The organism is Nitratireductor sp. PBL-C9 (genome assembly GCF_050877045.1).
GTDB classification, from domain to species: domain Bacteria; phylum Pseudomonadota; class Alphaproteobacteria; order Rhizobiales; family Rhizobiaceae; genus Nitratireductor; species Nitratireductor aquimarinus.
Window position 1 is genome coordinate 287481 of the sequence record NZ_JBPAXW010000005.1, and the last position, 57671, is coordinate 345151.

Here is a 57671-nt window from a genome sequence, read left to right on the forward strand (position 1 = left end):
GGGGCCCGGACCGGGTGACTGCCTCTTATGTGCTGCAAAATCCGGCGCAGTACAAGCCTTCGGATCCGCCGAACTGCCCAAGCCATGCAAAAATGCATGGCATTTTCACCCCTTCCCCAAACAAAAAGACCCGGCCGAAGCCGGGTCTCGAAAAACAGTCTGCGCGACGCGTTACCAGCGCACCTTCATGGAGGCGGAGAGCGCGCCAACCAGATCATTGCCGAAGGTGTAGGAGACGTCGTTGCCGTAGACCCGACCGTCATCGCCCACGATGGCGCCGGATTCGCCAGAGGTCAGAATGCCGAGCGCTCCACTCAGGCGCATCTCCACATTCTCGTTGGGCGTATAGGCAACACCGCCGCCAAGCGTCCAGGAATCGGCCTGATGACCAAAGCCCTTCGAGGTGCCGCGATCCCAGGTCAAGCTCGCCGCAGCGCTCCACTGCTCATTGAACTTGTGGCCAAGACCACCGGAAACCGTCCAGCCGTCCCGGTACAGAAGATCAAGCGACGTCGCCCTGTTGCTTGTGGTGGTGCAAGGCGAGCCGCGTGTGGATTCCGGGCAAAACGGGATGGACTGAAGAATGCTCCAGTTCACCCATTTGACAGAGCCGAAGGCCAGCCAGTTGGGCGCGATACCGGATTGAAGCTTGAGTTCCACGACCTCTGGCATTTCAGCCGAGCCATATACCGGGGTCACCTGACCGAGAAGCGGCCCAATGGGGGGATTCCGGGAGAGATCCAGCGTACCGGTCACGTCGTCCAGCTTGACCCGAGAGTTATAAACCAGGCTCGCGCGGAAGGCGATTTCCGGAATTTCGTAGGCCGCACCGACGCGCCAGCCCACGCCGCTCCCCTCAAGATTAAGACGCCCAACACCGTTTCCGAACGGAGTCGCGGGCGTAACAAGACGTTCCTTGAAACCCTTGAGCTGCTGGTAGAACACACCGCCGAGTACGCGGAATTCGCCCTTCCCTGCCTGCATCTTGTAGGAGCAGGTTCCGCCAAAGCTGTGGCTGTTGACCTTGGTCTCAATGTTGTGATTTGCACCTGCCCAGTTCGCGCCAGGATTGGTGTGCACGCCCCATGGCTCCGAATAGTCGACCAGACAGTCTACCTGCTCGCCAATGCCGACCTTGAGGCCAAGACGCGGGGAGAAATAACTCTCCGTATCCTTCACCCCCTGCGACGGCCCTGCCGGCGTGCCATCCAGCGGATTCGTATCGACAACATTGTCGAGCTTACGCTGAGGCATCACATAGGTGCCGGTCGCCTCCGCAGCGAACGGTGCCGAATTGAACAGTAGATCAACATTGTAACCACCGCGCTCCAGCCCGCCGGCCTGAGCGGCGCCCACCGCTGCCGAAGACAACAACGCTGCCGAAACAAAGCGAACAAAACCCATGAGAACCCTCTCCTCCAATTGTCCGATGGGAGGATAGCAGCGCCATGCCCCACCACAATTGGCCTTTGTACAGTTTGTCGCACCTCACGCTTACGTCAACGTAATACGCCTATTGAATAGGCAGGCGACAGCGGTTGCGGTTAGCCTGAGTCTTGCCGCCCATGCCTTAAAAAACCCCTGAATCTGACACATTCTGACATGGTGAGCATCACAAATGACGCCAGTGTTGCACAGGCGCAACACAACCTTGAGTTCTTCACGAAACTGTCACGATCCGCTTGTTGAAAGCGTCGCGCTTCTCCTTGTGGACTTCCCATTCAGGCGAATCGCAAGCGGACATACAAAAGCCGCGCCCACCTTTCGGCGGACGCGGCCCTGATTGTCTTCACGCTGACGCCAGCCCTTTAGAGAGACTGGCGCAGTTTCGTCACCCGGCTTCCTTCACGCGGGCGAGCGCCACTTCCAGCCTGCCCTTCGCATCGGCGAACTCGGTGAGCTTTTCGCGCTCGGCGGCAACGATCTCCTGCGGCGCATTGGCCACGAACTTCTCATTGCCCAGCTTCTTTTCAAGCCGCTGCATCTCGGAGGACGTCTTGGCGATCTCCTTCTCAAGCCGCGCGGCTTCCGCCGACAGGTCGATCAGATCGCCCAGTGGCAGGCAGAAAGTGGTATCGCCAAGCACGATCTGCGCCGAGCCCTTCGGCGCTTCACCGGCAAAGCCAAGCTCGCCGACGCGCGCCAGACGGCGAATGGCCGGATCATGGCGGGCGATGCGCGCACGCATGGCCTCATCCGCACCGACCGCAACGAGCGGAGCCGTCGCAGACGGCGGCACGTTCATCTCTGCGCGCACCGAACGGATGCCCGAAACGAGGTCGACAAGCCAGTTAATGTCGGCTGCCGCATCCTCATCCGTGAAATCGGGAGCCGGCCAGCGGGTCAGCGCCAGAACGGCGTCGCGCCCGGCGTCACCGCCGGTATGCGCCCACAGCTCTTCCGTCATGTAGGGCATCATCGGATGCAGAAGCTTGTAGGTCTCGTCGAGCACATAGGCCGCACAGGCGCGGGCCTCGGCCTTGGCCTCCTCGTCCTCACCGGCAAACACCGGCTTCAGAAGCTCCAGATACCAGTCGCAGAACAGGCTCCACACGAAACGATAGGCCGTGCCTGCCGCCTCATTGAAGCGGTAGGCCTCAATGCCTTCCGTGATGCCCTTTGCCGCCCGCGTCAGCTCCGTCAGGATCCAGCGGTTGATGGCAAGCTTCGCGTTTTCGGGACGGAAGTTCTCGTCCCGCTTGACGCCGTTCATCTCGGCAAAACGCGTCGCGTTCCAGAGCTTGGTGCCGAAATTGCGGTAGCCCGCCACGCGCGCCGGGTCGAGCTTCACGTCACGGCCCTGTGCGGCCATGATGGTCAGCGTGAAGCGCAGCGCGTCCGCACCATATTCGTCGATCAGCTCGAGCGGGTCGATGACGTTGCCTTTCGACTTCGACATCTTCGCGCCCGACTTGTCGCGCACCAGCGCATGGACATAGACCGTGTGGAACGGCTCTTCTTCCATGAAGTGCATGCCCATCATCATCATCCGGGCGACCCAGAAGAAAATGATGTCGAAACCGGTCACCAGAACCGAAGTCGGATAGTAGCGTGCGAGCTCCGGCGTCTTGTCCGGCCAGCCGAGCGTCGAGAACGGCCACAGCGCCGAAGAGAACCACGTGTCGAGCACGTCCTCGTCGCGGGTCAGGATCTCGCCCGGCTTGAAGTTCTCCAGCTTGTCCTCAACCCAGGCCTTCCAGGGGCCTTCATGCGAGATGTAGTGCTGGATCGCGGCCTCGAGCGCCGTCTCCTCGTCCTTCTCGACGAAGACCTGCCCGTCCGGGCCGTACCAGGCCGGGATCTGATGGCCCCACCAGAGCTGACGGGAAACACACCAGGGCTGGATGTTCTCCATCCACTCAAAATAGGTCTTTTCCCAGTTCTTCGGCACGAACTTCGTGCGGCCCTCGCGCACCGATGCAATCGCCGGCTTCGCCAGCGTTTTCGCGTCGACATACCACTGGTCGGTCAGGAACGGCTCGATCGGCACGCCGCCACGGTCGCCATGGGGCACCATGTGCTTGTGCGGCTCGATCTTCTCAAGAAGCCCGGCCTCTTCCATCATCGCGACAATCATCTTGCGCGCGTCGAAGCGGTCGACGCCGTCAAGCTCCGCGATCGTGCGGGCGAGCGGCGCATCAGCGCCTTCCAGCCCCTCGAGAAACGCCTCATTGCCTTTCAGCGTGATCGTTGCGTCCGTCGCCATCACGTTGATCTGCGCCAGATCATGCCGCTTGCCGACCTCGAAATCGTTGAAGTCGTGCGCAGGCGTCATCTTCACCGCGCCGGTGCCCGCTTCCGGGTCCGGATATTCGTCGCCAACAATCGGAATGCGGCGGCCGACCAGCGGCAGGAGAACGTTCTTGCCGATCAGATCCCTGTAGCGCGGATCGTCGGGGTGAACCGCAACACCGGAATCGCCCAGCATCGTTTCCGGACGCGTCGTGGCGACCACCACATAGTCGCGCGTCTCATAGCCATCCGGCTGCCCATCCGAAGGCCGCCAGATGACGCGGTTGCCCTCGTCGTCCAGCCTGTAGGGATGCTCATAGGTCAGCCCGTCGGCGAGCGGATAACGGAAATGCCAGAGATTGCCGTTGGTCTCGATCTGCTCGACTTCAAGGTCCGAAATCGCCGTCAGAAGCTTCGGATCCCAGTTGACGAGGCGCTTGTCCTTGTAGATCAGCTCCTGCTTGTAGAGCGAGACGAACACCTCGACCACGGCCTTCGACAGGCCCTCATCCATGGTGAAACGCTCACGTGACCAGTCGCAGGACGCGCCCAGCCGCTTGAGCTGGTTCATGATCGCCCCGCCGGACTCCGCCTTCCATTCCCAGATCTTGTCGACGAACTTCTCGCGGCCCATGTCGCGGCGGTGCTGCTGCTTTTCCATGAGCTGGCGCTCGACCACCATCTGCGTGGCGATGCCCGCATGGTCCATGCCCGGCTGCCAGAGCACGTCCTTGCCGCGCATGCGCTCGAAGCGCACCATGATGTCCTGCAGCGTGTTGTTGAGCGCGTGGCCCATGTGCAGCGAGCCGGTCACGTTCGGCGGCGGAATGACGATGGTGAAGGGATCCGCGCCAGGTTCTGCACCGGCGCCGGCCTTGAAGGCCTCGGCCTCTTCCCAGCGTGCGGCGATTTTGGGCTCGACGCTTGCTGCGTCGTAAGTCTTTTCAAGCATGAGGGTTTCCGCGCTAGAGCAATTCCGGAAAAATTGGAAACCGGATTTTCGCCCGGAATTGCATGGAGTCAAATGGTCAGCCCGCCCCGCCGCTTCATGAAACGGAGAAACGCACTGTCGAGACAGTAAACCAGAAATCTGGTCCGTTCACAGCAGGGTGTAAAGCCGAAGGGTCAGATCAAGTCAACCGGCAGTCGGCGCGGCTTATCCGCCGCGCGCGATCCGTTCGATCTCTTCGCGCACCAGGCGCTCGACAATCGTGGGCAGATTGTTGTCGAGCCAGTCCTGCAGCATGGGCCGCAGCATTTCCTCGGCCATCTGGTCAAGCTGACGACGACGGCTGGCCTCGAAGGCCTCGTTCAGTTCGCCAAAGGCCGCCGCAACCTTGCGTCCGGTGTACTCGGAGAGGATGCCCTGTTTCGCGCCCTCGCCCTCATCTGCAGAGGCCTTCACCTGAGGAAGTTCCTCCGTACGAACATCTTCATGAGATGCCGCTTCGGGCTCCTGCTCCTCAACGCTGCGGTAGGAATAGACATCCGACGCATCATCGACGTCAGCCACATCCTCAACGACAGGAGCAGCAGCGGGCCGCGCCTCGGCAAGGCGCTGCATGAGACCGTGATCCACGGCCGGCTCAGGCTCGACAGGCTTGGAGTCAAAACCGTTTGCAGCCCGCCCCTCGTCGCGCTTTTCGCTCACGGATGGCCGGAAAGGCTCCTCGCGCAATCCTGCACGAAAACTCTCGACGTCAGGCGCAGGCTGAAATGGCGCAGCGCGCTCTTCAACGGCTGCGGCCGGCGCGGCGTCAGGCTGCTGCGCCTCCACGGGCTGCGCAGCGCGCTCCTGCGAGCGCTCATCCGCAGAAGCACCATTGGTCACGGCGCCAACCGCATCTGCCGCGCGCGCCACAGGCGCATCATTGTCTTCAATGATCCGTCGGATCGAAGCGAGAATCTCTTCCATGGAAGGCTCGCGCTGGCTTCCATTCGAAGTCAGCGCTTCTACCGCTGCTTCCATTTTGTGCGCACCGAAACCCTGTGACATAGTCAAATTAGCCGCCTCTAGCCTGTGTCCGTTTCACCGACTTTGTCCGGAGCGACATTCCCATTCCAAGTCCGGGCGCCAGTGCAGACGGTCGAATCACTAAAAAAGGGTAACGCAGCGTCTGCGGTATGAGAATCCCCGCGCAGCACCTGTTTCAGGTTGCACACAAGAATGCCGGGCGCAAAAGCAAACCCGGCACACGAGACTTTATGAAAAATGCGTTAAACACGCCGCCCTGCGGGACCGGCGCTGGATACGCTTGCGGTTTCAGCGACCGTCCGGCGTGCGCAGTCCGTACCACTTGTCCTTGACGGCCTCGTAGTGTTCCTGCGGCCGGTATTCGGCAACCTGCAGACCGAGACGGTTCGCAGACAGATTGCCCGTGGCAGAAAGAATGGCGTAGCTGGCGACCACGATGTCGCGCTCGGCGCTGACACGGTCCACCTTCGCGGCAATCACGTCGGCCTGTGCGTTGAGCACGTCCAGCGTGGTGCGCTGTCCAACATTGCGCTCTTCGATCACGCCGTTCAGCGCCAGCTGTGCAGCCCGCACCAGTTCATGGTTGGCGGAAAGAACGCCCTGCGCGGCCTGATACTGGCTCCATGCGGAAACCACGGCAGCGCGAACCTGGTCACGCGCCACATCGAGATTGATGCGCGCCTGGCCGAGCGATTCCTTGTTCTTGCGCACCTGCGCAGAAGCCTGACCGCCCTGGTAGATCGGCACGGTCAGATTGATGCCGACACGCGCGCTGTCGCGCGAACCGTCGCTGGGAATGCCAGGCGACGTGTCCTGATAGCTGTGCGAGAGCCCGACCGAGCCATTCACCTGCGGCAGGAAAGTGCCTTCGGCAGACTTCACACGGAACGAAGCCGCATCGATCTGATGCTGACGGCCCTTGATGGCCGGGTGGGCTGCAAGCCCGGTTGCCAGTGCGCTGTCGAGGTTCTTCGGCAGAAGCTTGACCAGCGGGTTGGCGGTTTTCAGATTGTCCGGCGCATCGCCGATGAGCTGACGATAGACGGCAGAGCTCGACGTCACCGAAGCGCGCGCGGCGCTTAGCTGCGCCAGAGCCGCCTGACGGCGCGCTTCCGCCTGTGCCACGTCGGTGCGCGTGCCCTCGCCCACATCGAAGCGCGAACGTGCGGAGCGCACCTGCTCTTCAAGGAATTCGAGGTTTTGCGCGCGCAGCGCCGCGATCTGACGATCACGAATCACGTCCATATAGGCGCTGGCAGCGTTAAACAGCGTGTTGAGCTCCTGGTTGCGCAGCCCTTCATTCGCGGCGCGCACGCCAGCCTCGGCCGCACGCACATTGTTGCGCGTCTGGAAACCGTCGAAGATCGGCTGCGTCAGCGAAACGCCAAACTCACCGGTCCTGATATCCGTGCCGTCATTGTGGGTAAGCGCGAAGGACGCCGTGCCCTGAATGCGCGGGCGCATGCCGGACTTGGCAATCGCAACGTCTTCATCCGTCACCCGTACGCCGGCGCGTTCCGAGTTCAGGGTGGAGTTGTTCTGATAGGCTTTCGCCAGAGCGCCGAGAATGGTTTCGGCGGAAGCAATGGCCGGCGCGGCAATGAGCGCGGACGATGCCACCAGAGGGATCAGGAAACGACGGTAAAAGGACACGATCTGCCAACCTCGGACTGTTTTCGGCAGCCGCGCCGAATCGACACCACCACCTCTAATATCAATTCCGGCCTTTCGACCGGCGTCCACGCCCGGGAGACCAAACGGTTAGCCTGTCCCCCACCCCCAAATCCAGGCGCTCTTTATATAGACATTACATCAAACTCTTGATCAATTCCGTTGCAGGAAAGCAACAAGTCACTGATCAAAAGACAAATTCCGGTGCATTCTGGAAGCCGGGAAGCGGCTTCACGGCCAGATTGAATGCAACGCGGCTCGAAACAATGCCGTCATCCTTAACATAAAGCAGCGCCTGCGCAGCGTTGCCTTCACCGATCACGGCGACGAGTCGCCCGCCGTCGCGCAGTTGATCGATCAGCGTCTGCGGCACAGAATCCACCGCGCCGCCGATGAAGATCACGTCATAAGGCGCATCGTCGGCATAGCCGCCCTGCAGAGGTCCGCTGACCACGGCAACATTCACGCAACCGAGTTCGCTGAGCGCATCCGTTGCCTTGGCGGCCAGATCCTCATCGCTCTCCAGCGCAACCACAAAGCTTGCAAGACGCGACAGAACCGCAGCCGAATAGCCCGAGCCCGCGCCCACATTGAGCACCACGTCGCTGGAGCGCACGTCGGCGAGCTGCACCAGCTTGCCAAACGCTGCCGGTTCCATGAGATAGCGCGCCGCGCTCTCATCCGTTGCCGGCGCGATCTCAAGATCCTCGTCAAGATAGGCGAGAGCCTGCTTGCGGCCGGGCACGAACGCCTCGCGCGGAATGTCACCCATGGCGTCCAGAAGAGCGCTCGCCGTCACGTCCGACGTGCGCAACTGTCCCTCAACCATATTGGCGCGCTGCTGGGAAAAATCGATTGTCATGCGTCTGGTTCCCGATGCCTGTTTTCGCGCCGCCCTCGGGACTGTGTTCCCAACGCGGCGAAAACAACGATTTCACGGGTTTGCTAGCGGCTGCCGCCGCCCCTGTCAATTACTCCGCCCCGCTGCGGCATATTGGCGGTTGATAGCGCCCCGGCGCCCCCGAATTCCCGGCGCCAATTGTGTCAAAGGCCGGATACCCCTTCACCCGGGCAGCGGAATGAACTCCTGATCGTCTCCCGTGGGCAGATCGAACAGTCCCGCACCCCAGCGCGCGCGCTTCCAGTCTTCTTTCGCCGCTTCGATCCTGTCTTTCGAAGAGGCGACGAAGTTCCACCAGATATAGCGCGGGCCGTTCATCGTTGCACCGCCGAGAAGCATCATCCGTGCCCCTTCGCTTCCCGCCGCCACGGTGATCGAATCGCCCGGACGAAACACCATCATCCGCCCGGCCCCGAAAACCTGGCCCGCAACGGAGATCGCCCCGTCCGTCACATAGATACCCCTGTCCTCATGATCGTCCGGCAACGGGAAACGCGCACCCGGCTCCAGCATCACATCCGCATAGAACATGTCGGAATACACCGTCGCCAGCGCAGTCTCGCCATAAGCCCGTCCCAGAATCAGACGCAGCGCGATGCCGTCATCGACGATCTCCGGCAGCGTCTCCTTCTCATGATGCTCGAATGCCGGAGCCGCGTCTTCCATCGCTTCGGGCAGCGCCACCCAGGTCTGGATGCCAAACAGGCTGTGCGGCCCCTTGCGGGCTGCCTCGCTGGTGCGCTCCGAATGCGAGACGCCACGCCCGGCAACCATCCAGTTGAGCGCGCCCGGATGAATGACCTGGTCCGAGCCGATGCTGTCCCGGTGATGAAAATCGCCGCGGAAGAGATAAGTGACCGTCCCCAGGCCGATATGTGGATGCGGCCTGACATCAATCCCCTGCCCGGTCAGAAACTCGGCCGGCCCCGCCTGATCGAAGAAGATGAACGGACCAACCATCTGGCGGCGTGGCGCCGGCAGCGCGCGGCGCACCTCGAACCCGCCAATGTCACGGGCGCGCGGAATGATCAGCGTCTCGATGGATTCGGCTTCAATGTCATCCGGACAGCCGGGTTCGAGTGCGGGGTTCCAGCTCATCGACGCCTCCATACACGGGACAGCTCATCCCCAAACAGTACCATCCGCATGGTCGGCACAAAAGAAAAACGACCGCCGAAGCGTGCTCCGGCGGTCGATCTTGAACGGGTTCGTCCGTTACTTCTTGCTCATGCCGTCATACATGGCGTGCAGCAGATGATGCGATGCCTCGCCATCCGGGCCGACCGGCCAGTTCAGGAACTCGGTCTTCTGCATGCTTCCGTCCGCCTCATAGACCACCCTGTCATTCTTGATCGTCGCCTGGACGGTCAGGCTGGACAGGGTTTCCGGGTCGATTGCGGTCGGATCGTCGGAGAGAATCACGAAATCGGCCAGCTTGCCGGTTTCGATCGAACCCTTGTCGTCCTCCTCGAAATGCTGCCAGGCCGGCCAGATCGTCATGGCCTTCAGCGCCGTCGGCACGTCCACCCGCTGGCTCGGCCCCAGAATGTCGCCCGAGCGCGTGCGGCGGGTCACCGTCGCAGAGAGAATGCGCATGCTGTCTGGCAGAGCCACCGGCGCATCGTGATGCGAACCGAACATCATGTCCCGCTGACGCACCCAGCCGGTCGGCGAGATATTGTCTGCCGCCACCGGTCCGACCGTGTGATCGCGGTGCCAGTCGCCCCAATAGAAAGTGTGCATCGGGAACAGCGACGGGAAGACGTCAAGCCGCTTGATCGTGTCGACCTGATCCTCGCGCAGGAACTGGCCGTGCACCAGAACCGGGCGATTGTTCGCGTCGCTGTATTCCTTCTGCGCCACCTCGATGGCAGTCAGAAGCATGTCCGAGGCCGCTTCGCCATTGGAGTGCGTGATGATCTGCAGACCGTTCTTGTAGCAATGGTTGACGGCGTTTTGCACGACATCCATCCCGATCACCGCATAACCCGAATATCCGGGCGGATAATCGCCAACCGGGTTGTAATAGGGGCGGTCACGCAGCGCCGTAAAACCCTGCGGGGAACCGTCAATGGTCAGCTTGCAGCCGCCCACGCGGACACCGTTCGTATAGTCCTGCGAGAAATTCTCAACGATGTAATCCGGCGCTTCCAGAACGTCGGGAAACGCCACGACATCGATCGGCAGATCCCCTTCGGCGCCAAGCTTCTTCAGAACCTCCACGATCGATGGCGCAGAACGCCCGTCCTGCGCGGTCGTGTAGCCGAAGCGCGCCCAGAGTTCGGCGCCCGCACGCGCAAATGCGTGCATGCCCTCCTCACCGAGGTCACCCAGCATCTTACCAAGAGCGGTAAAGAACGCATACTCTTCCAGCACGCCGTTCGGCTCACCGTTCTCGTCGCGCCGGATCACGCCACCTGACGGGTCCTTGGTATCGGCCGTAACGCCCGCCAGTTCCAGCGCCTTGGAGTTCACGACGCCCAGATGCCCGGACTGATGGACGATCAGGATCGGCAGCTCCGTCGAAACGGCATCCAGTTCTTCACGCGTCGGATGGCGCAGTTCAGCCAGCTGCGCATTGTCATAGCCGAAGCCGATGACCATCTGGACCTTGTCGACGGTCTCGGCGTTGTCTTCGATCCACTTTCGAAGCGACTCCTGCAGGCTGGCGATGTCAGCAACGCCGCCATCCGGCGGCGGCAGAAGGTTTGCCGAGAGCGCCTGAAGGCCGCCAAACACCACATGACCGTGACTGTCGACGAAGCCCGGCACCATGGCGCGGCCGTCCAATTCGAAAACGGTCGTCTCATCGCCCTTGTGGGCCTCAATGTCGGCCAGCGCGCCAACGGCGAGAATACGTCCGTCCTTCACCGCAACCGCTTCAGCGGTCGGCTGCGCATCATTGATCGTCAGGATCGGGCCACCACTGTAGATCGTGTCGGCAATTTCCTGCGCGCAAGCCGCTCCACCGGCAAACACGGTGCCCGCCAAAAGCAATGCACGTAGTGCGTGAAAATTCATCATAAGATCGCCCCTGTGTACTTCCATACAAATACCGTCCCCGCCCGCTTTTCCTTTCACGAATCAAAGAAGAGCGGAACGCGAAGCAGTCTCGCCCCTTCTAAGGGCGAGCGCCAGTTTCAGCTTACGTTAGGGCAGGAATATGGTTATCAGTCGACTAACGGCTTCCCCCTCCCCCCTTGCCAGCGGGCGGAGCACTCCAAGAGGTGAAGAAGGACGGGGCTGGATCGAGAGACAATCTGCTCTCACAAGCCCCAAACAGCTGGCTTACGCCAGCCGGTGCGCCCACGGCAGCCAGCACCAAAACGATCTATATTCATGAAGAAAGAGAATTTGGAGGCCTCGCCCGGAATCGAACCGGGGTGCAAGGATTTGCAGTCCTCTGCGTAACCACTCCGCCACGAGGCCATGCTGGCAAGCAGCATCGAGCAGTTCAATAGGTTGCGACTATTTCCCCGTCAAGCGGACAATGTCATTGATCCGCAATTTATCGTCATAGCCCCTTATAAGAGCCCTTTCTCACCGCCTGTTCGTCCTGTCGCCGCCCCGGCGGCTCCACCAGACGGTCATCTTGCGCCGTTTCCGTCGCACCACGGCGATGTCATAGGACAGAATCAAAAGACCAAGCGGAATCATCCAGAAGCCCAGCACGGGCAAAAAGCCGAATATGCCCAGCACCACGAGGCCCGACCCGCCCGTGATTCGTGCCAGACGCGACTGGGGAATCGGGATTCGTTTCCCCATCAGCGAAACCGAAGGCTTCGCGCGCTTGTCGTCGTCCTGCCTGTCTTCCTGTTGTTCCATCGCCCGTTCCGTCGCCCGTTCCGCACATTTCAGCGGTTTTGCTGCACAAACGCAGATGCTTCATATGCGTTGCAAATTGGATCCAAGGAATGGCGCTTGTGAAAAAAAAGACAAAAAACACATTTGCCTCTTTGCAAAGCTGAATTCGGTTTGCTATAGGCACGCTCACTCGACAGAGCACAGGCGTTCCCCGGTAGCTCAGTGGTAGAGCAACCGGCTGTTAACCGGTTGGTCGCTGGTTCGAATCCGGCCCGGGGAGCCACTTCTTTTCCAAACACTATACGCCGCCCACCCCTTCAGCACCTCCGCTGGAGCAGCACCAGTGTGCCCGACATCCATCCGGCGCGACACTCCGTCATCACCCCTCCCCGCTTAAGTGCTTCCTCCTTCAACACCTTGACGCTAGGGTGACGCTTGACGTTCCTGAAGGAGTTGCGCCTGTGTCCGAAGTCGAGTTGAAACTCCTGCTGGACAGACAACAGGTCCCCGCTGTCCTCGCCCGCATTGACGAGCTGCCTTCGCAGGCCTGCACGAAGCATGCCTCCCGCCTCCTGCGCAGCATCTATTTCGACACGGCAGCGCGCGATCTGCGCAAGAACGGTATTTCCCTGCGCCTCAGGCGCGATGGAAAGCGCTGGCTTCAGACGGTCAAGCTCAACGGCACGATTGCAGGCGGGCTGTCGAAGGTCAGCGAGTTCGAGCGCCCCGTGCCGAGCGGTCAGGTCTCCATCGACGCCATCGAAGATGCAGACGTGCGCGAACGACTCAGGAAGCTCATAAGCGACAGGCCGCTCAAGACCATCGCCGAGACCCACATCAACCGCACCCAGATCGACCTTAGCCTGGATGACGGTGCAAAGGCGGAGCTCGCCGTGGACAGCGGCGCCATCAAGGCGGCCGGACGCAGCGAAAACCTGCACGAACTCGAAATCGAGCTGGTCGAAGGCGCTCCCGCCGACCTCTACCGAACCGCCCGGATGGTTCTCCCCAAAGGCAGCCTGCGGTTTTCGCGCTTCTCAAAGGCGGCGCGCAGCGTTCTTCTCGCCGAACAGGGGCATATAGAGCCGCCGGCGACGCCACGCAGAGCCGAGACGGTTCCCCTCAAACCCGGATACGCGACCGGTGAAGCGGCCCGCGCCATGCTGCACGAGTGCCTCAGCCAGATCGCGGCCAACATTGAGGCGGTGCAGCAATGCGACGATCCGGAAGGCCCGCATCAGTTACGCATCGGGCTCCGGCGACTGCGCAGCGCGCTTGCCCTCCTTGCGCACGAAATTGCCTCGCCGGAAGAAGCAGCCCCCGGCCTCAGCGAGGAAGCCCGCTGGCTTGGCCGCGAGGTCGGACGCCTGCGCGATCTGGACGTCGTCCTCAACGACATCGCACGCCCCTATTTCGCGCTCGATGGCCATGCCCATGGCGCTGCCCCCGTGCTTGGCACACTGGAGCGCCACGCCAAAGAAATACGCAACGATCTGCGCCAGATACTCTGCGGCGAGCGCGTCGGCGACTTCCTTCTGTCCCTCTCCGAGTTCATCGAAACCGCCAGATGGAAGGATGACCATCGCAAGAAGCGAGAGCACCGCAGGCTGACGGACTTTGCCGGCAAGATACTCGACAGGCGATGGGCCCACGTCCTGACCAAAGCAAAAGGGATCGAGCGCTTCGATCAGGAGCAGAAGCATGCGCTGCGCAAGGAGCTGAAAAAGCTCCGCTACACGATAGAGTTTCTTGGCCCGCTCTTCCCCAAACGCGATGTGAAGCGCGTGACCGAAAGGCTGAAGACGCTTCAAACCGTGTTCGGAAGCCTGAACGACGCCACGGTCGTCGAAGCCGTTCTCAGCAAACCGCCGCTTTCCTCGATCAACGACCTCGCGGCCCAGCGCGCCATCGGCCGGCTGCTCGGCGCATGCGAGACACGGGTGACCTATGACTGGACAACGGCGCAGGCCCACTGGAAGGCGCTGAAGACCTGTCACCTGTTCTGGAAGCGAAAACACAAATAGGCCACAGAGCGCATCCCTCCACCCCACCACCAGCCCACGCCGCGAACACAGTTCCGTGACCATGTTTCCGGCGCGGAACCAAACCGGCTTTTGCAGGTTGTGCTACGACAATCCCCAAGGGGCCAGAACGGGCGGGCACAATGAAACGGGAAAACGAAAAACAGGAAACCTTATCGGTCACGCTGCCGGCAAACATCATCGCCGCGCTGGACCGCTACGTCTCCACGCAGGATCAGGGCATCACGCGCGAGGACGCGCTGATTTCGGCCCTGCGCGACTGGGCCATGCAAAATGGCCTCCTGCAAAGCGGCATGAATGGCGATGAAGGCTTGCGACCGGACCAGCTCAACGCCACAAACGACGACTGAACCAAAGCCGCACGGATAATCACATGCCCAATGAGAATGACCGGAACACGGTTCTGGTGCTGTTCCGGCACGATCTGCGCCTTTCCGACAATTTGGCGCTGTGCGCCGCCGCCAATGCCGGCAGGCCGGTCGCCGCCGCCTTCATTCTGGACGAGGAGAGCGAAGGCGCGCGCCCGCTCGGTGGCGCGCGGCGCTGGTGGCTGCATCACAGCCTCACGGCCCTCAGCAAGGATCTCAAGACGCTTGGCGTAAAACTCATCCTGCGCCGCGGCCCGATGGCGAAGACCGTGTCCGCCCTTGCAGAGGGAACCGGAGCCGCCACGGTCTACTGGAACCGCCGCTACGACCCGCCCGGCATCGCCGCCGACACACAGATGAAGTCCGCCCTGCAGGAGGCCGGCATCGAGGCGGAGAGTTTTGCCGGCCACCTTCTGCACGAGCCCTGGCGCATCAAGACCGGCTCCGGCGGTCCCTACCGGGTGTTCACCCCCTTCTGGCGCGCGCTGGTCGAGCATGTGCATCCGCGCGCACCCGCCGACCGCCCCGGATCGCTAAAACCGTTCGAAGGCGACGTTACGGGCGATGCGCTCGAAGACTGGCAGCTTCTGCCCACCACCCCGGACTGGGCGGGCGGCCTGCGGGAAACCTGGACACCCGGCGAAGCTGGCGCCAGAGACCGCCTCATCGCGTTCCTCGATGGCGGCGGTGATGGCTACAAGACGCGCCGCGACCGGATGGGAGACGATGGCACCTCCGGCCTCTCCGCCCATCTCGCCCATGGCGAGATCACGCCCTTCCAGATCTGGCAGGCGCTTGACGGCACGGACGAGCTTGCCGGCGAAGACATGCTCACCTTCCGCAAGGAGGTCGGCTGGCGTGAATTCTGCTGGCATCTCCTGTTCCACAACCCGGATCTTGCGACGAAGAACTTCAACAGCGATTTCGACGCCTTCCCCTGGCACAGGGACGACCGCGCGCTTGCAGACTGGCAGCGCGGGCAAACCGGCTATCCGGTGGTCGACGCGGCCATGCGGCAGCTCTGGCAGACCGGCTGGATGCACAACCGCGCGCGCATGATCGTCGCCTCCTTCCTCGTGAAGCATCTGGGGCTCCACTGGCGCACCGGCGAGGAGTGGTTCTGGGATACGCTGGTGGACGCGGACCCCGCCTCCAACCCGGCCAACTGGCAATGGGTGGCGGGCTCGGGCGCGGACGCCGCCCCCTTCTTCCGCATCTTCAACCCCGTGCTTCAGGGCGAGAAGTTCGACCCGCAGGGGCGCTATGTGCGCGCCTTCGTGCCGGAGATCGAAAACCTCTCCGACAAGCACCTGCACCAGCCCTGGAAAGCGCCGGTCGAAGCACTCAGAAAGGCGGGCGTCAGCCTCGGCGAGACCTATCCCCGCCCCATGGTCGACCACAAGGCCGCACGGGAGAATGCGCTCTCCGCCTACAAGTCGATCAGAAATGCAGACTGACGGGGCGCCCGTCAGTCCTTCTTTTTGGAAACGAAATCCGCCGCCATGCGAATCTCGCGCATGGGCCGCACCTTCGCCGTGCAGGCGTCGTAGACCGGATGGGCCTTGTAGGCCGCCAGCGCCGCCTCGTCGCGGAACTCGCCATAGACGATCACATCCACCTCGGTGCCGATCTGGTCGACCTTGCGGTTGATGCCGATCTCGAAGAAATCCGAATGCGGAATCTCGGCAAGCATGCCGAGACCCTCGGCAATCCGCTCCACATCAGCCTCATCCTTTGCGCTGAAAAAAACGATGTGTCGAATCACGGGCATGTCTCCTGGAAATTGCGCCCGCAAATCGCGCCGACCGCCCGAAAAAGTCAATGCGCCCCAGCGTCACGCAAAGCGCGAACCGCCTGAATCACTTTATCCGCCGAAGCCGGCAAACACTTGCTTCAAAAGAAGAAAGGCCGGGCAAAGCGCCCGACCTCTCATCACCGATCATTATATTTAACCGACTACCGTTCAGAGCGTTATGCGGTAGAGCGCGAAACCTTCCTTGCCCTCGCCCGCCGGCTCGATGGAAACGCCCTCGACGCTCGAAGCGAACACCGCGCCCTTCGGCCCGGTCTCGAACAGCACCGAGGTGTTTTCCAGCGGCTTGAAGTTCCAGTTGGCGTCGGCGGACGGGTTGATCGTGCCCTGTTCCACGATATAGCGCACAATCACGTCGCGGTTCGTGTCGGGCGCTTCGAAGATCACCTTGTCCGGGCCGATGCCGGGGAAATTGCCCCCGCCCCCGCCACGGTAATTGTTGGTCGCGACGACGAACTTCTGCGCCGGATCGATGGCCGCGCCCTTGAACTGCAGATCGACGATGCGGTTCGAATCCGCGTTCAGAAGCTCGCCCTTGGGCGAATATTTTGCAGGCTGCGAAAGATCGATCCGGTAGGTCACCCCGTCGATCACATCGAAATTGTAGGACGGGAAGGTCGGATCGAGCAGTGGCTGGTCGGCCTTGCCCGGCTCCACCTGATTGAAGATGCCGGCCGACATTTCCAGCCATTCCTTCACATCCGCCCCGGTCACCAGAACCGCCTGCACCGTGTTGGGGTAGAGATAGAGGTCGGCGACATTCTTGATCGCCACATCGCCTGCCGGCACGTCCGTATAATAGTCGGGTCCGCCGCGTCCGCCGGCCTTGAAGGGGGCTGCCGCCGAAAGCACCGGCACATCCCTGTGCGCGCCATCCTTCAGCATGTCGGTGATGTACCAGGTTTGCGCCTGGCTCACGACCTGTACGGACGGATCGTCCGCCACCAGCGCGAAATAGGAGTGCAGCGGCGCGGAGGTCTTGCCCACGGCGGTGCGCACATATTTCAGCGTCGCCTCGTGGTCCTCGCGCACCGCGTCTTCCACCTTGGCCACGCTTTCCACCAGCGGTTCGGCCTTGCGCTCCACGCGCTTGAAGATCGGCCGTGCCTCCGAGGTGGAGTTCACCACCATCCAGCGATTGCCGTCGCGTTCAAGCATCAGGTCGATCAGCCCCAGATGCGAGCCCCAGAAGCCGCCCATCACCGCCGGCTTTCCGGCAATCGTGCCCTTCGCATTGTCGACGCCTTCCAGCCCCTCGAATTTCGGGCCGGGGAAATCCAGATGGCTGTGCCCCGTCACGATGGCGTCAACGCCGTCAACACCGGCCAGAAGCAGCGAGGCGTTTTCGAGGTTCTCCTCATACTTCGCCGGGCCGATGCCGGAATGCGACAGCGCCACCACGATGTCGGCGCCCTCTTCGCGCATCTGCGGCACCCAGGCCTCTGCGGCCTTCACGATGTCGCGCGTCATGGCCTTGCCGGCCAGATGCTTCGAATCCCAGTTCATGATCTGCGGCGGCACGAACCCGATCAGGCCCACCCGGATCGGATGCTCTTCGCCATTGCCGTCCTTCACCTTGCGATCAAGGATCACATAAGGTTTCAGGAAAAGCGCGTCATCGCGCGCGTTGGCAGCGAGCTCGCCCTTGGTCACATTGGCGCAGACGAAGGGGAAGTTCGCGCCATCGAGCACCTTGAACATGAAGTCGAGCCCGTAATTGAACTCGTGATTGCCGAGCGTCGAGCAATCATAGCCCAGCGTGTTCATGCCCTTGATCACCGGATGAACATCACCCTCGCGCATGCCGCGCTCATAGGCGATGTAGTCGCCCATCGGGTTGCCCTGCAGGAAGTCGCCATTGTCCACCAGGATCGAATTCGTCGCCTCCGCGCGAATGCCATCGATAATCGCGGCCGTGCGCGCCAGACCCATCGTGTCGTTGGGCTTGTCGGCATAATAGTCATAGGGAAAGACATGCACATGGAGATCGGTCGTTTCCATGATGCGCAGATGCGCCTGATTGCCGGAAGCGCGTGCGGAAAACGGATGCATGAGAACCAGCGAACCGGCAGCAGCCGATCCGGCGAGGAAGGAGCGACGGGAAAGCAGGGCGTGCGGTCGGGTCATGGTCATCTCTCTTTCAATCTTTGAAACGGAAACAGCGATCAGTCATGATTGCGCTCTCGTGGCGAGACTTCCAGCAAAAACTCGTGACGCCCGGATGACAGGGCCATGGCACAAACGGCGCTTCACATGTCGCAGCGAGAAAAGCGCCTCAGCCGCCCGCCCCGCAGTCTTGATAAGCGCTGCACGAACAAAGCAGAGGGAGAGAAAAGAGATGAACACTTCTTCCGGCGACCGGGATTACGCGTCACCGCCCTGCTTCATGCATGAGCTGGCAAGCGGCGCACAGGCGGCCGATGCAGACCACTGGCCGGATGTCCGGCGCTGGCGCAAGGCGGCCCGCGAGCGCCTCATCGCCGAGCGGCTTGCCGTGCCGGCGAAAACCCGAAGCGAACTTGCAGAAGACATTGCCAATCAGCTCGACCGTCTCATCGGCGATCCCACCGGCCGAGTGATCGGCCTCTACTGGCCGTTCCGGGGGGAGCCGGATCTACGCCCGTGGCTTGCCCGATGCGCAGCGCGGGGAGCAGAGACCGCGCTCCCCGTCGTCATCGAAAAGGGCGCACCGCTCGTCTTCCGGCCCTACCGGCCCGGCGACACACTTGAACGCGGCGTGTGGAACATTCCCGTTCCCGCAACGCAGGCGGAAATCGCGCCTAATATCGTGGTTTCACCGCTGGTCGGCTTCGACGCCGCGCGCTACCGACTGGGCTATGGCGGCGGTTTCTACGACCGCACCCTCGCCGCACTGGCGAAGAAACCGCTGGTCGTGGGCATCGGCTATGCCTTCTCGCAATTGCCGACCATCTACCCGCAGCCCCATGACATTGCGATGGATCACATAGTGACTGCCGGCTGACTGCGGGCGAGAAGATTTTGCCGTCAGGCGTCCCCGCCTGCCCCCGGATCAGGACATTTCAGGCTTCAGCCCCAGCGCGGTGCGGTCCACCACTTCGCGAAGCGCAAAGGCCGAGTTGATCTTGATGACATGCGGCATGCCCGTCAGCCATTCCTTGTGAACGCGCTCATAATCCTGCAGATCCCGCGCAGCGACCCGCAGAATGTAGTCATATTCGCCCGCCATCAGATGGCATGAAACCACATTCGGGCAGCGCTGCACCGCCGCCTCAAACTCGCTCAACGTGCGTTCGAACTGGCCCGACAAGGAGATATGGACTATCACCGTTACACCATGTCCAAGGGCTGCATTCGAAAGCCGGGCATGGTATCCCTTGACCACGCCGCTCTTCTCCAGATTGTCGAGACGGCGCGAGCAGGCCGATTGCGACAGTCCGACCTTCTCGGCAAGCGCGGAATTGGAGATCCGCCCGTCCTGCTGCAACGCATCCAGAATGGCGATATCAATCCTATCCAGGGCCATTTTTCGAATTTCCTTCTGCGAACGCGATATTTCGCGCAAGGAATAGCGAAAATCGCCAGATACTGCAAACGAGTTCGCAAAGACGTTCGGTCTTTTTTGTGGTCTCATCGATTGAGCCAGAAGATTCGCACACATGTTGGAGGAGACAAGGATGCGTGTCGGCTGTCCGAAAGAAATAAAGAATCACGAATATCGCGTCGGCCTTACGCCGGGGTCCGTACGCGAATATGTGGCGCATGGGCACGATGTGCTCGTGGAAACCGGCGCAGGCGCAGGCATCGGCGCCGATGACAACGCCTACCGCGCCGCTGGCGCAACCATCGCCAAAACCGCTGAAGACGTCTTCGCCAAATCCGACATGATCGTGAAGGTCAAGGAACCGCAGCCCTCGGAATGGGTCCAGCTGCGCGAAGACCAGATCCTCTACACCTATCTCCACCTTGCGCCCGATCCGGAGCAGACACGCGGCCTGATCGCATCCGGCGTCACCGCCATCGCCTATGAAACCGTGACCGACGCGCGCGGCGGCCTGCCCCTGCTCGCCCCCATGTCCGAGGTTGCCGGGCGTCTCGCCATTCAGGCCGGCGCAACCGCGCTTCAGAAGGCCAATGGCGGCTGCGGCGTGCTGCTTGGCGGCGTGCCCGGCGTGCTGCCCGGAAAGGTCGCCATCATCGGCGGCGGCGTGGTCGGCCTCAACGCCGCCAAGATGGCCGTCGGCCTCGGCGCGGATGTCACCATCATCGACCGCTCGCTCCCGCGTCTGCGCGAGCTGGACGACATCTTCAATGGCCGCGTCCATACGCGCTACTCCACCGTCGAGGCGCTCGAGGAAGAATGCTTCTCATCCGACGTTGTGGTCGGCGCAGTGCTCATCCCCGGCGCAGCCGCGCCCAAGCTCGTCAGCCGTGAAATGTTGTCGGGCATGAAACAGGGCGCCGTGCTTGTCGATGTTGCCATCGATCAGGGCGGCTGTTTCGAGACCTCGCACGCCACCACCCATTCCGACCCCACCTATGAGGTGGACGGCATCATTCATTACTGCGTTGCGAACATGCCGGGCGCGGTTCCCGTCACCTCCGCCCATGCACTGAACAATGCCACGCTGCATTACGGGCTCCAGCTCGCCGACAAGGGCCTCAAGGCGCTCGTCGACGATCAGAACCTGCGCAACGGTCTCAACGTCCACAAGGGGCGGATCACCAATCAGGCTGTCGCCGACGCACTGGGCTACGAGATGGCCGAAGCCCGCTCCGTGCTCGCGGCCTGAGCCCGGCAAGACTTTCCTCCTAAACTTGCCCGCCGGAAACGGCGGGCTTTTTTTCGTCTGATCCCCAGAACCACACTTCAGGCGCGTTCAATGCGCGCCTGATAACAATTGTACTTTGCCGAGCGCACATGCAGATAAGCGATGTCATCGCGCTGCAAAAGTTCATGCGCCCGGGTGCAGATATGCTGCTGCGGAACAACGTCACCCGTCCCGTAGACGATGCGGTCATCATCTCCGTAGCCGCGCAGAAGCCATTGCGTTCCAGCCCGCAGAAGGTCGGGCATCACATCGCTCTCCTGCGCCCGCTCACAGTCCTCCGCACACAGAAAGACCGGCCCCGTTTCAGCGTAAGGCTGCAGATCGGGAAACGGCCTGTAGGCCAGAATGAGATAGGGTTTTCCTTCGGGAACGGTGCGCAGGCAATGGCGGCAGGGAACCCCGCTGCCCGTGGAAATCCGCCGTTCCGGCCTCCGCCCATAGGCATCGGGCACACCATTGCGATACGCCCGCGCAACATCGCTGTCCATGGCGACAAATCTGATCAAGCCCATCATTGCTCTCCTTCAAAGGTGTTGGAGAGCAATGTGCCGGGCGAGACCGGGGCTTCCCACCCGATTCCCGCCCAATGCGCCTGTCAGCGCAGGAAATCGTCGATGCGCCGCAGGGTCACACGCCGGTTGCGCCAGTTCTCCTGGCGTGTCGGCACCAGCAGGAACTCCTCGCCATAGCCCACCGTTTCCAGCATGCGCGAGGGCACGCGGAACTCACGCACCAGAACCCGCCTCAGCGAATTGGCCCGGCGCTCCGAAAGCTGCTGATTGTAGGCGAACGACCCGACCGCATCCGTGTGGCCTTCAAGCAGCACAACCGTTCCCGGCCTGCGACGACGCAGGCGATGCAGGGCGTCTGCAATCTCTTCCACCTTGCGGAACTGCGAATAGGGTATCTCGGCTGAATCGAAGCCGAAATTGATGGCCTGAATGTCGATGGATGGCGCGCGCCGGCGCAGCTCCGGTCGCCGCTTCAGCTCCCGCACCGTCACACGGTCCTGCGGGCGCACGCGCTGCGCGGGCGCGGCTTCGAGACTGCGCTGGATGCGAGAGGCCGAAGGCATCTGGGATTGCGCCATGGCAGCGCCCGGCATCAATGCGGCGGCAATGGCCGCTCCCAGCATCTGGCGACGGTTCAGCATGGAAAATTCCTTTCAAAGACATGCGTCATCATTGCGCACATCTTCATCGAACCCCGCTGAATTTGCGATGAACGCCCCGTTGCGAAACGTTCAGCCGCTTCACATCCCGGATCGTCAGGCCTCTCCGGTCTCCACCGGCGTGTCTGCGCGTCCGCCCCACTCGCTCCACGAACCATCATAGAGCCGGTGGTCGGAATGGCCGACCGTTTCGAGCGCCAGCGAGATAACAGCCGCCGTCACACCCGATCCGCAGGAAGTCACCACGGGCCGCGAAAGATCGACGCCCGCCCCTTCGAAAAGTGCGCGCAGCTCGTCCGGCGGCAACAGGCGTCCATCCCGCGAAAGTGCGGAGGCGGGCACATTGCGCGCGCCGGGCATGTGGCCCGAACGCATGCCTGCACGCGGTTCCGGCTCTGCACCGGTAAAGCGGCCTGCCGGACGCGCATCGGCGATCTGCGCCGTCGCATCCTCCACCAGTTGAAGCATCGCCTCAAGGCTCGCCACCCGCTCTTCGTCCAGCTTGGCGTTGAACACCGCCGGAGCCGTCTGGACCGGCTTGTCCGTCAGGGGCCGTCCCTCGGCGCGCCAGCCATCGAGCCCGCCATCCAGCAAAAGCACATTCTTTGCGCCCATCACGCGGAACATCCACCAGACGCGCGGCGCGGAGAAAAGACCCGGCCCGTCATACACGACGATGGTGTCGTCTTCGGAAATCCCCATGGCGCTCACATGGCGCTGGAAGGTCGCGGCATCCGGCAGCGCATGCGGCAGGTCCGTTTCGGGATGCACCACAGCGTCCTGATCGAAGAACACAGCGCCGGGAATGCGCCCCGCCTCATGCTCGGCGCGCCCATCCCTGCCATGCGCCGGCAAATACCAGGACGCATCGACGATGGAGAGGCCCGGCGTCTCCAGTCGTTCTTCCAGCCATGACGGCGATACCGTGAAGCGGCTTTTCTCGCTCATTTTCTTCTCTCAGTCTCAGTTTGCTGGAATTGGTCCGAAGCGCAGGCGGAAACGACGGTTTTCGCGCCCTTTCTTCTCGATCTTGCCGATATGGATTTCGCCCACTTCCGACGTGCGGGCCACATGCGTGCCGCCACAGGGCTGGCTGTCGACCGACGCCTCGTCGCCAATGCACACGAGCCGGATGCGCCCTGCCCCCTGCGGCGGACGCACATTCTTCGACTTCACCAGATCCGGATTGGCTGCAAGCTCCTCCTCGCTGATCCAGCGGGTGAAAACCGGATGATCTCCGTTCACCAGCTCCATCAGGCGGGCGGTCACGTCTTCCTTGGTGACGCTCGCATCGGGTAAATCGAAATCGACGCGCGAATCCGTTTCGCTCACCGATGCTCCGGTGATCGGGAAAGGGCAGACCACGCTCAGAAGATGACAGGCCGTGTGCATGCGCATCAGCCGGAACCGCCGGTCCCAGTCAATGGCCAGCTGCAGCGTCTCGCCTACTTCCGGCAGGGCCTGTTCGGCGGCCGGCACGTGAATGATCTCGTCCTTGGTCTCGCCCGTCACCGTCGCCGCCACATGAATCAGCGATCCATCCTCGCGCGTGAACCTGCCGGTGTCGCCCGGCTGCCCGCCGGACGTGGCGTAAAACATCGTCCGGTCGAGCAGAATGCCCCCACGGTCATTGATGCCCACCACCCGCGCTGCGCCATCGCGCAGATAGGCGTCTTCGCGGAAAAGCGTCTCGGTCGGCGCCATCACGCGACCTCCTCGAAAGGAATGTCGATTTCCGGCGCTCCTTCCATCCAGCCCGGCGCCGGCAGTCCCTTTTCACGCAGGAACGCGGGATTAAAGAGCTTCGACTGGTAGCGCGTGCCATGGTCGCAGAGCACCGTCACGATGCGGTGTCCCGGCCCCAGTTCGCGCGCCAGACGCATTGCGCCCGCAATGTTGATGCCGGTCGAGCCGCCAAGGCAAAGCCCCTCCTCCTGCACCAGATCGAAGACGATGGGCAGCGCCTCTTCATCGGGAACCTGGAACGAGAAATCGGGCGTGAACCCTTCAAGATTGGCGGTGATGCGTCCCTGCCCGATGCCCTCCGTGATGGAGGTGCCTTCGGACTTCAGCTCGCCCTGCGTGTAATAGCTGTAGAGCGCGGCCCCCATCGGGTCGGCAAGCGCCACTTTCACGTCCCGGTTCCGGCCGCGCAGGCCATCGGCCACGCCGGCCAGCGTCCCACCGGTTCCAACGGCAGAGACAAAGCCATCCACCTTGCCGCCGGTCTGCTCCCAGATCTCGGCAGCCGTCGTGTGAATATGGCCATCGCGGTTCGCCACATTGTCGAACTGGTTCGCCCAGATCGCGCCGTTCGGCTCGGTCCTGGCAAGCTGCGCTGCAAGCCGGCCCGAAACCTTCACATAGTTGTTCGGGTTCTTATAGGGCACCGCCGGAACCTCGATCAGTTCCGCGCCAAGCACCCGCAGCGCATCCTTCTTTTCCTGGCTCTGCGTGTCGGGGATAACGATCACGGTGCGATAGCCAAGCGCCTTGGCAACCAGCGTCAGCCCGATGCCGGTGTTGCCGGCCGTACCCTCCACGATCACGCCGCCCGGCTTCAGAAGCCCGCGCTTTTCCGCGTCGCGAATGATGAACAGTCCGGCCCGGTCCTTCACCGACTGGCCCGGGTTCATGAACTCGGCCTTGCCGTAAATCTCGCAGCCCGTCTCCTCCGAGGCCCGCTTAAGGCGGATCAGCGGCGTGTTTCCGATGGCGTCCACAACCGAGTGCTTCATGTCGTCCTCTTTGAATTTTTGCGGAGGTTAAGAAGCCCGTTCCTGCCTTGCAAGGAGGGATTTTTTACAAGACGCCGAAAGCACGCAAAGCTATCGCGTTTGGTAATTGCTTCACGAACGAACAAATTCCGACAATAAGTTGAGGTTTTTCAGCGATTTCTAGCCCTGATACGCTTTTCAATCCATCACCCGCCCGTTAAGTCTTGCCTGCGAGAAAGAGGGGATGGGATGGCGCTTTATCGGGCCAGTCCAAATGATGGCATTGCGTGGGTCACCGGTGCGAGCACCGGGATCGGCCGTGCGCTTGCGATTCATCTTGCCCGCAATGGCTACACGGTCGCCGCCACGGCGCGCGCCGAAGACGGCCTCGCTTCCATCACCGACGAGGTGGAAAACCTGAAAGGCCGCATCTTCGTCTTTCCGTGCGATGTGATGGACGAAGCCGGCATGGAGCGGACCGTCGCCAATATCGAGAAGTCTCTCGGCCCCATCGTGCTCGCCGTCTTCAACGCCGGCACCTATCTGCCGGTTCGCGGCGACCGGCTGGAGACGACCAATTTCGTCCGCAGCTACCAGATCAATGTTTTTGGCACGCTGAACGGGCTCGTTCCCCTGTCGGACCGCATGCGCGACCGTGGTTTCGGGCAGATCGTGGTGATGGGATCGGTCACCTCCTTCTTCGGCATGCCCTCTGCCTCGGCCTATGGCTCCACCAAGGCCGCCCTTAACAATCTCATTGAGGGGCTGCGCTTCGATTTCGAGAAGCTGAACATCCGCACGCAGATCATCAATCCGGGCTTTGTCGCCACGCCGCTGACAGACAAGACCAGCTTTTCGATGCCCGCGCTTCTCACCGCGCCGGATGCCGCGCGCCGCATCGCCAATGGCATCAGCCGGGGCGGCTACGAGATCACCTTCCCCAAGCGCCTTGTCTGGCCGCTGAAATTTCTGCGCATGTTCCCCAAGCCCGTGGTCTTCTTCGTCATGTACCGCCTGACAGGCTGGAACAAGCGCCCGCTCGGCCCCCGCAAAAAGCGCAGCAGGGCCGCCGGCTGATCCGGGTCAGGCCCGCACCCGCTCCACTTCCGGCGGCGCATCCCTGCATGCCAGATAGATCGCCAGAGAAAGCGCAATCAGCACCGCATAGAAGATGAACAGCGTCTGGTAGGCCGCCACCGGGTCACCCGGCACGACCGATGCCGCCACAACGCCACCGGTCAAAAACTGCATTACGCCCGCGCCGCCGACGGAGAAGAAGTTGAGCAGCGTCACGCCGCGCCCCGTCAGATGGGCCGGCACAAAGGCCCGCCCATGCGCCATCAAGAGGCCATAGCTCGCACCACACACGCCGATCACCACGAACACGACCGTCGTGATGAAGATCGTCGAGACCGGCATGAAGGCAAGCAGCACGATTGCCATGAGCCCGATCAGATTGCCCCCGACCGCAACCCATTTCCGGGTTTTGAAGAACACATCCAGCGGCCCGTAGACGAAACTGCCCGCCGACATGGCAAGCGCCATGAACAGCGTCACCTGACCGATCAAGAGCGCATCGGCGTTGTAGACATCGGCCAGATACGGCCCGGCCCAGAGCCCGCGTATGCCGGCCGCCGGCGCATAATTGAGCGCGGTCAGCGGCAGGATCGGCCACAGGACGCGCAGCTTCAAGAGTTCCGCATAACCACGAAAGCCAAAGCCCGCTTCTCGCGCAGCCTGTGTGTCGGTCTCCGGATCGCGCACCAGAAACTGAATGGCGATGCCGGTCAGAATGGTGAAGCCCCCCAGCCCCGCCATCACACCGCGCCAACCAAAGGCTTCAGCGGCAGCGGCCATCGGCGCAGACCCCACCACATTGCCCATCGTGCCGAAAGCGATCAGCCAGGAGATCAGAATGGTCAGGCGCGCCGGCGAGAAGGTTTTTGCGAAAATGAAAACGGAGGCCATCAGCACGGCGGAGCAGCCAGCGCCGTTGAGCACCATGGCGAAAATGATTGCCCACGGCCCCGGCGCCATTGCGAACAGCAGCGCGCCACCGCCGCCGCAAACCGCCAGCAAAAACGCCGCCGTGCGGCGCGGGCCGTAACGGTCGAGCGAAACGCCGACCACGAACTGCATGAGCGCGAAAGACACAAACCATGCGCCCGACGCCATGGAAAGCTGGGCTTTGGTGGCGCCCAGCTCGCTGGTCAGTGCAGGTGTGAGAACGGCCAGAAACGACCGGTAGAATTGCGACAGGACGTATCCTATCGCCAATGCCGCAAGACCGGCCATGCTTTCGCTGCTCCCTCCTCCGTCTGGCTAAACCGCCAGATGTTTCTGGCCTAGCCGAACGATGCCGGAGGGACAATTGGGCCAGACCGGCCTATCGGCCGATCAGCCCTTTTGAAGAAGCCCGAATGCCGGGCTTATGCCGCGTGCGCGCCGGGGCGTTTGCCGCGGGTGCGGCGACGGCGACGGACCGGCTTGTCGCCTTCGGACTGACGCTGCTCGCCCTGCTGCGCCTGCGGCTTCGCACCGTGACGCGGCTTTGGCTTACGGTTGTCGCCGGCCTTGGCAGGCTTCTGCGCATTGCGGCGCTCACCGCCATTGTTGGCAGGCGCGGGGCGCGGTGCCGGGTCAGGCTCCGACGTGTGGTCCGCCACCAGCGGAAGGCGCATGCGGATGATCTTCTCCACGGCCTTCAGCTTGTCAGCCTCGGCCGGATCACACAGCGTAACCGCCTCGCCGGACGCGCCGTTGCGGCCGGTGCGGCCAATGCGGTGCACATAGCTTTCCGGCTGGTCGGGAAGGTCGAAATTCACCACATGGCTGATGCCCGGAACGTCGATGCCGCGCGCGGCAATGTCGGTCGCCACGAGAATGCGCACCGATCCGTCACGGAAACCGTTCAGCGCACGCTGGCGCGCATTCTGCGACTTGTTGCCGTGGATCACCGCCGCCTCGAAGCCGTCACGGCCGAGATCGCGGGTCACGCGGTCCGCGCCATGCTTGGTACGGGCGAAGATGATAACCGAGCGCATGGCTTCGTCGGCCAGCATGTCGGAGAGGATTTTGCGCTTCTGCTTGGTGCGCGCCATCACCAGCCGCTGGGTGATCTCGCCTGCCGTGGTGGATTCCTTGGCAATCTCCACCCGCAGCGGATTGTTGAGCAGGCTTTCGGAGAGCTTTTCCACTTCCTTGGGCATGGTGGCGGAGAAAAGCGCCGTCTGCCGTTCGGAATGCGTGGCGCGCGCAATGCGGCGCACATCGTTGATGAAGCCCATATCCAGCATGCGGTCGGCTTCGTCCAGAACCAGCCAGCGCGTTTCCGACAGCGAAAGCTCGCCCGAACGCACGATGTCGGTCAGACGGCCCGGCGTCGCCACCAGAACGTCGACACCCTGTGCGAGACGACGAACCTGGCTGTTGCGCGAAACACCGCCCAGCACCAGCGCCGTGGAGAGATGGGCGTGGCGGGAGAGTTCACGCACCACATCATCGATCTGAACGGCCAGTTCGCGCGTCGGGCACAGGATCAGCGCCCGCGCCGTCTTCGGCTTGCGCTTGGTGCCAAGCGCGATGATCTGCGAGAGGATCGGCAGCGAAAAGGCTGCCGTCTTGCCCGAGCCCGTCTGGGCAATGCCCAGAACGTCGCGTTTCTCGAGCATGGCCGGAATGGCCTTTTCCTGAATTGGCTTGGGCGTTACGAACCCCACCCCTTCGGCCGCCTTCAACAGGTTGCCGGAAATTCCAAGATCAGCGAAACCGATCTGTTTCGCATTGTTGTCATTGGTCACTATGCAATCTTTCCTATGCCGGCGTCCGATGACGCCGCAATGATACGTGGCAGGGCGCAACCTGCCGAATAAATGTTTGAATGAACGACGTGACGAGGGGTGTCTCACCCACACGGCTGCGCTGTCGCGCCGGCTTTGCCGGCTTGAGCCTCACCCTTGGGTAAAGGCTTCAGACGCAACCAGTCTTTGAAGAAAGCCGGCATAACCAGCCCATGCGTCTGCGCGTCATATGGGGCATTGGCGGCAAAAGTGCAAACGCTATTTTGTGCACCGCAGTATCTCACTCGTCTCTGGCAAGTTTCGCCAGCGCCAGCATACTCCGCCAGTTGCGCCCCGTCATCGACAGTTTCAGCGTCGGCTCCATTTTCGGCACGAAGCGCGACTGCCCCATGCCGTCGGGCGTGTGGAGATAGAGCGTGCGCCCGCTGACGCGAACCTCTTCCGTGCCGGTGATCTTCGCCTGAAGCGCTGCCACATCCGCTGCCGCCGGCTCCCGCTCCAATGCATAGACATGCACCCTGGTCGGCTCGTCAGCAGCCTGCGGAAACGGATTTGCGGCAATCATCGCATCCCAGTCGTTTAGACTGCGCACCATGATCGCCTTGTCGAATCCCATCTTCGCACGCACCAGATCGGCCACCTGCGCCCGCACCGCCTCTTCCCCGGACGGGGCGGTCAAAACCGCATTGCCGCTGTTGATGTAGGTCGCCACATCCTGAAAGCCGCCCTCGCCCAGCACCGCGCGCAGCTCCTTCACGGGAAGCTGCGTCGCGCCGCCAACGCCGCGAAAGAGAACGATGTATCGGGTCGCGGCCATGTTGCGTCCTCAGATGATCAGCCCGGCAATCGTGTCATTGTTGGTGATGTCCTGATAGGCCCAGCCTGCCGCGTCGAAACGTTCGGTCAGAACATCGAAATTATCCCGGTTCTTGGTCTCGATCCCGATCAGGACGGAGCCGAAATTGCGCGCCGACTTCTTCAGATACTCAAAGCGCGTGATGTCATCCTCCGGCCCCAGAAGGTCGAGGAAGTCACGCAGCGCGCCCGGCCGCTGCGGAAAGCGGAAGATGAAATACTTCTTCAGTTCCTCGTAACGCAGCGCCCGCTCCTTCACATCCGGCAGGCGCTCGAAATCAAAATTTCCGCCCGACACGACGGCGATCACCGTGCGCCCTTTGAGAACCTCCGGCGAGAAGTCCTTCAGCGTGTCAATCGCCAGCGCGCCCGCCGGCTCCAGCACCACACCCTCGATGTTCAGCATCTCGATCATGGTCGCGCAGAGCCGGTTCTCCGGCACCAGATGCACGGCCTCCGCATCGAATGTCTTCAGATGCGAGAACGGGGTTGCGCCGATCTCGGCCACCGCCGCGCCATCGACGAAATTGTCTACCCGGTCGAGCCGCACCGGCCGGTCCTGAACCAGCGCCTGCTGCAGGCTGGCCGCCCCTTCGGGCTCCGCAAAGGCGAAAGCGCCCGCCTGTCCCGCAGTCCTCAGATAACGCGTCACACCGGAGGCAAGTCCGCCACCGCCCACGGGCAGAATGACGAGGCTGTCATCCATCCGCACGCCGTCAAACGCCTTGATCTGCTCGGCGATCTCGCGGCCAACCGTCGCCTGCCCCTCGATGATGTCGGGATGATCGAAAGGCGGCACCATCGCGCCGCCGCTCTCCTCGGCAAAATCCAGCGCCGCGCGAAGGCAGTCGTCAAAGAAATCGCCGATCAGGCGGATTTCCACGAACTCGCCGCCGAAGATGCGGGTCTTGTCGATCTTCTGCTGCGGCGTCGTCACCGGCATGAAGACCACGCCCTTGCAGCCAAAATGCCGGCAGACATAGGCAAAGCCCTGCGCGTGATTGCCTGCCGATGCGCAAACGAAGGTGCGCTCCGGCCCGCCCTCGGCCATCGCCTTGCGGAAGAAGTTGAAAGCACCGCGGATTTTGTAGGAACGGACCGGCGTCAGATCCTCGCGCTTCAAGAAAACCCGCGCCCCGGTCTTCTTCGACAGATAGTCGTTCTCCTGAAGCGGCGTTGCAGCAAACAGTGACCGCAGGGCCTCTTCAGCCTCCGCGACAGCCTCAACGAAGTCGGTCTCGTTCGTTCCTGCACTCATGCGTCTCTTGCCTATCCAGTCCGTGTGTCCTACGGGCTATTGCATATCAGGGCGCGTGACGCCACTCTCGCGCCAGGGAGGGGACCGTTTCCCGGATACAGACGCTTATACCGAGCAGCCTGAGGTTCACCACTTGCAGTATCTCGCCGTCCGCGCCGCGCTCCACATTGCGGCGGTTTTTGCCATCTATCTCGCGGCTGCCATGCTCATACCGGCGGCGGTCGATCTTTATTACGGCAATGACGACTGGCGTGTCTTCGCCTTCTCCGCGCTGTTCACCGGCGGGCTCGCCATCGGCGTTTCGCTCGCCACCCAGGGCCGCCCGCCCGTCATTTCCTCCCGTTTCGGCTTTCTGGTCGTCAACCTTCTGTGGATGACCGCCTGCATCGTGGGCGCCGTGCCCCTGCTCGCCTCCTCGGTGGAATTCAGCGTTACCGACGCCTTCTTCGAATCCGTCTCGGGCGTCACCGCAACCGGCGCAACCGTCATTGTCGGCCTGGATGGCATGCCGCCGGGCCTTCTCCTGTGGCGCTCTATCCTGCAGTGGATCGGCGGCCTCGGCGTGATCGCGCTCGGCCTGTTCGTCCTGCCGTTCCTGAATGTCGGTGGCGTTTCCTATTTCCGCATCGAATCCTCGGACATCGCAGACCGCCCCTTCGACCGGTTCTCCACTTTCGGGCTCGGCCTTGTCAGCATCTATGCGCTTTTGACGCTCGCCTGCACCATCGCCTATGCGGCAGCCGGCATGCGCGCCTTCGACGCCGTCAATCACGCGCTCACCACCATCGCCACTGCCGGCTTCTCCACCCATGACTCCTCCATGGGCTTCTATGCCGACAACCCAGCCATCCTGTGGATCAGCACGTTCTTCATGTTCGTGGCGGCGCTGCCCTTCTCCATCCTCATTCTGTTTGCCCTGCGCGGCAGGCTCGATGCACTTCGTGATCCGCAGATCCGTGTCTTTGCCGGATATGTGGTCGTGTTCGTGCTGGCGGTGGCCATCTATCTGCGCATCGTCCACGACCACACTTTCTTCGCCGCACTCACCCATTCGGCGTTCAACTTCGTGTCGATCATCACGACCACCGGCTATGCCAGCTCGGATTATTCACAGTGGGGCGCGTTCGCAGTCGCGGCCGCCTTCGTCGCCATGTTTCTCGGCGGCTGTTCCGGCTCCACGACAGGCGGCATCAAGGCCTATCGCTTCCTGATCCTGTTCAAGCTGATGGCCAATGGTCTGCGCCGCTTCGTCTATCCAAACACCGTCGTCACCGTGCGCTATGGCGACCGCACAGTGGATGATGACCTGCAGCGCGCGGTTGTTCTCTATATTTCGGCCTTCTTCGTCATCTGGGCCGTCATCATTCTCATTCTCGCGGCCACCGGGCTCGATTTCGTCACCGCCATCTCCGCCGCCCTCACCGGCCTCACCAATGTCGGCCCCGGTCTCGGCCAGGTGGTCGGGCCCGCCGGAAGCTTTGCGCCCCTGCCGGATCTGGCCAAATGGGTCGTCGCTTTCGCAATGCTCATGGGACGGCTCGAAATTCTCGCCGTGCTGGTCATTTTCGCACCGGTTTTCTGGGAGAAGTGACCTCCACAAGACGTCGCTTTCCCGCTAAGGATAGCGACGTCGAACTTTCCGATCCTCAGGGCAAGCAAAGACCGTATCCAATGCCGTTTCGCAAGCTTCAGCGCCCGTTCGCGTTTTTGTTCATCCTGATGGTGGTCATGGGCTGCGCCAACCAGAAGCCCTCCCGACTGATCGCGCAGACCATGGCGCCAGCGCGCACCGATCAGATCGAAGCCACGCACGAGATTTTCATCGCCACCAACCGCGCTGCCGCCGAGGAACCGGGTGAACTCTTCTCCGGTCGCCGCCTTGCGCACCAGGGCGCGCCAAAAGCAGCCTTCGCCCATGTCGACGTGTCCATCCCCAAGGTGCACGAAACCGGCAAGCTGGAGCTTTCGCCCAATCCCGATGTGGCCGATCCGGCGCGTTATTTCACGGCGCAAAAGGCGGTCCTCTATCCGGATGCCAGCGATTTCGAGGCGGCCCTGAAGAAAAGCATCGCCACCCATGACGGTCGCGCGCTCGTCTTCATCCACGGCTACAACACCGGCTTCGACGACGCGGTCTATCGCGCAGCCCAGATCTTCAACGATGCCGATTACAGCGGCACGCCGATCATGTTTTCCTGGCCATCCGCAGGCCGCATGCTCGATTATGTCTACGATCAGAACAGCGCCACCACCGCCCGCGATGCGCTGGAAGAAACGCTCCGCCTGGTGGTTCGCGCCGGCGCAAAACGCATCGATATCGTTGCCCATTCCATGGGTAGCTGGGTCACGATGGAAGCCCTGCGCCAGCTCGCCATTTCCGGTGACCGGGATCTGGGCGGACGTCTCGCCGACGTGGTTCTCGCCTCTCCCGATCTCGACATCGATGTCTTCAAGTCTCAGATGCGTCGCTATGGCGTGCCGAAAAAGACCTTCCTCATCCTGACATCGCAGAACGACCGCGCTCTTACACTGTCCGGTTTCATCGCCGGCAATCAGCCCCGGCTAGGCGACTACAGCGACGCCAAGGAGCTGACCAATCTCGGCGTGGTCGTGGTCGATGTGACCAAAGTGTCTTCAGGCGACTGGCTCAACCACACCAAATTTGCCGAAAACCCGATCCTTGTCCGCCTTCTGGGCGAACGCCTTTCCAGCGAAGGCAATCTGAACGCCAGAGATCACGACGCCGTTGCCGGCAAACTGGAAACGCTGGTGCGCGGTCTCGGCCAGACGGTCGGCACTGCCGCCGATATCGTCATCACTACACCGCTCACGGTCATCGATCTGGCCACAAGTCCGGTCCGGCGATAAGACAAAATGAGAAGCGCGTAAAATCAAGAGATTAGACGCGCTTCCAGACTCAAGACGAGAAGCATTTGAAGGGCATTCATCGCGAAATGACGCGCCCTTTCAAAGGAACAGATCGACCTTCTGGAAGCTCGTCACGTCGATGATGCCGGTATCGGAGATCCTGAGTTCCGGGATCACCACCAGCGCCAGAAGCGAGTGCTGCATATAGGCGTTGTTCAACGTGCAGCCCATGTCGCGCATGGCGTCGGTCAGCTTCGCCGCCTTCTGCGCCACCACTTCCGCCCGCTCATCCGACATCAGCCCGGCAATCGGCATCTCCACCAGCGCCAGCTCGCGCCCCTTCGAGAACAGCACGACGCCGCCGCCCACTTCGCCAAGACGGTTGGCCGCTTTGGCCATGTCATCCTTGTTGGTGCCGACCACGATCATGTGGTGTGAATCATGCGCCACCGTCGAGGCCATGGCGCAGTCCTGCATGTAGCCGAAGCCCGAAACGAAACCGTTCGTCACATTGCCCGTGCCGCGATGCCGCTCCACCAGCGCGATCTGACAGACATCATTGCGCCGGTCCATGGCGACGATGCCATCCTCGACGCCAAGCTCTGCCTCCAGCGCCCGCGTCGGCGCCTGGTTCTCGATCACGCCGATCACCCGCGCCCGCACATGGTTTGCGCCCTCGGGCGCAGCAATGTCGAAATCCTGCGCCGCAAGGCTTTTGCCAAGCCGCACCGTGTTCTTGGCCTTTGCCGGATAATCATAGGCCGGAATGTCCGCTTCCAGCCGCCCTCCCCGCGCCAGCCTCACGCCCCGCGCGAAGACGTCATCGATCACGAGTTCCGCCAGATCCGAAACGATCAGGAAATCCGCCCGCCGTCCGGGCGCGATGGAACCCAGCTCCCGCTCCAGCCGGAAATGCTCTGCCGTGTTGATCGTCGCCATCTGGATCGCCGTCACCGGCTTCAGACCCTGCGCGATGGCGTGGCGCACCACGCGGTCCATATGGCCGTCATTCACCAGCGTTCCCGAATGGCTGTCATCGGTGCACAGAATGAAATTGCGCGGATCGAGCCCCTGCTCCGTCACCGCCTTGATCTGGCTTGCCACGTCATACCAGGCAGAGCCCAGCCGCAGCATGGCCTTCATGCCCTGACGCACCCGCGCAATCGCGTCCTCGGCGCGCGTGCCCTCATGGTCGTCTTCCGGCCCGCCGGCCACATAGCCATGGAACGGCAGTCCCAGATCGGGCGAGGCATAATGCCCGCCCACGGTCTTGCCCGCCGCCACGGTGGCCGCAATTGCGCCCGTCATGGTGGCGTCATTGGCCGCAACGCCCGGAAAATTCATCACCTCGCCGAGCCCGATAATGTTCGGCCAGCCCATCGCCTCGGCCACGTCCTCGGCGGTGAGTTCGGCCCCGGCATTCTCCAGACCCGGCGCGGAAGGCACGCAGGACGGCATCTGCACGAACACGTTGATCGCCTGCGCCATCGCCTCGTCATGCATCAGCCGCACGCCATCAAGACCCAGCACATTGGCGATCTCATGGGGATCGATGAACATGGAGGTGGTGCCATGCGGGATCACGGCGCGGCAGAATTCCGTCACCGTCACCATGCCGCTTTCCACATGCATGTGCGCGTCGCACAGGCCCGGCACCAGATAGCGCCCCATTGCGTCGACCACCTTGGTCTTCTCGCCGATGGCGTGGCTCGCGTCCGGCCCGCAATAGGCAAAGCGGCCTGCAACAATGGCAATGTCGGTCGCGGGGATCACCTCGCCCGAATGCACATTCACCCAGCGGCCATTGCGCACCACAAGATCCGCGTTCTGGCGCCCCATGGCCACATCCACAAGCTGCGGCGCGACCGCCTGCCAGGGTTTGAGATCGGTGGAAGGCACGGGCTTGGTGTCGGGCATGGATATCCTCCTGATGGAGAGCGCACTTTCGCAAACCCGCGCCGCGCGCGCCAGCCCTCACGTCAAACAGTCAGCGGAAAGAATGGGAATTGCGTCACCGGGACCGTCATATGCCCATGGGGACGGTCTCGCACTCGCCGAGCCCCTAACGCGCAATGGCGTCCCAGGCGGCAATGGCGCTGTCCACCACCCGCTCCAGCGCCGCGCATGAGGCCCCGTCGCGCGCCTGGATCGAAAGCCCGTGCAGGACCGTCACATAGAAAGCCGCAACCCGCGCCGGGTCAGCGCTCTCGGGCACGTCGCCATCGCTGATCCCGCGTTCCACACGGCGGCGAAAACAGGCCTCGTTTTCACGGCGGTTTTCGGTCAGAAAGCGGCACACGGGGCTGTTTTCCGGTGCGCCGGCCAGCGCCGCCGTCACCACCATGCAGCCGCGGGGATTGTCAGGGGCGGTGTAGCAGCGGGCATTCACACGCAGCGCCCGTTCGATCGATCCGCGCGCCGTATCGCCTTTCTCCAGCGCCTCGCTCACCGGTGCGCTCTGTTCGCGCCCATACAGCTCGATCGCTTCGCGAAACAGCGTCTCCTTGCAACCGAACGCCGCATAAAGGCTGGGCTTGTTGATGCCCATGGCCTGCGACAGCTCGTTCATCGAAGCGCCCTCATAGCCGCACGACCAGAACACCCGCATCGCCTGATGCAGTGCTTCGTTCCTGTCAAATGCTCTGGGCCTGCCGCGTCCCGCCATCTCGAATACCTTTTGTACCAAGCCGTAAATAATTACGTCCGCTCGATATCTCAAGGCATGAGTCTGTTTCGACAGCCCGCGCCTTGCATCTCGCCGGCGCACGGGGCCGGATCATGACGCAGAAAACAGGCGCATTGCATGCAATCGCAGCGCTGCAGCGCATGCCGTCATCTGCGCTTTCGAACAAGGCTCACAATTGCCTTTGCCAGCAGCATTGAAGAGAAAAACAGCACGAGCTGAGACGCGTTCATCCCGAGGACGTAATCATTTCCCGTAATCGTTGCTACAACTGAGATTACCATAATAAGCGCAACCAAAATGATGTCGTGCACAGATCGGACTCCGGTTTTTCATGAAGCGCACATGCCCCGACCGAAGCCTTTCCATCTACGTCCACGAATGCGATTTCAAATAATTATTCAAATAAAAACAACACCATAAATGGATTTTGACCTCTGCTCCGCCGGATTGTCAATGATCCATCCGGGTTCCATCCGGTCCCCGCGCATTTCGCGTTGATGGCAAGGCGAGACCACCGCACGCCATCACCCCGCCTGCCCGGCGGCGACTCGCCCCGCAGCGCCGGCGCCCCGCCGCAACAGGATCACAATGGCGGCAATCACCATCACGCTGCCCGGCAGCCAGTGCCAGCCGATCAGGCCGGGTCGGGTCACGAACAGAACCAGCATGGAAACGAATGGCACCAGATAGCTGTAGGCGGTCACCGCGCCCGGCGTCAGAACACCCGTGCCACGCTGCATGAGCCAGAAGGTCACGCCGCTCGAAAACACGCCCAGATAGGCAACCAGCAGGAAATCGCCGATCTGCATCCGCGTAAGCCCGTCAATCGGCTCCAGAACGAGCCCCGCCGCCGCAATCAGAACGCCGCCGCCGGCAAGGCTCCAGAAGGTGCGCGCCGCAGCATCGCTCGACAGCATGTTGCGCGCCATCCCCCATTTGGAAAGCACGGGATAAAGCGCAGATGCGATGCAGCCGACGAAGAACAGCGCCTCGTTCCAGCCGAACTGCAACTGCGCGAGATCGCCACCCGTCTGCGCCATGGCAAGCGCCAGCGCCCCGAACGCGCCAAGTGCGAGAATGGCCAGAAGCCCGCCTGCCCTCGGCTCCACGCCAAGCACGCGCCCCAGCCCGTAGGCGATGAGCGGCATGGTCACGAACAGCGCCGACATGGAAAGCGCCGTCACCCGGTGCGCAGCCCAGAACATGATGCCGAAGAACCCCGCCAGACAAAGCCCCATCACCGCATAGAGCAGAAGGGCTGAAAGTTCCGGCCGCCAGTCCTCGCGCGCCCGCACCATCGGGGCCATGGCCAGCGCCGCAATGGCAAAGCGCAGCGCCGTCAGAAGCAGCGGCGGCAGACCATCGGACAAAAGCCCCACCGCCGGAAAGGAAGCCCCCACGATCAGCGCCCATAAAAGCATGCCCAGATGGGCCTGCACCGCGCTCTTTTCCCTGTCAGCCCTGTCAGCCCTGTCAGCCATCGGTGATCCGCCTTCCACATTTCCTGCAAGCCCTGAACATGAAACCAAAGCTAGTTCATTGCGGATCGATTGATAATGTGCGACTTCGCTCAATAACCATTCACTCAGAGTGTTGAATAATGGACCGTTTCACCGCCCTGAACGTGTTCCGCACGGTCGTAGAGCTGGGCAGTTTCGCCGGGGCAGCCCGGCGGCTTCGGCTTTCGCCCGCCGCCGTCAGCAAGAACATCCGCGAGCTCGAAGCGCATCTCGCCGTCCGTCTCATCAACCGCACCACGCGCCGCATGAGCCTGACAGAAGCGGGCGCGCTCTACCACAGGCGCATCGCCGGCATTCTCGATGATCTGGAAGACGCCGACGCCACGCTCGGGCCGCTTCAGCAGGAGCCGCGCGGCCTGTTGCGCGTCAGCGCTCCCATGGCCACCAGCCTCATCGCCCTTTCCCCGGCAATCCCGCAGTTTCTGGAACGCTACCCGGAAATCACGCTCGACCTCAGGCTGGATGACCGCCGCGTCAACATCGTCGAAGACGGGTTCGACCTCGCCATTCGCGGCAGCGACCGGCTGGAAAACTCCAGCCTGATTGCCAGAAAGCTGCTGGTTCTCGATCACGTCCTGTGCTGCGCGCCGGCCTATCTCGAGCGTGCCGGGCCGCTTGAAACGCCCGAAGACCTGCGCCGCCACGAATGCGTGCAGTTCAGCCTGTCCGGCCATGCCGACGAATGGACCTTTCACAGGGCGGGCCGCAGTGTCACCGTGCCGGTCAACGGGCGCTACAAGGTCACGTCCAGCCTCGCCGTACGCGACGCGCTGCTTGCAGGCTTTGGCGTCAGCATGACCCCGCGTCTCTATGTACGCGAGCATCTTGCCGCCGGCGCGCTTGTCCCCCTCATCCCGGACTGGACGCCCATGGACACCACGCTTTACGCGATCTACCCCTCCGCCCGCCATGTGCAGGCCAAGGTGCGCGCCTTTCTCGATTTCCTCGTCGAAACGCTCAGTCCACAGGCGCATTGACGCGCACCGGGCCACAAGCCCGCCATCCTCTGCACCCGGCCCGCAAACCTGTTAAGAGGAAACAACCTTCCGATTCCCCTGACAGGCCTGCCGTGACCGCCGATCCCACGCATATCCTCAAGACCGTCTATGGATACGAGGCCTTTCGCGGCCGCCAGGCCGAGATCGTCGAACACGTCATTGCCGGCAACAATGCTTTCGTGCTCATGCCCACCGGCGGTGGCAAGTCGCTGTGCTACCAGATCCCCGCGCTCTGCCGGCCAGGCCTCGGCCTCATCATTTCGCCGCTCATCGCCCTCATGGCCGATCAGGTGGCGGCGCTGAAACAGGCTGGTGTCCGCGCAGCCGCGCTCAACTCCAACCTGCCGCTCGAAGCCCGTCAGGCCATCTGGCGCGCCATGGGCGACGGCTCGCTCGACATGCTCTATGTGTCGCCGGAAACCCTGCTGCGCCCCGCCGTCCTCGACCGGCTGAAGCAGGTAAACCTCTCGCTCATCGCCATTGACGAGGCACACTGTCTCTCGCAGTGGGGCCATGATTTCCGCCCCCATTACCGCCAGCTCGACGCGCTGGTCGAAGAGTTTCCCAACACGCCGCGCATGGCGCTGACCGCCACCGCCGACGCCCCCACCCGCGCCGAGATCATCGCGCATCTGGGCATTGATGAGCGCGACAGCTTCGTTGCCGGCTTCGACCGCCCGAACATCCGCTACGCCATCGAAGAAAAGGACAGCCCGCGCCGCCAGCTCGCGCGCTTTCTGGAAAAGCACAAGGATGAGAGCGGCATCGTCTATTGCCTCTCCAAGCGCAAGACCGACGAGACCGCCGAATGGCTCCGGTCGGAAGGCTACAACGCGCTTGCCTATCATGCCGGCATGGACCGCGAGGCGCGCGAGGCAAACCAGACCCGCTTCCAGCGCGAGGAAGCGGTGGTCATGGTCGCCACCATCGCCTTCGGCATGGGCATCGACAAGCCGGATGTGCGCTTTGTCGCGCATCTGGATCTGCCCGGCAGCATCGAGGCCTATTATCAAGAGACCGGCCGCGCCGGCCGCGACGGCCTGCCGTCGGAAGCCATGATGCTCTACGGCTTCGATGACATTGCGCTGCGCCGCCGTTTCATCGAGGAATCGGACGCATCCGACCAGCGCAAACGCATGGAGATGCAGAAGCTCGACGCGCTTCTCGGCCTTGCCGAAACCGCCCAGTGCCGCCGTCAGGTTCTGCTCAACTATTTCGGCGACCATTGCGAGCCCTGCGGCAATTGCGACACCTGCGCCAATCCGCCCGAACGTTTCGATGGCTCCATCGCGGTGCAGAAGGCGCTTTCCTGCATCTACCGCACGGGCGAGCGTTTTGGTCAGGCCTACATCGTCTCCGTGCTTCTGGGGGCCGAAGACGAGCGCATCGCCCGCTTTGGCCACGACCAGATTTCCACCTATGGCATCGGCAAGGAATACGATCAGCGCGTCTGGCGCTCGGTCCTGCGCCAGATGGTGGCGCACGGCCTCGTGGATGTGGATTTCAGCGGCCATGGCGGCCTGTCCATCTCCGAGCGCGGCGCGCAGTTCCTGCGTGAAAAGCCCACGCTCATGCTGCGCGTTCCGCGTCCGGCGGCAAAGGGCAAGAGCCGGCGCTCTTCCGGCAGCGAGGCCGCCAGTGCGCTTGATCCCGAAGCCGCAGCCCTGTTCAAGGCGCTGCGCGAAAAACGCATCGAGATCGCCCGCGAGCAGAACGTGCCGCCCTATGTCATCTTCCACGACCGCACGCTGATCGAGATGGCCTCCGCCCGCCCCGGCTCACGTCAGGCCATGGCCGGCATTTCCGGCATCGGCGAAGCCAAGCTCGACCGCTACGGCGAAGCCTTCCTGGATGTCATCGCAAATCACGACTGAAGGCGTGGGATAATCCGGGACGAAACCGTTGCGGGAAACAGGCCCGCTCAGTCCAGTTCCTGAACGCCGCCACCGGAAACGGTCAAAATCTGCCCGCTGACCCAGCTTGCCGCGGGCGAGCTCAAAAACAGCGCGGCATTCGCCATGTCGGCCGGCTCGCCCAGTCGGTTGATCGGCGTATGCGCCAGCATCTTCTTTTCGATCTCGTCGTTCAGGACAGACTCCAGCGCTTCCGTGCGGGTTGCGCCGGGCGCGATGCCATTCACGCGAATGCCCCTTGGCCCGAGGTCGAAGGCGATGTTCCGGATCAGGTGGTTGGTGGCCGCCTTGGACGCACCATAGGACGCCATGCGCCTGTTCTTGTTCTCGCCGGCCATGGAGGTGATGGCGAGAATGGAACCACCGCCGGCCTTCTCCATTTCAGGCGCGGCAAGCTGCGCCAGTCGAAACAGCGAGAAAACGTTGAGATCGAAGGCCCGGCGGAAATCCGACATGGGCATGTCGAACGGCTTGGGTCCGCCACCGCCGGCGTTCGAAACCAGAAGCGTCAGCTTTCCAAGCTGGCTCACCGTCTCGCGCACCGCGCGGGCAAGATCATCTTCGCTGGTCACGTCACAGGCGACACTCGCCGCCCTTGCGCCCGTCTTTCCGATGTCATCCGCAACCTGCCCGGCGCGCTCCGCATCGAGATCGGTCACCATCACCGAAGCGCCGGCGCCGGCAAAGGCCTCGGCAATTGCCCGCCCGATCCCCGCGCCAGCCCCCGTTATCAGCGCGACCTGACCATCCAGCCTGAAATTCTGCGGATCATACATTCAAAGCCCTCCTTTTGAACAAGCCACGCCAGAGAACCTGGCCTTAAGCGTGGCATTGCCCAGTACAATCTCATCACGGAGTCTGTCGGATCGGAGTTTCCATCGCCCCCGGCTCGTCAAAGCTCTTTCGTCAAAAGCACCCAGTTCTGAATTTCGGTCTGCCAGCCATCGCTGACACAGCGCCGCCGCGCCTTTTCGGCGTATCCCACGCGCTCATAGAGCCTCCGGGCTCCGTGATTGTCATCGGAGACGATCACGCTCATGCGGGAGATGCCGCGATCCGCCGCAATCTTCTCTGCAAGGGTGAGCAAATGGGTTCCAATTCCCCGCCCCTGCGTTTCGGGAAAGCAGGCCAGCACATTGACGTACCAGCTGTTCAGGGCGAGGTTTTCGAGTTCCTGAAGCGGGTGAAAGAGCGCCGGCAATTCCGCGCCGATTGGCTCGGGCGTCGGACCAATCGCATATCCCGTCAGGCTTGCGACCGCGCCCTCTCCAAAATCCACGACATAAATCTGGCCATCTCGCGCCTTTTCGGCCTGCCGCTCGCGCCCCACCTCCCAGGGATCCTGATCCGGCGCTGCCATCGTTGACCAGATGTGAAGCGGAAGCCCCTCGCCTGCAAGGTTTACCAGCCGAGCGAGCGGCAGGGCATCTCCCGCCTCGGCAATACGGGTAAAACGCTCAAGCTCCATGAAACGCCTCCCCCTCAAAAACCACGCACAAGGGTTGAGAGCCAATATAGCACTGCCTTGGAAACCTGTCTGTAAGGGCGCTCACGGGCATACAGATGGCGGTGTACCCTCTCGCGCCAGAAACCGATGTGGCAATCCTTCTTGGCCATGACAGGCATCGGGCGCGAATGCATCCCCGCCAGTGAAGACGGCAACCGCATTCTCGTCGGTAGAGAATCGCAAAGCTTCCCAAACGGAAAAGCTGCTGCTTGGTGTTGTTCAGAAACTCTGGTGCGGACGGCGCGCTGCCCTGCCCCGCGAGCGCCCTGCCATGCCGATACCTGAAATACGTGAAAGTCACTCATTTTGTATCTCAGTTTGTATCTCTAAAACCGCAAACACAGCAATGGCAAAAAATCACCGCCAAAAATACCCCCTAAAAATCAAATAGTTAAATTAAATCTTGGGAGGAAATTATGGTGCGGACGGCGGGAATCGAACCCGCAAGCCCCAGGGGCGGCAAATTTTAAGTCTGCTGCGTCTACCAGTTTCGCCACGTCCGCATCGCAACAACGACTAGCGGTAGAAATCCCGGCAATCAAGCAGGATACGCATGTTCTTCAGAAAATACGCATGTTCAACGCCTGCGAAACAGGCCACCGCCCCGCTCCATCCGCCGCCAACCCGCCGCCCGCCACGTTCAACCATTGCCCTCCCAGGGGCGCGGGTCTATCTCTCCCCACATCAACAGGGATCACACTGAGATGAGCGAACTCGTAACGGCCGCAATGGTTGTCATCGGCGACGAAATTCTTTCCGGCCGCACCAAGGACAGGAATATCGGCCATCTGGCCGACATGCTCACGGCCGTGGGCATCGATCTGAAGGAAGTGCGCATCGTCTCCGACGACGAGGCGGCAATCGTCGAGGCGGTGAATGCGCTGCGCGCGCGCAACACCTATGTGTTCACCACTGGCGGCATCGGCCCCACGCATGACGACATCACCGCCGATTCCATCGCCCGCGCCTTCGCTCGCCCCTGCAACTATGACGACAGGGCCTATTCCCTGCTCGAAAAGCACTATGCCAGCCGCGACATCGAATTCTCGGACGCCCGCAAGCGCATGGCCCGCATGCCCGAGGGAGCCGAGCATATCGACAACCCCATTTCCATCGCCCCCGGCTTCCGCGTCGAAAACGTCTATGTGATGGCCGGCGTGCCGGCGATTTTCCAGGCGATGCTCGACAATGTGATCCCCACGCTCAAAACCGGCGCGAAACTCATCTCCGAAACCATCCCCTCCAGCCTTCCCGAAGGCGCAATCGGCGGCCCGCTCGGCGAAATTCAGGCAGCCCATCCCGAAACCATCATCGGCTCCTATCCAAAGTATCAGGATGGTTCCTTCTGGACCGAAATTGTGGTTCGATCCCGTTCGAAAGCGGCGCTTGAGGAGGCGGTTGTGGCCATCCGGTCCATGCTCGAAGATATCCCGCCCAGGCAGGTCGCAAAGGGTTGATCTGGCGCAAAACGGTTTGGCCGCAGATGCGCTAGAAAAGAAAAAGCGCACTGCATCGCAGCTCAAGGAGGCTGACATGAGCTACAAGACCATTCTCGCAATTCTGCAAAGCGAGGCTGACGCCCCGCGTGTCCTCGATCTGGCGCTGCCGCTTGCAGCCCGCCACGACAGTCATGTGATCGGCCTGCACGCCGAAGCGCTTCCCATGGTCATGGCCTCGCCCATGGGCGGCCCCGTGGTCGATCTCAGCATCGACATGCAGGAAGAGACGACCCGCCGTCACAAGGTCATCCGCCACCTGTTCGACGAACGCGCCCGCGTTGAGGGCGTCGCCAGTGAGTGGCGCGGCTTCGACAGCGTGTCGGGCGATTCGGCCGTCTCCGGCATCGAAAGCGCGCGCAGTGCAGATCTGGTGATCGCCCAGCAGACAGACCCGGACGCAACCGCCAGCATGGATGCCAATATCGAGGCCCTGCTTTTCGAGACCGGACGCCCCGTCCTCCTCGTTCCCTATATCCGCAAGGCCCGAGAGGCCGAGTTCAAGAAGATCCTGCTCGCCTGGAACGGCAGCCGGCAGGCAGCGCGTGCAGCCTTCGACGCCCTGCCCTTCATGAAGGAAGCCGACAGCGTGGAAGTGTTCTGTATCGACCCGCAGGATACGCCCCGCCGTGACGCATCCATGGCCGGCACGGCCATCGCCGCAGCCCTTGCCCGCCACGGCATCGACGTCACGGTCAAGGTGGAGCAGTCGGGCGGCGTCTCCCATGGCGAGGTGCTCGACAATCGCATTTCCGACACCGGCGCGGATCTTCTCGTCATGGGCGCATTCGGGCGCTCGCGCCTGCGTGAATTCGTGTTCGGCGGAGCCACGCGCACCATCCTGCAAAGCATGACGGTGCCCACCTTCCTCGCCCACTGAGGCGGGCCACGCCCACAGCCCGCATCCAAACTGTTGGGAAAATGCGGGATGAACCGGATGCCGGGCTTGCGCTCGGCATCCCTTTCCGGCTAATTCACCGCGCATTCCAATCAGCAGCCGCGATGCGCCCATGGAGTGCGAAGCCGATGTCTCTTCCTGAAAAAGCCTTTCCCGTTTCCTGGGATCAGTTCCACCGTGACGCGCGCGCGCTCGCCTGGCGTTTGTCCGGCGTCAACGGCGAATGGAAAGCCATCGTCTGCATCACGCGCGGCGGCCTCGTGCCCGCAGCCGTCATTTCGCGCGAACTCGGCATCCGCCTCATCGAAACCGTGTGCGTCGCCTCCTATCACGACTACACGTCGCAGGGCGAACTGCGGGTGCTCAAGGAAATCAATCCCGAGCTCCTCAAGGATGAAGGCGAGAACGTCCTCATCGTCGACGACCTCACCGACACCGGCAAGACGGCAGCCATCGTGCGCGCCATGATGCCCAAGGCGCATTTCGCCACCGTCTATGCAAAGCCCAAGGGCCGTCCGCTTGTCGATACCTTCGTCACCGAAGTCTCGCAGGACACCTGGATCTACTTCCCCTGGGACATGGGCTTCTCCTACCAGAAACCCATCGCCGAAGGTCAGCCCGACTGATCGCAACGCGCAGCGCTGCCCTTCCCGGCCGCAGCACGCCCAGGAGCAACTTCATGTCGCGCAGCGACGACAGGCCCGAACCGACGGACGGTCTCACGTCCGGCGCGCCCTTTGACGTTGCCGGGCGTGACGCCGTCTATCGGGCCATCGCCACCCGCCGCGACGTGCGCGGCGAGTTTCTGCCCGATCCGATCGACGAGGCCGCGCTCGCCCGCATTCTGGACGCCGCCCATCGCGCACCCTCGGTCGGCCTGTCGCAGCCCTGGGACTTCATTCTCATCCGCAGGCCGGAGACCCGCCAGCGGATCGCCGACATCTTTGCCGATGCCAACGCGCAGGCCGCAGAGCGCTTTCCTGCCGGGAAGCGGGATCAGTACCGCGCCCTGAAACTCGCCGGCATCACCTCGGCTCCCCTCAACATCTGCATCACCAGCGACCGCGAGCGTGGCGGGCCGGTCATTCTGGGCGCAACCCACATGGCCGACACCGACCTGTTCAGCACGGTCTGCGCCATTCAGAACCTGTGGCTTGCCGCCCGCGCAGAAGGCATTGGCGTCGGCTGGGTCAGCATCCTGCATGAAGACCGCGTCAAGGCGGTGCTCGGCATCCCCGAGCGCCTGCGCCTCGTCGGCTATCTGTGTGTCGGCCACGTCAAGGGCTTCTTCGACAGTCCCGAGCTTGAAAAGCGGGGCTGGAAGCGCCGTTCGCCACTCGCCTCCCATATCCATGAAGAAGGCTGGCGCGAAGAAGACTGAAGCGTGCAACGCTCGCCTTCATATCCGACAAGCGACGCATGATCATTGCGCCAACCTCTTGATTCTCTGCGTAAATTGATTATGTCTGCGATCAGGCTTTCCGCGCGCCCTGATTCGAGTCCGAAAGCTTGAGTGGCAATTGTTCCGCCACCCGGCGCGCAAATAAGCGTAGAAACAGTAACTTACAGGAAAAACATGAATCTGGGCGCGATGTGCCCGGTTGAGGAGAAGTACGATTTTCACGCACGGCACACGTTTGCGGCTGACCGAAACGGTTCGGCGTCTGTTCGGTGGCAATCCCCGCCGCGTTCAGGCAGCAGCGCTGCCGTGGCGCAACGCGGCGAACGGCAGCGGCATCGAGATCATGCTCGTGACCAGCCGGGGAACCGGTCGCTGGGTGCTGCCCAAGGGCTGGCCCGAAGGGCTCGAAACCCTCGCCATGGCCGCACAGCGCGAAGCGCGTGAAGAGGCCGGCGTGCGCGGCAGGCCCGCAGCCGGCGAAATCGGCCGTTTCTACTACCACAAGGAAGACGGCACCGGGGTCGAGTGGCCCTGCGAGGTTGCGGTCGTCCCGCTGGAAGTGACCGAGGAGCGCGCCAAGTGGCCGGAGCGCAAGCAGCGCACCCGCCAGTGGTTCTCGCCCCAGGAGGCGGCAGCCGCCGTGAAGGAGCGCGATCTCGGTGAGCTTCTGATCGCATTCAGCCACAATCCACGAGAAATCGCCGCCTGATCGGTCTTTTTTGCCGTCGGCGCTTGCCGCGCGCGGGTTTGTTTCCTAACCCGGTGCGGAGTTTTTTCCGCACACTTTCACCATCGTGAAGCCAGGGCACGAGATGGATATCGCATGAGCGAAAGCAGCAATCCACGCAAACAGACGCTCGACAAGGATCTAGACAAGCTCGTCTATGTCGAGGAAGCCACCACCACCGTGGCGCGCGGCCTGGTTGCCCCCGGTCTTGCCCTGTTGTTCCTCGCGCTCACCGCCATCTTCGCCGCCACCTACACGTTCGGCGAGCCGCGCGCGGTGATCATCGTCGCTGCCGCCGCCATCGGCGCCTATATGGCGCTCAACATCGGCGCGAATGACGTGGCCAACAATGTCGGCCCGGCTGTCGGCGCAAAGGCCATGACGCTCGGCGGCGCGCTCCTGATCGCAGCCGTCTTTGAAAGCGCCGGCGCGCTGATCGCCGGTGGCGATGTGGTTTCCACCATTTCCAAGGGCATCATCGATCCCGCCGCCGTGGGAACGCCCGAGGCCTTCGTGCGCGCCATGATGGCCGCGCTCATCTCCTCCGCCCTCTGGATCAACCTGGCGACCTGGATCGGCGCCCCCGTCTCCACCACCCACTCGGTCGTCGGTGGCGTCATGGGTGCGGGCATCGCGGCTGCCGGCTTCTCCTCCGTGGACTGGGCCACCATGTCGCAGATCGCGGCAAGCTGGGTCATTTCGCCGGTTGTCGGCGGTGTCATCGCCGCCCTCTTCCTGGCCTTCATCAAGACCGCCATCATCTATCAGGATGACAAGATCGCCGCCGCGCGCCGCTGGCTGCCGCTGCTGATCGCCATCATGGCCGGCACATTCTCCGCCTATCTCACCCTCAAGGGGCTGAAAAAGGTTTTCCCGGTCACCGGCGGGGGCGCAGCCATCATCGGTCTCGCCTTCTTCGCAGTCACCTGGTTCCTCGCCCATCTCTTCGTGCATGCGCAGTCGGAAGGGCTCGAAAACCGCAATCAGTCGCTGCGCAGCCTGTTCAAGGTGCCGCTGGTCATTTCGGCCGCCCTCCTCTCTTTTGCCCATGGTGCAAATGACGTGGCGAACGCCGTCGGCCCGCTGGCCGCCATCGTCTTCACCGTGCATGAGAGCACCGTCAACACGACCGTCGCCATCCCGCTCTGGGTCATGGTCATCGGCGCGGCCGGCATTTCCATCGGCCTCGTCCTATTCGGCCCCAAGCTCATCCGCATGGTCGGCGAGCAGATCACCAAGCTCAACCCGATGCGCGCCTTCTGCGTTGCGCTTTCGGCAGCCATCACCGTCATCATCGCCTCCGGTTTCGGCCTTCCCATCAGCTCGACCCACACCGCCGTCGGCGCCATTTTCGGCGTCGGCTTCTTCCGCGAGTGGTACACCGCCCATTCCAAGCGCCGCCGCGCCTATCTGGAGCGCAAGGGCGTGCGCCTCAAGGCAGACAATGGCATCCAGTCGAGCGACGATGACGATCTCGAAGTCGAACAGCAAAAGACCTCGCGCGAGGAAGTCGCCCGTCGCAAACTGGTGCGCCGCGCCCATGTGCGCACCATCGTTGCCGCATGGGTCACCACGGTTCCCGCCGCCGCCATCCTTTCAGCCGTCATCTTTCTGGTGCTCGACCTGATCGCCTGACCCGGAAACTGCACAGGCCCTCATCGATCAAAGCGCACAGCCCCTCCGGCCTGTGCGCTTTTTTCTGCACACCCCTCCTCCCGAGACGCCGGGAAAGATGGGTTTTTCAAACCGCAACAGCTGGCGTGCGACTTCCCCATAATTCACACACCTCACACACTACATGTAGTGATTGCCTGTCATAATCCGCCGACTTCTTGACGCCACGGTACGAGTCGCATTTTATGGTCCGGCACTCGCGTTCGTACGGTGCGGTTGGTCGGCGCAAAGCCGGTCGATTTTCCAATTCGTTTGAGTTTCCAGCATCTGCCCGGACATCTGTTTCGGGCGGAACGGCATCGTTTGCGCCGTGGAAAAAGCAGGCGGGGGCGTCGGCTGCCGTGAGGCATCAAGAATCTGTTAACACTATATTTAGTGATTTCGGAAATCCTACGCACCATATAATGTATCAGTTCTGTGACATTGACGTCGCAGTCGCATCAGGTTGGGGGCGGTTTCGCACCTGCGAAACAAGACCTAGCGGTTTCCGGATTCCGGGCCGCATAAAGGAACCAACCTTCGGTATCTAGGCGTCGCGCGCTTCAAGCGCCCGGCATGGCGGACACGGTGTCCGCGCAGTGAAGATGTGATGAGCCATTCGCTGCGCAAGACGCTATATATGGATTAGGGGCAAAGAGGACAAAATGCGCATCGAACGCCGGTTCACAAAGCAAGGCCAAAGCCCATATGCGGAAATCGCGTTCCGCAAGGCCACGAGCGAAATCAAGAACCCGGACGGCTCCATCGTCTTCCGGCTGGAGAACATCGACGTTCCGGCGCAGTTCTCCCAGGTCGCCAGCGACATTCTCGCGCAGAAATATTTCCGCAAGGCCGGCGTGCCCGCGCACCTGAAGAAGGTCGAGGAGAATGATGTCCCCTCCTTCCTGTGGCGTTCGGTTGCCGATGAAGAAGCGCTGAAGGATCTGCCCGAAGACGAGCGCTATGGCTCCGAGACCAGCGCCGCGCAGGTCTTCAACCGTCTCGCCGGCACCTGGACCTACTGGGGCTGGAAGGGCGGCTATTTCGATGGCGAGGAAGACGCCCGGACCTTCATGGACGAGCTGTGCTACATGCTCGCCACCCAGCGCGTTGCCCCCAATTCGCCGCAGTGGTTCAACACCGGCCTGCACTGGGCCTATGGCATCGATGGCCCCGGCCAGGGCCACTATTACGTCGACCCGTTCACCGGCAAGCTGACCAAGTCCAAATCGTCCTATGAGCACCCGCAGCCCCATGCGTGCTTCATCCAGTCGGTCGGCGACGATCTGGTCAATGAAGGCGGCATCATGGACCTGTGGGTCCGCGAGGCGCGCCTGTTCAAATACGGTTCCGGCACCGGCTCCAACTTCTCTCATCTGCGCGGCGAAGGCGAAAAGCTCTCCGGCGGCGGCAAGTCTTCGGGCCTCATGTCCTTCCTGAAGATCGGCGACCGCGCTGCCGGCGCCATCAAGTCGGGCGGCACCACCCGCCGCGCGGCCAAGATGGTCGTTGTCGATGCGGACCATCCCGATATCGAGGCTTACATCGACTGGAAGGTGAAGGAGGAGCAGAAAGTCGCCGCCCTCGTCACCGGTTCCAAGATCGCCAAGAAGCACCTCGAAGCCATCATGAAGGCCTGCATCAACTGCGAGGCCGACAATGATGAATGCTTCGACCCGTCCCAGAACCCGGCGCTCAAGCGCGAGATCCGTGCTGCAAAGCGCAATGCCGTGCCTGAGAACTACATCAAGCGCGTCATCCAGTTCGCCCGCCAGGGCTACACCGACATCCAGTTCAAGACCTACGACACGGACTGGGATTCGGAAGCCTATCTCACCGTTTCGGGCCAGAACTCGAACAACTCCGTTTCGCTCAAGGACGACTTCCTGCGCGCCGTGGAGACCGACGGCAACTGGGATCTGATCAACCGCATTGACGGCAAGGTCGCAAAGACCCTCAAGGCGCGCGACCTGTGGGACAAGATCGGTTACGCCGCATGGGCGTCCGCCGATCCGGGCCTGCACTACAACACCACCATGAACGACTGGCACACCTCGCCGGCAGCGGGCCCGATCCGCGCCTCGAACCCGTGCTCGGAATACATGTTCCTGGACGACACGGCCTGTAACCTCGCCTCGATGAACCTCCTGCAGTACCGCAATCAGGACGGCACCATCGACATTGCGGCCTACGAGCACACGGTGCGCCTGTGGACCATGGTGCTGGAAATCTCCGTGATGATGGCCCAGTTCCCGTCCAAGGAGATCGCAAAGCTCTCTTACGAGTACCGCACGCTGGGTCTCGGCTACGCCAATATTGGCGGTCTGCTGATGACCTCCGGCATCCCCTATGATTCAGCGGAAGGCCGCGCTATTGGCGGCGCGCTGACGGCGATCATGACCGGTGTCGCTTACGCAACCTCGGCAGAGATGGCCGGCGAGCTCGGCGCGTTCCCCGATTATGAGCGCAATGCCGAGAACATGCTGCGCGTCATCCGCAACCACCGCCGCGCCGCCCATGGCCAGAGCGACGGTTATGAGGGCCTGTCGGTCAATCCGGTGCCGCTCAAGGCGGACGAGTGCCCGCATGCCGATCTGATCGAGCATGCCCGCGCCGCCTGGGACCGCGCGCTTGAGCTGGGCGAAAAGCACGGCTACCGCAATGCGCAGGCCACCGTCATCGCGCCCACCGGCACGATCGGCCTCGTCATGGACTGCGACACGACCGGCATCGAGCCCGACTTCGCACTGGTGAAGTTCAAGAAGCTGGCCGGCGGCGGCTACTTCAAGATCATCAACCGCGCCGTGCCGGAAGCCCTGCGCACGCTCGGCTATTCCGAAGCCCAGATCGCCGAGATCGAGGCCTATGCGGTCGGTCATGGCAATTTCGATCAGGCTCCGGCCATCAACCCGACCAGCCTCAGGGGCAAGGGTTTCGACGACGAGAAGATCGCCGCCGTCAACGGTGCGCTCAAATCGGCCTTCGACATCAAGTTCGCCTTCAACAAGTGGACGCTCGGCGAGGATTTCTGCAAGGAAACGCTGGGCCTCACCGACGAGCAGCTCGACGATTTCTCCTTCGACATGCTGGCCGCACTCGGCTTCACCAAGAAGGAAATCGAGGCCGCCAACATCCACATTTGCGGTGCCATGACGCTTGAAGGCGCACCGCATCTGAAGGAAGAGCACCTGCCCGTCTTCGATTGCGCCAATCCGTGCGGCAAGGTCGGCAAGCGCTACCTTTCGGTCGAAAGCCACATCCGCATGATGGCTGCCGCGCAGCCCTTCATCTCGGGCGCCATCTCCAAGACCATCAACATGCCCAACGAGGCGACGGTCGAGGACTGCAAGGCGGCCTACCTCCTCTCCTGGAAGCTGGCGCTCAAGGCCAACGCGCTCTACCGCGATGGTTCCAAGCTCTCGCAGCCGCTGAACTCCGCGCTCCTGTCCGACGATGAGGACGATGCCGACGATCTGGCCGAAGAGCTGGTCGCCGCACCGGCTGCCGCGCAGGCCGCCGTCGTCTCCGAGAAGATCGTCGAACGCATCGTGGAAAAGGTTGTCCGCGACGAACGCGAGAAGCTCCCCAACCGCCGCAAGGGCTACACCCAGAAAGCGGTGATCGGTGGCCACAAGGTCTATCTGCGCACCGGCGAGTTCGACGATGGCCGCCTCGGCGAGATCTTCATCGACATGCACAAGGAAGGTGCTGCCTTCCGTGCGATGATGAACAACTTCGCCATCGCCATCTCGCTTGGCCTGCAATACGGCGTGCCGCTCGAGGAATATGTGGAGGCCTTCACCTTCACCAAATTCGAGCCGGCCGGCATGGTCATCGGCAATGATGCGATCAAGAACGCCACGTCGATCCTCGACTATGTGTTCCGCGAGCTGGCCGTGTCCTATCTCGGTCGTTCGGATCTCGCCCATGTGGACACGTCCGACTTCACCAACACCGCGCTCGGCCGCGGCATCAATGAAGGCAAGGCGATCCCCTTCTCCAAGGGCCTGACCCGCGGCGCGACCCCGTTCAAGCTGGTTTCCGGCAAAAGCGGTGAGCCCAAGGGCGAAGCCGGCGGCCCGTCCGTCCGCGCCATCGCCTCGGGTGCAACCGTCCACGCGCTGAAGCCTGCCGTTTCGGAACTGCAGGAAGAAGCCACCGCCTTCCGCCGCGACTATGAGGAGCGTGCGAAGGAGCTGGCAGAGGAAGCCGCGCAGGAAGGCGAAACCGACGCCCTCTTCACCGAGGCAGCCGCTCAGGAAGCCGCCGAAGCAAAGAAGGTCGAGAGCCACCGCCGCCAGCAGGCGATCATGCAGGGCTATACGGGCAATATGTGCTCGGAGTGCCAGAACTTCACCATGGTGCGCAACGGCACCTGCGAGAAGTGCGACACCTGCGGCGCAACGAGCGGCTGTAGCTGAAGCAAGGGTCACATTGAGGAGGGCAACATGGTTTGTCCTCCTGCACCCTGAAATGTCCGCAATGGCAGTTTGGTAATTTGCCGGCGCCATGCGACGACAGAACCAGAGAAAATCCGGGTCCATCGGCCCGGATTTTTTCGTTTCAGGCGTTATCGGAAGCCTTCATTCGACCGGACCCGCAGAGAACTCAGCGAGCGCCGATTGAAGGTGCTCCAGGAACGCCTTCACCCTGACCTGCGGATATTTTCTGCCTGAGTAAAACCCATAAAGCACCAGATCCTCTGGCGCGGGCTCGAGATCAATTTTGATGAGGGAGCCGGCATCGATGTCTGACTGACAGGCATGAAGGGGCAAAACGGCAAACCCCAGCCCTTTCAGCGCCGCCGCCCGCGCCATCTGACCGCTGTTCACCCTGTAGCTGGATTGCACCTGAACGGTCTGCTCCTGTTTGAAACGCCAGGGCATTCCCTGAAGCACCGACATGCTCGTAATACACGGGGCCCTGCTCAACGCCTCCAGCGATTGCGGCGCCGGGTATCGCTCCAGAAGCTCTGGCGCAGCCACCACACAGCTCGGCCAGCGCAGGATTTCCCTTGCAACCCAGCCGGAATTCTCCAGCGGTCCGCGTCCAAAGCGCAACACCAGATCGAACCCTTCCAGCAATCCGTCCGTCGGGTCCAGCCGGGTGTCGCAGCTAAGCTGTATCTGCGGATGCCGAACGCAGAAATCCGCGAGGATTTCGGCCATGAACGGGAGGTCCGGCGTGATGATCCGCAGGTGACCGGACAGGGAATCCCCGAACAGGGACACCTCTTCCAGCGCATCATCCATCGCTTGCGTGAGCGGTGTCATGGACCGGTAAAGCTGCTTGCCTGCCGCCGTCGGGATCATCTTCCGCGTCGTGCGTTCCAGCAAACGAACATTGAGCTGCCGCTCCAGCAAGGCGACATGCCGGCTGACATTGGATGTCGGCAACTGAAGCTGCTCCGCCGCCAGCTTGAAGCTCAGCTTGTCATAGACCGCCTGGAAGCAGAGCAACCACTGAAGTTCGATTTTTTCCAGCATCCATTCGCCCAAATAACGGGATTAACAAAGCAACAAAGCCAGATTTATCGCCAATCAGGAGCTCGATACAAGCTGCATCAGATTTCTTGATCAGGAGAGAGCGGATGACCAGTGCAAAGCGAATTGCCATCGTGGGCGCCGGTGTCGCCAGTATGGCGCTCGCCATTTTCGCCACCAGACAAGGCCATCAGGTAAGCCTGTTTGAGCGTGGCAGTGCGGTTTCCTCAATGGGAGCCGGGGTCACCCTGTGGCCGAATGCCGTCTTCGTTATGGAGCAGATGGAGCTGGCAGACGCCATCAAACGCAAGGGCGGCGCGCCCCGCTTCATGCGCCAGTTCGATCAGCACGGCATCCAGAAGGCCGAATTTGATATCCTGGAAGTGAACAGGCTGTGCGGCTTCCCGAGCGTGACCATATTGCGTCGCGATCTCATGCGCATTCTGGCCGGGGCGTTGCATGCACTGGGCGTCGACATCAAGTTCAATCGCTCAATTGCCGCGCAGGATATCGAGGGGCTCAGGACGCAGTATGATCTCGTCGTCGGTGCAGATGGCCGCATGAACTCGGCGGTGCGTCAGGCGATCCATGCAGAAGACGTGCTTCCCCGCTATCAGGGTTTCATCAACATTATCGGCATCAGCCAGCCGGAGCGTGGCGTCATCGATGCCGCCATTCACGATTTCTGCGGGGCGGGAGAACGTTTCGGCATCGTCCCTGTTGGTGATGGTCTGTGTTTCTGGGCAGCCGCGTGGCGCACCCCGATCGACAGGACGCGGCCGTTGCCCGCCTGGTACGATGAGATGGACCAGCGTTTTCGGGACTGGCCCGGCCCGGTCCAGAATGTGCTGCAATCGCGCAACGAAATATCGCTCAATCGCATTTTCGTCCATGACCTCGATCCCCTGCCCCATTGGCATCGGGACAATGTCCTGATCATCGGGGATGCAGCCCACGCTCCCCTGCCCACCTCCGGCCAGGGCGCCTGTCAGGCGCTGGAAGACGCGTGGCATCTTTCCAGAATGCTGGAGGAACATGATCGTCTGGAGACCGCGCTTTCGCGTTTTTATGAGACGCGCATCGTGAAGACGTCTGCGGCGCAGTCTGCAGGGCGACAGGTCGCACAGCGAATTTTTGGAGACCAGTCGAAGTCCAGTCCCCCTGCCCCCGGGTTCTCCGCCGGGCAGTTGAGCCGTCTCTGGATGCAGGGTCTCGAAAAGGGATCAGGGTAATCGCAAATGGGCAATCAGCCTCATCGCCCTGATCGTAATTCCGGGGCTTCTGCTCGATTGCATACTCGCAGGCTACCCAAAGCCCGGCCATGTGTCGGCTTATCTTCTGGGCGCGGCTTTGGCATGGCGTTTGCAGTCCATGGGCACAGGGCACAGAGCGCCGCGCCCGCGCCCCAGAGAAAACAGGCGGGAAACCCCGCCTCTTTCAGCCTAAAGCAGCCCCTGCCCGCCCTCACCGCCCCGCCGAAACCAGCAGCATCATCGGCCGCTCCAGCTCCTCGGCCAGATCCGGCATTTCCGCGATCTGCGCCCTGGTCGGGGCGAATTCCCTGATCTCACGCAGCGCAAACCCTGCGCCGACAAGCGTGTTCAGCGTCGTCGCCATGGTGCGGTGATATTTGAGCACGCCGCTTGCGAACCAGTCCGTTCGCCGCTCCCCCTCCAGCGCGTAGCAATTGACCGGCCAGGTCTTGTGCCCGTCCTCTTCCGGCAGCCAGCGCGGCTGTGTGGCGGCCATGAAGATCGGATGCTCGATGGTGAACACGAAGTGCGCACCCGGCGTCAGCGCCGCATGGATCATCCGCACCAGCCGGTCGAAATCCTGAATATAGTGGAAGGTCAGCGCGCTGAAGGCGAAATCGAACGCGCCCTGCGGCAGTTCCAGCGTTTCCAGATCGGCAATGCGGTATTCGATGGCCGCATCATTCGTGTCGGCGCGCGCGCGCTCGATCATGTTCTGCGAGACATCGAGGCCAAGAACGCTCCGCGCCCCGGCCTCGCGCAGATAGCGGGACGCCCAGCCAAACCCGCATCCCAGTTCAACCACCCGCCGATCCGTCATATCCGGCAGCATGGCCTTGATGGCCGGCCATTCCGGCGCGCCCGCCAGACCATGCACCTGCCTGGGCAGCTGGCTGTAGCCTTCGAAGAACTCCGGGTTGTCGTAGATGTTCTGTGCCATTGAAAGTCTCCATTCCTTGAAAAAGAACGGGGCGCAGCTTCACGCACAAAACCCCGTCCGCACTGCGGCGAGGTTGCAGGATCATGGACCGCGTCTGGTTGTCAGCGTGTCTTAAACCCCGGCATCTCGCCTGAAGAGATGCCGGCCATCCGGGAAACGATGTGGGTGTCCTGTCCGATCATGACGCCATATTCTCCGCCATGGCGGATCTGTCAAGCTGCGGCCTCAGCGCCCGGAGCGCGCCAGCGCCACCGCTTCCACGATCTCGTCCGCGCTCATCGGCCGGCGATAGAGCCGGTTACCGATCAGGAAACTCGGCGTTCCGGCAAGCTTGAGCGCCTTTGCATGGGCCTCGTTTCGGCCAATCAGCGCATCGATTGCCTTCAGATGCACATCCAGCATGTCACGCACCGCGCCGGCGTCCGCCCCCACGCTGCGCAGCGCATCGTCCACCTTGCCATGCGTCAACCCGCCCTCAATGGCGATCACTTCATTATGCGCCGCCTCATAGACGCCCAGCGCCGCCGATGCATGCACCATGCGCGAGGCATACCACGCCACATCGCCATTGATCGGCCAGTCCTTCATCACCAGCCGCAGATTGCCGTCAGAGCGCACGATCTCCTTCAGCGCCGGGTGGATCGCCTTGCAGGAGGGGCAGAGATAATCGAAGAACTCCGCAATGGTCACATCGCCCGCCGGATTGCCCAGCGCCTGAAGCGCCGGGTCGCGCACCATGTCATTCAGGCTGGGCGCGGCGCGTGCCGCCAGCGGCGCAACCGCCAGCGCGCCGGAGGCTCCAGCCAGAAAGAAACGTCGGGAAATCATGCAGCCGCCTCCGCCTTTCGCACGGTCAGAATGGCGCGCAGACCACCACCGTCGCGGTTTTCGAGCGCCAGCGTTCCGCCCATGCGCGCCATCGCCGCCTGTGCAATGGCAAGCCCCAGCCCGCTACCGGTTGCCGAGCGGTTTCGCCCGCGCACGAATTTCTCCACCACCTGCGAAAGCTCTGCCTCGGGAATGCCCGGACCGCGATCTTCCACCACAAGGCGTACGCCATCATTCGCCTCGTCCACCCGGCACACCACGCCCGTGGTCTCCGGCGCATGGTTCAGCGCGTTCTCGATCAGGTTGCGCAGCGCCAGCGAGAGGAAATGCGGCTCGACAAGAACCCTGTCCGCGCCTTCGCCATCCGCCTCCACGCTCAGCCGCGCCGCGCCCTGCGGCAGCGGCAGCTCCGCCGCCACACTGCGCATCAGCGCCCGCGCGCTCACGGGTTGCAGGGTCGGCTCACTGTCATTCGCCTCAAGCGCGGTCAGGTCGAGAAGCTGCTTCACAAGCCGGCTCGTTCGATCCACGCCCATGGTGATCTGCCGCAACGCATTGGCGTGCACGGTCGGGTCATCGCT

The 57671-nt window shown here is 62.3% G+C and carries 47 protein-coding genes and 3 tRNA genes (1 of these 50 only partly in view); 19 read left to right on the forward strand and 31 right to left on the reverse strand.

The window, feature by feature from the left end; all coding sequences use genetic code 11:
* Positions 1-171 precede the first annotated feature (171 nt).
* The 9 genes from ACRTG1_RS13055 to ACRTG1_RS13095 all read right to left on the reverse strand — a co-directional run bounded on the left by ACRTG1_RS13055 (position 172) and on the right by ACRTG1_RS13095 (position 12104).
* Complete coding sequence (locus ACRTG1_RS13055; RefSeq protein WP_297559927.1) at positions 172-1404, reverse strand: OmpP1/FadL family transporter; 1233 nt, start codon at positions 1402-1404, stop codon at positions 172-174.
* Between the two features lie 427 nt (positions 1405-1831).
* Positions 1832-4684 carry a valine--tRNA ligase gene (locus tag ACRTG1_RS13060; RefSeq protein WP_432516239.1) on the reverse strand — a complete coding sequence of 951 codons (2853 nt, stop codon included), beginning with the start codon at positions 4682-4684 and terminating at the stop codon, positions 1832-1834.
* Positions 4685-4888: 204 nt separating this feature from the next.
* The gene (locus ACRTG1_RS13065; protein ID WP_206995012.1) at positions 4889-5701 is read right to left on the reverse strand and encodes a PopZ family protein; all 813 of its coding nucleotides are present in this window, start codon (positions 5699-5701) and stop codon (positions 4889-4891) included.
* Between the two features lie 294 nt (positions 5702-5995).
* On the reverse strand, positions 5996-7360 hold the full coding sequence (locus ACRTG1_RS13070; protein WP_206546378.1) for a TolC family outer membrane protein: 1365 nt from the start codon (positions 7358-7360) through the stop codon (positions 5996-5998).
* Between the two features lie 205 nt (positions 7361-7565).
* The gene (locus tag ACRTG1_RS13075; protein WP_206546379.1) at positions 7566-8240 is read right to left on the reverse strand and encodes a protein-L-isoaspartate O-methyltransferase family protein; all 675 of its coding nucleotides are present in this window, start codon (positions 8238-8240) and stop codon (positions 7566-7568) included.
* A gap of 201 nt (positions 8241-8441) precedes the next feature.
* A complete protein-coding gene (locus ACRTG1_RS13080; RefSeq protein ID WP_432516240.1) occupies positions 8442-9377 on the reverse strand; it encodes a pirin family protein in 936 nt (311 codons plus the stop codon).
* A 117-nt stretch (positions 9378-9494) separates the two neighbouring features.
* A complete protein-coding gene (locus ACRTG1_RS13085) occupies positions 9495-11303 on the reverse strand; it encodes an amidohydrolase (protein WP_204360824.1) in 1809 nt (602 codons plus the stop codon).
* Positions 11304-11634: 331 nt separating this feature from the next.
* Positions 11635-11708 (reverse strand) — tRNA-Cys (locus tag ACRTG1_RS13090).
* Positions 11709-11819: 111 nt separating this feature from the next.
* Positions 11820-12104, reverse strand: coding sequence for a hypothetical protein (locus ACRTG1_RS13095; protein ID WP_222474230.1), 285 nt, complete (start codon positions 12102-12104; stop codon positions 11820-11822).
* A gap of 187 nt (positions 12105-12291) precedes the next feature.
* On the opposite strand from ACRTG1_RS13095, the gene ACRTG1_RS13100 reads away from it, so the two are divergent.
* The 4 genes from ACRTG1_RS13100 (at position 12292) to ACRTG1_RS13115 (ending at position 15950) form a co-directional block, all read left to right on the forward strand.
* Positions 12292-12366 (forward strand) — tRNA-Asn (locus ACRTG1_RS13100).
* A 178-nt stretch (positions 12367-12544) separates the two neighbouring features.
* A complete protein-coding gene (locus tag ACRTG1_RS13105) occupies positions 12545-14107 on the forward strand; it encodes a CHAD domain-containing protein (protein ID WP_432516241.1) in 1563 nt (520 codons plus the stop codon).
* A 140-nt stretch (positions 14108-14247) separates the two neighbouring features.
* The gene (locus ACRTG1_RS13110) at positions 14248-14475 is read left to right on the forward strand and encodes a hypothetical protein (protein ID WP_206994267.1); all 228 of its coding nucleotides are present in this window, start codon (positions 14248-14250) and stop codon (positions 14473-14475) included.
* A gap of 23 nt (positions 14476-14498) precedes the next feature.
* The gene (locus tag ACRTG1_RS13115) at positions 14499-15950 is read left to right on the forward strand and encodes a cryptochrome/photolyase family protein (protein ID WP_432516242.1); all 1452 of its coding nucleotides are present in this window, start codon (positions 14499-14501) and stop codon (positions 15948-15950) included.
* Between the two features lie 11 nt (positions 15951-15961).
* Here ACRTG1_RS13115 and ACRTG1_RS13120 read toward each other — a convergent pair whose 3' ends face one another.
* The gene (locus ACRTG1_RS13120; RefSeq protein ID WP_113156349.1) at positions 15962-16258 is read right to left on the reverse strand and encodes a Dabb family protein; all 297 of its coding nucleotides are present in this window, start codon (positions 16256-16258) and stop codon (positions 15962-15964) included.
* 198 nt (positions 16259-16456) lie between these two features.
* Entirely contained in the window at positions 16457-18433 is a 1977-nt protein-coding gene (locus ACRTG1_RS13125; protein ID WP_432516243.1) for a bifunctional 2',3'-cyclic-nucleotide 2'-phosphodiesterase/3'-nucleotidase, read from the reverse strand.
* Between the two features lie 211 nt (positions 18434-18644).
* On the opposite strand from ACRTG1_RS13125, the gene ACRTG1_RS13130 reads away from it, so the two are divergent.
* Positions 18645-19289: a 5-formyltetrahydrofolate cyclo-ligase gene (locus ACRTG1_RS13130; RefSeq protein ID WP_432516244.1), complete on the forward strand. Its 645-nt coding sequence runs from the start codon at positions 18645-18647 to the stop codon at positions 19287-19289.
* A gap of 48 nt (positions 19290-19337) precedes the next feature.
* On the opposite strand, the gene ACRTG1_RS13135 is transcribed toward ACRTG1_RS13130, so the two are convergent.
* Positions 19338-19811: an Lrp/AsnC family transcriptional regulator gene (locus ACRTG1_RS13135; protein ID WP_113155499.1), complete on the reverse strand. Its 474-nt coding sequence runs from the start codon at positions 19809-19811 to the stop codon at positions 19338-19340.
* Positions 19812-19962: 151 nt separating this feature from the next.
* Between ACRTG1_RS13135 and ald the strand changes: the two genes are divergently transcribed.
* Positions 19963-21078 (forward strand): alanine dehydrogenase, encoded by a 1116-nt coding sequence (gene ald, locus ACRTG1_RS13140; RefSeq protein WP_432516245.1) that lies wholly within the window; start codon positions 19963-19965, stop codon positions 21076-21078.
* A gap of 77 nt (positions 21079-21155) precedes the next feature.
* On the opposite strand, the gene ACRTG1_RS13145 is transcribed toward ald, so the two are convergent.
* The 5 genes from ACRTG1_RS13145 to ACRTG1_RS13165 form a co-directional block, all read right to left on the reverse strand.
* Positions 21156-21629, reverse strand: coding sequence for a DUF1203 domain-containing protein (locus ACRTG1_RS13145; RefSeq protein ID WP_206543787.1), 474 nt, complete (start codon positions 21627-21629; stop codon positions 21156-21158).
* An 83-nt stretch (positions 21630-21712) separates the two neighbouring features.
* Positions 21713-22270, reverse strand: coding sequence for an OmpA family protein (locus ACRTG1_RS13150; protein ID WP_206543788.1), 558 nt, complete (start codon positions 22268-22270; stop codon positions 21713-21715).
* Between the two features lie 114 nt (positions 22271-22384).
* Positions 22385-23236 carry a 3-mercaptopyruvate sulfurtransferase gene (gene sseA, locus ACRTG1_RS13155; RefSeq protein WP_113155502.1) on the reverse strand — a complete coding sequence of 284 codons (852 nt, stop codon included), beginning with the start codon at positions 23234-23236 and terminating at the stop codon, positions 22385-22387.
* Between the two features lie 15 nt (positions 23237-23251).
* Complete coding sequence (locus ACRTG1_RS13160; protein ID WP_210347693.1) at positions 23252-23992, reverse strand: alanyl-tRNA editing protein; 741 nt, start codon at positions 23990-23992, stop codon at positions 23252-23254.
* Positions 23992-25026, reverse strand: coding sequence for a cysteine synthase A (locus tag ACRTG1_RS13165; protein WP_206543790.1), 1035 nt, complete (start codon positions 25024-25026; stop codon positions 23992-23994). Before ACRTG1_RS13165 ends, ACRTG1_RS13160 begins: the two co-directional genes overlap by 1 nt.
* Before the next feature lie 228 nt (positions 25027-25254).
* On the opposite strand from ACRTG1_RS13165, the gene ACRTG1_RS13170 reads away from it, so the two are divergent.
* Positions 25255-26082 carry an SDR family NAD(P)-dependent oxidoreductase gene (locus ACRTG1_RS13170; protein ID WP_206548857.1) on the forward strand — a complete coding sequence of 276 codons (828 nt, stop codon included), beginning with the start codon at positions 25255-25257 and terminating at the stop codon, positions 26080-26082.
* Between the two features lie 6 nt (positions 26083-26088).
* On the opposite strand, the gene ACRTG1_RS13175 is transcribed toward ACRTG1_RS13170, so the two are convergent.
* From ACRTG1_RS13175 to ilvA, 4 genes are all read right to left on the reverse strand, one after another.
* Complete coding sequence (locus ACRTG1_RS13175) at positions 26089-27300, reverse strand: MFS transporter (protein WP_432516246.1); 1212 nt, start codon at positions 27298-27300, stop codon at positions 26089-26091.
* Positions 27301-27434: 134 nt separating this feature from the next.
* Entirely contained in the window at positions 27435-28805 is a 1371-nt protein-coding gene (locus ACRTG1_RS13180) for a DEAD/DEAH box helicase (protein WP_206543793.1), read from the reverse strand.
* Between the two features lie 280 nt (positions 28806-29085).
* The gene (locus tag ACRTG1_RS13185; protein WP_432516247.1) at positions 29086-29622 is read right to left on the reverse strand and encodes a DUF1697 domain-containing protein; all 537 of its coding nucleotides are present in this window, start codon (positions 29620-29622) and stop codon (positions 29086-29088) included.
* Positions 29623-29631: 9 nt separating this feature from the next.
* Positions 29632-30918, reverse strand: coding sequence for a threonine ammonia-lyase IlvA (ilvA, locus tag ACRTG1_RS13190; RefSeq protein ID WP_113155509.1), 1287 nt, complete (start codon positions 30916-30918; stop codon positions 29632-29634).
* A gap of 133 nt (positions 30919-31051) precedes the next feature.
* Here ilvA and ACRTG1_RS13195 point away from each other — a divergent pair, with 133 nt between their 5' ends.
* Positions 31052-32509: a TrkH family potassium uptake protein gene (locus ACRTG1_RS13195; RefSeq protein ID WP_206543796.1), complete on the forward strand. Its 1458-nt coding sequence runs from the start codon at positions 31052-31054 to the stop codon at positions 32507-32509.
* 80 nt (positions 32510-32589) lie between these two features.
* The gene (locus ACRTG1_RS13200; protein WP_206543797.1) at positions 32590-33786 is read left to right on the forward strand and encodes an alpha/beta hydrolase; all 1197 of its coding nucleotides are present in this window, start codon (positions 32590-32592) and stop codon (positions 33784-33786) included.
* A gap of 99 nt (positions 33787-33885) precedes the next feature.
* Here ACRTG1_RS13200 and ade read toward each other — a convergent pair whose 3' ends face one another.
* The 3 genes from ade to ACRTG1_RS13215 form a co-directional block, all read right to left on the reverse strand.
* Entirely contained in the window at positions 33886-35703 is a 1818-nt protein-coding gene (gene ade / locus ACRTG1_RS13205) for an adenine deaminase (RefSeq protein ID WP_432516248.1), read from the reverse strand.
* A 145-nt stretch (positions 35704-35848) separates the two neighbouring features.
* A complete protein-coding gene (locus tag ACRTG1_RS13210) occupies positions 35849-36472 on the reverse strand; it encodes a TetR/AcrR family transcriptional regulator (protein ID WP_315900324.1) in 624 nt (207 codons plus the stop codon).
* A gap of 524 nt (positions 36473-36996) precedes the next feature.
* The gene (locus ACRTG1_RS13215) at positions 36997-37953 is read right to left on the reverse strand and encodes a DMT family transporter (protein WP_432516249.1); all 957 of its coding nucleotides are present in this window, start codon (positions 37951-37953) and stop codon (positions 36997-36999) included.
* Positions 37954-38072: 119 nt separating this feature from the next.
* On the opposite strand from ACRTG1_RS13215, the gene ACRTG1_RS13220 reads away from it, so the two are divergent.
* Positions 38073-38969 carry a LysR family transcriptional regulator gene (locus ACRTG1_RS13220; RefSeq protein ID WP_299935185.1) on the forward strand — a complete coding sequence of 299 codons (897 nt, stop codon included), beginning with the start codon at positions 38073-38075 and terminating at the stop codon, positions 38967-38969.
* 92 nt (positions 38970-39061) lie between these two features.
* On the forward strand, positions 39062-40864 hold the full coding sequence (recQ, locus tag ACRTG1_RS13225; protein WP_206543800.1) for a DNA helicase RecQ: 1803 nt from the start codon (positions 39062-39064) through the stop codon (positions 40862-40864).
* A 47-nt stretch (positions 40865-40911) separates the two neighbouring features.
* Here the strand turns inward: recQ and hdhA are convergent, their stop codons facing one another.
* From hdhA to ACRTG1_RS13240, 3 genes are all read right to left on the reverse strand, one after another.
* Positions 40912-41679, reverse strand: coding sequence for a 7-alpha-hydroxysteroid dehydrogenase (gene hdhA / locus ACRTG1_RS13230; RefSeq protein ID WP_432516250.1), 768 nt, complete (start codon positions 41677-41679; stop codon positions 40912-40914).
* A 116-nt stretch (positions 41680-41795) separates the two neighbouring features.
* A complete protein-coding gene (locus ACRTG1_RS13235) occupies positions 41796-42371 on the reverse strand; it encodes a GNAT family N-acetyltransferase (RefSeq protein ID WP_432516251.1) in 576 nt (191 codons plus the stop codon).
* Between the two features lie 456 nt (positions 42372-42827).
* Positions 42828-42913 (reverse strand) — tRNA-Leu (locus ACRTG1_RS13240).
* Between the two features lie 201 nt (positions 42914-43114).
* On the opposite strand from ACRTG1_RS13240, the gene ACRTG1_RS13245 reads away from it, so the two are divergent.
* The 7 genes from ACRTG1_RS13245 (at position 43115) to ACRTG1_RS13275 (ending at position 53007) form a co-directional block, all read left to right on the forward strand.
* On the forward strand, positions 43115-43867 hold the full coding sequence (locus ACRTG1_RS13245; protein ID WP_206554578.1) for a competence/damage-inducible protein A: 753 nt from the start codon (positions 43115-43117) through the stop codon (positions 43865-43867).
* Positions 43868-43943: 76 nt separating this feature from the next.
* A complete protein-coding gene (locus ACRTG1_RS13250; RefSeq protein ID WP_113156351.1) occupies positions 43944-44786 on the forward strand; it encodes a universal stress protein in 843 nt (280 codons plus the stop codon).
* A 146-nt stretch (positions 44787-44932) separates the two neighbouring features.
* Positions 44933-45430 carry a xanthine phosphoribosyltransferase gene (gpt, locus tag ACRTG1_RS13255; protein WP_113155520.1) on the forward strand — a complete coding sequence of 166 codons (498 nt, stop codon included), beginning with the start codon at positions 44933-44935 and terminating at the stop codon, positions 45428-45430.
* A gap of 53 nt (positions 45431-45483) precedes the next feature.
* Positions 45484-46185, forward strand: coding sequence for a 5,6-dimethylbenzimidazole synthase (gene bluB, locus ACRTG1_RS13260; RefSeq protein ID WP_206548847.1), 702 nt, complete (start codon positions 45484-45486; stop codon positions 46183-46185).
* A gap of 262 nt (positions 46186-46447) precedes the next feature.
* Positions 46448-46915, forward strand: coding sequence for an NUDIX hydrolase (locus ACRTG1_RS13265; RefSeq protein ID WP_113156352.1), 468 nt, complete (start codon positions 46448-46450; stop codon positions 46913-46915).
* A 114-nt stretch (positions 46916-47029) separates the two neighbouring features.
* Entirely contained in the window at positions 47030-48568 is a 1539-nt protein-coding gene (locus ACRTG1_RS13270) for an inorganic phosphate transporter (RefSeq protein ID WP_206543805.1), read from the forward strand.
* Positions 48569-49251: 683 nt separating this feature from the next.
* Positions 49252-53007, forward strand: a complete 3756-nt coding sequence (locus ACRTG1_RS13275) for a vitamin B12-dependent ribonucleotide reductase (RefSeq protein WP_432516252.1) — start codon at positions 49252-49254, stop codon at positions 53005-53007.
* Positions 53008-53169: 162 nt separating this feature from the next.
* On the opposite strand, the gene ACRTG1_RS13280 is transcribed toward ACRTG1_RS13275, so the two are convergent.
* Entirely contained in the window at positions 53170-54072 is a 903-nt protein-coding gene (locus ACRTG1_RS13280; protein ID WP_432516253.1) for a LysR family transcriptional regulator, read from the reverse strand.
* Positions 54073-54176: 104 nt separating this feature from the next.
* On the opposite strand from ACRTG1_RS13280, the gene ACRTG1_RS13285 reads away from it, so the two are divergent.
* The gene (locus tag ACRTG1_RS13285) at positions 54177-55301 is read left to right on the forward strand and encodes an FAD-dependent monooxygenase (RefSeq protein ID WP_432516254.1); all 1125 of its coding nucleotides are present in this window, start codon (positions 54177-54179) and stop codon (positions 55299-55301) included.
* Between the two features lie 232 nt (positions 55302-55533).
* Here the strand turns inward: ACRTG1_RS13285 and ACRTG1_RS13290 are convergent, their stop codons facing one another.
* From ACRTG1_RS13290 to ACRTG1_RS13300, 3 genes are all read right to left on the reverse strand, one after another.
* Positions 55534-56262, reverse strand: a complete 729-nt coding sequence (locus tag ACRTG1_RS13290) for a class I SAM-dependent methyltransferase (RefSeq protein ID WP_432516255.1) — start codon at positions 56260-56262, stop codon at positions 55534-55536.
* A gap of 225 nt (positions 56263-56487) precedes the next feature.
* Entirely contained in the window at positions 56488-57090 is a 603-nt protein-coding gene (locus ACRTG1_RS13295) for a thioredoxin domain-containing protein (protein WP_206543810.1), read from the reverse strand.
* On the reverse strand, positions 57087-57671 hold the end of the coding sequence (locus ACRTG1_RS13300) for an ATP-binding protein (protein WP_206543811.1). The gene runs 783 nt beyond the window's last position; 585 of the gene's 1368 nt are visible here — the last part of the coding sequence; its start codon lies off the right edge, out of view — the gene reads right to left on this strand; its stop codon occupies positions 57087-57089. Before ACRTG1_RS13300 ends, ACRTG1_RS13295 begins: the two co-directional genes overlap by 4 nt.

What these genes read in the sequence shown, in the direction of transcription:
- ACRTG1_RS13055 (WP_297559927.1), bottom strand. Translation starts at nt 1,404, where the DNA reads ATGGGTTTTGTTCGCTTTGTTTCGGCAGCGTTGTTGTCTTCGGCAGCG.
- ACRTG1_RS13060 (WP_432516239.1), bottom strand. Translation starts at nt 4,684, where the DNA reads ATGCTTGAAAAGACTTACGACGCAGCAAGCGTCGAGCCCAAAATCGCC.
- ACRTG1_RS13065 (WP_206995012.1), bottom strand. Translation starts at nt 5,701, where the DNA reads ATGGAAGCAGCGGTAGAAGCGCTGACTTCGAATGGAAGCCAGCGCGAG.
- ACRTG1_RS13075 (WP_206546379.1), bottom strand. Translation starts at nt 8,240, where the DNA reads ATGACAATCGATTTTTCCCAGCAGCGCGCCAATATGGTTGAGGGACAG.
- ACRTG1_RS13080 (WP_432516240.1), bottom strand. Translation starts at nt 9,377, where the DNA reads ATGAGCTGGAACCCCGCACTCGAACCCGGCTGTCCGGATGACATTGAA.
- ACRTG1_RS13085 (WP_204360824.1), bottom strand. Translation starts at nt 11,303, where the DNA reads ATGATGAATTTTCACGCACTACGTGCATTGCTTTTGGCGGGCACCGTG.
- ACRTG1_RS13095 (WP_222474230.1), bottom strand. Translation starts at nt 12,104, where the DNA reads ATGGAACAACAGGAAGACAGGCAGGACGACGACAAGCGCGCGAAGCCT.
- ACRTG1_RS13110 (WP_206994267.1), top strand. Translation starts at nt 14,248, where the DNA reads ATGAAACGGGAAAACGAAAAACAGGAAACCTTATCGGTCACGCTGCCG.
- ACRTG1_RS13115 (WP_432516242.1), top strand. Translation starts at nt 14,499, where the DNA reads ATGCCCAATGAGAATGACCGGAACACGGTTCTGGTGCTGTTCCGGCAC.
- ACRTG1_RS13125 (WP_432516243.1), bottom strand. Translation starts at nt 18,433, where the DNA reads ATGACCCGACCGCACGCCCTGCTTTCCCGTCGCTCCTTCCTCGCCGGA.
- ACRTG1_RS13130 (WP_432516244.1), top strand. Translation starts at nt 18,645, where the DNA reads ATGAACACTTCTTCCGGCGACCGGGATTACGCGTCACCGCCCTGCTTC.
- ACRTG1_RS13135 (WP_113155499.1), bottom strand. Translation starts at nt 19,811, where the DNA reads ATGGCCCTGGATAGGATTGATATCGCCATTCTGGATGCGTTGCAGCAG.
- ald (WP_432516245.1), top strand. Translation starts at nt 19,963, where the DNA reads ATGCGTGTCGGCTGTCCGAAAGAAATAAAGAATCACGAATATCGCGTC.
- ACRTG1_RS13145 (WP_206543787.1), bottom strand. Translation starts at nt 21,629, where the DNA reads ATGGGCTTGATCAGATTTGTCGCCATGGACAGCGATGTTGCGCGGGCG.
- ACRTG1_RS13150 (WP_206543788.1), bottom strand. Translation starts at nt 22,270, where the DNA reads ATGCTGAACCGTCGCCAGATGCTGGGAGCGGCCATTGCCGCCGCATTG.
- sseA (WP_113155502.1), bottom strand. Translation starts at nt 23,236, where the DNA reads ATGAGCGAGAAAAGCCGCTTCACGGTATCGCCGTCATGGCTGGAAGAA.
- ACRTG1_RS13160 (WP_210347693.1), bottom strand. Translation starts at nt 23,992, where the DNA reads ATGGCGCCGACCGAGACGCTTTTCCGCGAAGACGCCTATCTGCGCGAT.
- ACRTG1_RS13165 (WP_206543790.1), bottom strand. Translation starts at nt 25,026, where the DNA reads ATGAAGCACTCGGTTGTGGACGCCATCGGAAACACGCCGCTGATCCGC.
- ACRTG1_RS13170 (WP_206548857.1), top strand. Translation starts at nt 25,255, where the DNA reads ATGGCGCTTTATCGGGCCAGTCCAAATGATGGCATTGCGTGGGTCACC.
- ACRTG1_RS13175 (WP_432516246.1), bottom strand. Translation starts at nt 27,300, where the DNA reads ATGGCCGGTCTTGCGGCATTGGCGATAGGATACGTCCTGTCGCAATTC.
- ACRTG1_RS13185 (WP_432516247.1), bottom strand. Translation starts at nt 29,622, where the DNA reads ATGGCCGCGACCCGATACATCGTTCTCTTTCGCGGCGTTGGCGGCGCG.
- ilvA (WP_113155509.1), bottom strand. Translation starts at nt 30,918, where the DNA reads ATGAGTGCAGGAACGAACGAGACCGACTTCGTTGAGGCTGTCGCGGAG.
- ACRTG1_RS13200 (WP_206543797.1), top strand. Translation starts at nt 32,590, where the DNA reads ATGCCGTTTCGCAAGCTTCAGCGCCCGTTCGCGTTTTTGTTCATCCTG.
- ade (WP_432516248.1), bottom strand. Translation starts at nt 35,703, where the DNA reads ATGCCCGACACCAAGCCCGTGCCTTCCACCGATCTCAAACCCTGGCAG.
- ACRTG1_RS13215 (WP_432516249.1), bottom strand. Translation starts at nt 37,953, where the DNA reads ATGGCTGACAGGGCTGACAGGGCTGACAGGGAAAAGAGCGCGGTGCAG.
- ACRTG1_RS13220 (WP_299935185.1), top strand. Translation starts at nt 38,073, where the DNA reads ATGGACCGTTTCACCGCCCTGAACGTGTTCCGCACGGTCGTAGAGCTG.
- hdhA (WP_432516250.1), bottom strand. Translation starts at nt 41,679, where the DNA reads ATGTATGATCCGCAGAATTTCAGGCTGGATGGTCAGGTCGCGCTGATA.
- ACRTG1_RS13235 (WP_432516251.1), bottom strand. Translation starts at nt 42,371, where the DNA reads ATGGAGCTTGAGCGTTTTACCCGTATTGCCGAGGCGGGAGATGCCCTG.
- ACRTG1_RS13245 (WP_206554578.1), top strand. Translation starts at nt 43,115, where the DNA reads ATGAGCGAACTCGTAACGGCCGCAATGGTTGTCATCGGCGACGAAATT.
- ACRTG1_RS13250 (WP_113156351.1), top strand. Translation starts at nt 43,944, where the DNA reads ATGAGCTACAAGACCATTCTCGCAATTCTGCAAAGCGAGGCTGACGCC.
- gpt (WP_113155520.1), top strand. Translation starts at nt 44,933, where the DNA reads ATGTCTCTTCCTGAAAAAGCCTTTCCCGTTTCCTGGGATCAGTTCCAC.
- bluB (WP_206548847.1), top strand. Translation starts at nt 45,484, where the DNA reads ATGTCGCGCAGCGACGACAGGCCCGAACCGACGGACGGTCTCACGTCC.
- ACRTG1_RS13270 (WP_206543805.1), top strand. Translation starts at nt 47,030, where the DNA reads ATGAGCGAAAGCAGCAATCCACGCAAACAGACGCTCGACAAGGATCTA.
- ACRTG1_RS13275 (WP_432516252.1), top strand. Translation starts at nt 49,252, where the DNA reads ATGCGCATCGAACGCCGGTTCACAAAGCAAGGCCAAAGCCCATATGCG.
- ACRTG1_RS13280 (WP_432516253.1), bottom strand. Translation starts at nt 54,072, where the DNA reads ATGCTGGAAAAAATCGAACTTCAGTGGTTGCTCTGCTTCCAGGCGGTC.
- ACRTG1_RS13285 (WP_432516254.1), top strand. Translation starts at nt 54,177, where the DNA reads ATGACCAGTGCAAAGCGAATTGCCATCGTGGGCGCCGGTGTCGCCAGT.
- ACRTG1_RS13290 (WP_432516255.1), bottom strand. Translation starts at nt 56,262, where the DNA reads ATGGCACAGAACATCTACGACAACCCGGAGTTCTTCGAAGGCTACAGC.
- ACRTG1_RS13295 (WP_206543810.1), bottom strand. Translation starts at nt 57,090, where the DNA reads ATGATTTCCCGACGTTTCTTTCTGGCTGGAGCCTCCGGCGCGCTGGCG.